Genomic DNA, 41,131 nt, shown 5'->3' with positions numbered 1-41,131 from the left:
GACCTGCTCGCGTCGCTGGCCAGGTTCCAGGACATCAATGCCGCGTACTTCGTCCGGCACCCCCTGGAGTCGAACTTCGAGCCGCTGGTGCCGCCCAGCCGCGCGCCCAAGGAGCTGGGCACCCTGCGCGTCGCCATCGTCGGCGCCGGGCCGGCCGCCAGCTACGCGGCCGAGGAGCTACTGCGCCGCGCCGATGTGGAGGTGGAGCTGTTCGACCGGCTGCCCACCCCCTACGGCCTGGTGCGCGCGGGCGTCGCCCCGGATCACCCGGGCACCAAATCGGTGGCGACCCTGTTCGAGTCGGCCTTCCGCCGCGACGCACTGGCGTTCCGGCTCAATGTCGAGGTCGGCAAGCACATTTCGCACGAGGAGCTGCTGCGGCACCACCACGCGGTGCTGTACGCGCACGGCGCCTCCACCGATCGCCGCCTCGGCGTCCCGGGTGAGGAACTGTCCGGCAGCATTTCGGCCACCGAATTCGTCGCCTGGTACAACGGGCATCCAGATTTCGCGGACCGCGAATTCGATCTGTCCGGTGAGCGGGCCGTCATCGTCGGCAACGGCAATGTCGCGCTGGATGTCGCGCGCGTGCTGACCGTCGATCCGGATGTGCTGGCCAAGACCGATATCGCCGACCATGCCCTGGATGCGCTGCGCCGCAGCAATATCCAGGAGGTCGTGGTGCTCGGCCGCCGCGGGCCGCTGCAGGCCGCCTACACCTCCTCGGAGTTCCTGGCGCTGGGGCATCTGAAGGGCGTCGACATCATTGTCGATCCCGCCGATCTGGAGCTCGATCCGGCCAGCCGGGCGGAGCTCGAGGATCCCCAGGTGGAGCCCTCGCTGAAGCTCAAATACACCCTCGCGCAGGAGTACTCGGTCAACAAGCCGAAGCCGGGCAACAAGCGAATCGTCTTCCACTACCTGGTTTCTCCGACCGAGATCACCGGAGACGGCAAGGTCGAGACCGTCGAGTACGTGCACAACGAACTCGCCGAGCAGAACGGCCGCATCGTGGCCCGCGCCTCCGACCGCACCGGGTCGCTCGACGTCTCAATGGTGCTGCGGTCGGTGGGCTATCACGGTGAACCGGTCGCGGGCGTTCCGTTCAACAGGAACGACGGCATCATTCCCAATATAAAGGGCCGCGTTGTCGACGCCGACGGCAATCCAGTCCCAGGCGTGTACGTCTCCGGCTGGATCAAGCGCGGCCCCCGCGGTGTCATCGGCTCCAACCGCGTCGACTCGCGGGAGACCGTCGACCAGCTCCTCCAGGACTTCATCGGCACCAAACTCGCTGCCCCGCAAGGCAACCGCGCCGCACTGGAGGAACTGCTGAACGCCCGGCAGCCCGACCAGGTGGGCCGCGACGGCTGGAAGGCCATCGATCAGGCGGAGACGGCCGCGGGCCGAGCCGGCGGACGTCCGCGTGTGAAGTTCACCAGCATCGAGAATCTTGTCGAAGCCGCCAAGGGCTGACTGCCTGCAGGTATCCCAGTCACCAGGAACACCGCGCCGACGATCGGCTCGACCATGCGATCGTCTCCGGCGTCCACACGGGCAGCCGATGAGCAATCGAAAGGGTCCTCCGCGATGGTGCGCACAAAGTTCTGCGACGTATTCGGCGTCGACTATCCCATTGTCCAGGGCGGCATGCAGTGGGTGGGCCGGGCCGAATTGGTATCCGCGGTGGCGAACGCGGGGTGCCTGGGCTTCCTCACCGCGCTGACCCAGCCGACACCCGAAGCTCTCGCGAAGGAGATCGTGCGCTGCCGCGAGATGACCGACAAACCCTTTGGTGTGAATCTGACAATCCTCCCCTCGATCACTCCGCCGCCGTATGCGGAATACCGCGACGTGATCGTGGAATCCGGTGTTCCGGTCGTGGAGACCGCAGGATTCAATCCCGCCGAGCATCTACCGGCATTCCGCGCCGGCGGAGTGAAGGTGCTGCACAAATGCACCAGCGTCCGGCACGCGGTGAAGGCTCAGGCTCTCGGCGTCGACGGCATCTCGATCGACGGCTTCGAATGCGCCGGCCATCCGGGCGAGGACGATATCCCCGGACTGGTGCTCATACCGGCGGCAGCGCAACAGATTACGATCCCGATGCTCGCGTCGGGAGGATTCGCCGATGCGCGCGGCCTGGTGGCGGCCCTCGCACTGGGAGCCGACGGAATCAACATGGGCACAAGGTTTCTCGCCACCGTCGAGGCGCCGGTCCACGACAACGTCAAGCGGCGCCTGGTGGCGGCGACCGAACTCGACACCGATGTGATATTCCGGCAACTGCGCAATACCGCACGGGTCGCCGGCAATGCCGTGAGCCGGGAAGTCGTCGCAATTCTCGACGGCGGCGGGCAGTTCGACGATGTCCGCGACCTCGTGGCCGGGGCCCGCGGCCGCCGCGTGTACGAGGAAGGCGATATCGATCTGGGCATCTGGACAGCAGGCATCTCCCAGGGACTCATCGACGATATCCCGACCGTCGCCGAGCTGATCGCCCGAATCCTCACCGGCGCACACGAACTCATTCGAGACCGGCTCGCCGGCGTCCTCGGCTCGTAATCGCTACGGCTTAGTCTCGTTCACCAGGAGGACGTTCTGACAGAGCGCGCGTACCCGATCGCGTCGTCGAAGCTCAGCGAGCGGCCCGTTTCCCGAGCAACGTCGTACTCGTGTGGATCGATGGTGTTCCGGACGCGCTGCTCGCACTCTTCGTGGAAGACAGGCAGATTCGGAAACAGAAAGGCATAGTTCTGCACGATGCCACCCAACGTTTCCGCGGCCGCCAGCATGATCGCGGCAGGTCCAGGCTGGTCCTCCTCGGCGGCCACCCAGGCCAGTACTTCGAGAAACGATGCGGCGCCGCGAACATCCTGCAGGCTGTGTGCCAACTCGAGCCCCTCATCGATCAGCCGGGCCACATTATCCCGTTCACCCCTGCGCCAGAGTTCGATACCGACACTCCACAACGCCCAGGCACGGGAGACGGATTCGCCGTGCGCTCCTGATATTTCGAGAATCCGCTGATTGCAGACCAGCGCCGATTCCGCATCACCGCGCGATTCATGTGCCCGCGCCAGTAGCGTCAAAGCAGTCGCCTGCGTCACGAGCTCCGCGGACCCGGCTACCGCGGCGTCGAGGTATATGCGGGCGAGCTCCGGATTGCCGCGCAATAGCATCACGAACCCGTCTGCGATATCGACCAGCGCCCGCGCCTCCGGATCCGTCAGCCGCTCCAGCAAAGCACGCGCCTGCTGGACGAAGGCAGCCGCTGCATCGGGATCACCCTGGTCGCTGGCCAGCAAGCTGGCGCAGTACAGGGTTTCGACTCGTTCGAAGGGCGGCTCCGCCGGCTGCGCGGCCAGTGCCCGATCCAGCCACCGGCGTCCCTCGCCGAGTAGGCCACGCGCAGCAAAGAACTGAAACAGGCTGATTGCCATCCGGGACGCGGTCGAGGGAGCGGCGGACAGGCCGAACTCCATCGCCTCCCGCAGATTCGGCAGCTCGCGATCGAGACGCCGGATCCAATCGATCTGCTGCGGACCGAACCACGCCGCCGTGAAGTCGCCGGTTACTCGCCGTGCCCAAGCCAGATGCCTGCGGCGCAGCTCGGCATCCTCACCTGATTCCCCGAGCTTCTCACGGCCGAAATCCCGTACCGTCTCGAGGAGCCGAAACCGAACCGCACCATGGGATTCGGTGCGGATCAGAATCGACTTGTCCACCAGCGCAGACAACGGATCGAGCACATCCTCGACCCGTTCCGTACCGCACACATCCTCCGCCGCTTCGAGTTCGAAGCTGCCCGCGAATACCGACAACCGGGCCCAGAGTTGCTGCTCGGCCGGAGTACACAGGTCGTAACTCCAGCCGATGCTCCATGCGAGCGACTGCTGCCGCCGCGGAGCGCCCCTGCGGCCGCGTGTCAGGAGTGCGTATCGATTGTCGAGCCGCTGCAGAATCTGTTCGGGCGAGAGGGTGCGCAGCTCTGCGGCCGCCAGCTCGATCGCCAACGGTAGCCCGTCCAGCCGGGAGCAGATCTTGGCCACCGTCGGTGCGCTCTCCCCGATGAGGGTCGCACCCGGCACCGCGGCTGCCACTCGCTCGGCGAACAGTGTCACCGCGTCCTCCCCCAGCGGGGCCAGTGCCAACAACGCCTCCCCCGGGATTCGCATCCCCTCCCGGCTGGTGGCAAGAACTCGCAGATCGGGACACCCGCATAGCAGCGATTCGACGAGCTCTGCGGCGGCGTCGAGGACCTGCTCGCAATTGTCGAGGACAAGCAACATCGTGCGCGAACTCAGATATTCGATCAGCGTCGACACCAATGGTCCGGCACCGTCATCGCATAATCCCAGCCGCGCGGCGACCAGGTCGACTACCGCGGATCCGTCGCGTAGTTCACCCATTTCGACCAACCGAACGCCGTCGGGGAAACGATCGAGCGCCTGAGCGGCAGCACGCAACGCGAGCCGAGTCTTGCCGATACCACCGATTCCCGTGACTGTGACCAGAGGAAACTCCGTCATGAGCGACTGCAATGCCGCCAATTCCTCGCTGCGGCCGACGAAACTGGTCAACTCCCGTGGCAGGTTGCTCAGCGTCGACCGGAAGCGGGCACGCGCGACCGGGTGCGGGGGAGAGTTCGCCGCCTCGACTTCGGCCGGCAACGCCATATCGTCGACTGCGAAGCCGTGTACGTCCTGCAACTGCCGAAGTTGGCTGCCCAGCAACAGGATCGACGGCCGGTCCTGCGGCCCCCGCGCCATGGCACCTTCGATGACGGTCGCGACGTCGTCAGGAATTCCGCTGCCACGCGGATCAGGCGTCGGCTCGGTGGCGATTCGCAGGAACTGGGTCACCACCTGTTCACCCCGGTGGCGCTCGAAAGCCGCATGTCCGGTCAATGCGCAGAACAACGTCGATCCCAGCCCGTAGACATCGGATGCTTTGCTCGGCGGATCACCACTGAGCGTTTCGGGGGCGGTGAATGCGGGTGAGCCGGTGAATGTACCGGTCTCAGTCTCGAACGCACCCGTGACATGCGCAATCCCGAAGTCGCTCAATGCCGGTTCACCATAGTCGGTGTACAAGATGTTTCCAGGCTTGATGTCGCGATGCAGAATCCCCGCGCGGTGCGCGGTTTCCAACGCGCCCGTCATCTTCACACCGAGCCGCAACACATCGGCCAGCGGCATCGGACCGTGCTCACGGATGCGCGCCTCCAGTGATCCACAGCGGCAGTAGGGCATAACCAGGTACTGGTATCCCCCTTCGGTTTCGCCGACCTGCAGCACGCCGACGATATTGGGGTGACCCGTCAACTGCCCCATCGCCTGCTGTTCACGAATGAACCGCTCGCGGTTTTCAGAGAGAGGTTCGGTAAGCACCTTGACCGCAACCGTACGTTTCAGCCCCGCCTGGACACAGCGGTAGACCATCCCGAACCCACCGTGGCCGATCTCATCGTCGACCTCAAAGCCGGCAGCGCCGAGCTGCGCGGCCACGACCGGACCTACATCGTGCTGCGTAGTGAACGGATCGGCGTCCGGCATCCACCACCTGCGATTCACCCCGACTGGAGTTTCAGCGTACTCGCGAGATCAACACTCGAGTGACGCCGACCGCAGCTGTCGTCCTCCAAGCGCAGGAGCGTGCACGTCACGTCAAGACCTATCCTCACCAGCAAAAATCCTCATCTACGCCACCGAACGTCCTGAAGATGTTCGAGCGGTACTACCTCAACTCCGTCAACGACCGCCTCCTCGGCAGGACCTAATCCGATCGCCACAGCGCCATGGTGAGAGAAAGGCTAGCCGACAGGCGCCCAAGCGGTCACCACTTGAATTCGTTGCCCGTTGCTCACTATCTCGGACCATATCGCCCGGCGACCGAGAGGCAGCTGCTGCTCAGCTTGCTCGGTGACCGTCGTGTACCAGTCGCCGTCCTCACGTTCGTCAACGTGAATATTGATCGCAGCGAAGTCCATGTCGCAGATCGTGAACCGCACGACAGCCCGACGTTCGAGGACTCGTGGGTCGCTGCGTCCATCGACCAGGTCCCATTCTGCCGCTATATCGAATTTCCGGACCCGTCTGGCCAAATTCGTCCATACCATCACTTCCTCGATCGATCCCCCACTACCTGTCGCAGTAGTTTCCCAGGCGCCCCCTCGGCGCACCGCGACATAGTTGTAGTGGCCACCGCCTTTGTCGAACCGCACCACAGACCCCTCCGGCGGCTCTGCAGGTATCGGCGGCGTGGTGGGACGAACCAGCGGAACCGGTCTGAGCACGGACCGCATCGCAGACAGGTCGTACGCGAGTGGGTCCGGCAGTGCGGGTCGCAGCTTGGCGACGGTGATGGGCGTCCCGTTCAGTACCTCTGTGCTCGCCTGGTTGGCTTTGATCGCGTCTATGCGGAGCTTTGCTGCGACGGCCGAGCCGGTGATGTCGCTCCAACAGGAAGTTGCGAGTCCGCGCTCCCGTAGATGCCGGATCATCGGCAAGAAACGCTGGCTCATCTGCGGGGTCAACTGCCCTACTCGCTCACCGTCTATACAGATCTCGACGCGGGCCTTCGACCGATTTCCTTCCGGCATATGCTCTTCCAGCGTGATGAACAGCAGTCCGTATCCTCGCGCGGGGACGTGCTTCAGCAAGACGTCGAAGTGCTCATCCTCCTTCGTCACCTGGACGATCGCGGACCGCGGCAGCATCGTGTAAGGAATCGGGGGCGGTTCGTTCAGTGGAACAGCGTCGCCGGGGTCACCAAGGGCGATCCGTATGTTCGCGGTGAACTCGATGCCGTCCCAACCGTCGTACTCGTTCGCCCAAATTCGACTGGAGGTCGTCGGCATGAATCCTGACGCGACGATGCGCCTGATGACTCCTGCCCACTTCTGGGCCTCGTCAGCTCCGATATAGCCGATCCTCTGCCCGGCCGATCGGACCGATATCGTCCACAGGCCTTGGGCGCCTTCCGGTTCGGGAACCAACTCGACCTCGAGGGTCAGCTCCCGATCCCCCACGGAAAACTCCTGAGGATACAGACTTCGAATCGCCGGCAAATGCTGTCGTTCGACGGCGACGTCATAGTCATAGTGAGTTCGCGCCTGGGTCCACAACCGATACGGAGTACCTACAGCTCGCCGCGTAGGTGCCGCCTCGAACACAGCTTCGGAGTCACTCACGTCCGCCGGGGGAACTCGGGTTTCGATCGGCTCGGTTTCCGGATCATCGTCGATCTCGACACCGAAATCCGTTGCCAGACCTGCCAGCCCGGACGTCCAGCCTTGCCCGACCGCTCGGATCTTCCATCCGTCGCCGCGTCGGTAGACTTCGCCGAATTGCAGTGCCGACTCCGTGAAGGCATCCGCGATGATGTACTCCGCCAACGCCCGACCCGCTCCATCTACGACGATGAACGTGAGCTTACCGAGCGCCCCGAAGGTGCCGGAAGCGAGACTTCCCACCAGAGCCACCGTCTGAATATTGCGCGGAACCGCCGAGAGATCGATCGCGATGCGCGCCTGCGAGCCCTCACCAGCTTCGGCGCTACCAAGGAATCGCACCGAGCCGTTCAGCGACACGGACTGGTTGAAGAAGACGAAATCCCTGTCCGAGAACACCTTTCCGTCCGCGCCGAGTAGCAGTGCCGACGCATCGAGCTCGATCCTCGAATCCGCCCATCCGATGAGGACTTCGACGCGACAAATATGACCTGGCAGCGGCAAGTTCTGCCCCTTGGACAGTCTCGGGCGGGCCACAGTCCAACCCTTCTACAACTCGGCAAGCACCGTCATCAAAAAGCCGGTCGAGACCCGGCACCTATCGCATCGGCACGGTATGTAAGGGCGTTGCACCGATTCTCGATCGAGCTCGGACACCGCACCGACCCCGCTACCAATACTCGATTATCAAGATCAATCTCGCCGTTTGCTGCCAACGCCCCCTCGATTGTCAATGACAGCGACCGTACTCGCAGCGTTGGTGAATTCCGCCGAGCGACAATGTTTCCCCGTCGGCAGCGGATCAGACCGAACGGCACTGACAGAACAGAACGGTATCCTGAAGGTCGCGAGGGACTGGCCGGGCAACGAGCCTGTCAGGAGCCTTCATGTCCGAACACCCTCGTATTCCACGCGATGGCACCGACACGGGTGCGGGAGAAGCATTGCGACGCTTGCTGGCCGAGCCGACGATATCGATCCCTGACGCGGCCAGGCTCCTCGGGATCGGACGTTCCACCGTCTATGCCGCGGTCAAATCCGGTGAGGTACCCGCTATTCGGGTCGGCCACCGAGTGCGCATTCCGTCCACATGGATTCGCGAGGCACTACGGGTCGATGACGAACCGGACATCGGCACACGGTAGCGCTTCCGCGACCGGCCGGCACAGCATTCCGCCGTCCGTCGCCATGCTCGTTGACCACGTAGTGCACATCCTGCGCCGGACAACGGGAAGGTCCCACTTCCGCTCGGTCGAAGGGTAATCCCACTTCCTCATGCCTGCCCCTCGAACGGACGCCGAGGGGAAACAACGGCACGCGACCTTGCGTGTTCGGTGCACCCGCATTCGCACCCCTTTCACACTTCGTCGTCGATGCCTCACGGTGCCGAAATGCTTGCACCCGAAAATAATTCGCCGAATCCGGCTGGTAGCTCGAATGGTCGCCGGCCCGAGTCGGCATCACCGATCCACCCCCACGATCTACCCGCAGACAGGAGACCCCGCATGCCCGGCACATCACCCCCGGCCAGAAGGAGACGCCGGGCCGAGCCGATCGACAAGCATGTCGCGAAGAACGGCACGGTGACCTACCGGTTCCAGGTCGACATCGGAACCAAGCCCGACGGCACTCGCAACCGGCAGCAGTCCACCTATCGGACCCTGGCCGAGGCACGGCGCGAATATCGCCGGATCACAACAGAAGTCGCCCGCGGAACCTACGCCGCGCTCACGGAGATCACCGTCGAGGAAGCGTGCGATCAGTGGCTGGCCGATCGTCGCAGGATCCGGCGGAACTCACTCGAGCGCTGCCGCCAGGACCTGAAGCCGGTACGCCGCCGACTCGGCAACAAGAAGCTGGCGCAACTGACCAAGAAGGACGGGGACGCGCTGGTGGAGTGGATGCTGTCCGAGGGGCGGCGCTCCCCCCGCCAGCCTCGGCCCGACAGCATGGCGTCCCAGGTCGCCGCACTGATAGCGCTTCACCCGGACGGCATCTCGACCGCGGAACTCACCGCCCAGTTCGGCAGGAAGGTGCACCATAGTCTGGCGAGTCTCGTCCAAGCAGGTCGGGTGTCCCGCCCGCGACGAGCCGTCTATGTCCTGACGCCACCGCCGGTCACCGCTGCGGCGCCTGGAGGCGTCAAGCCGGTCACGGTCAGGTCGACGCTGAGCACCTTCGCGATGATGGTGCAGTCCTACGTCGATCAGGGTGTGCTGCCGCGCAACGTCATTGCGCTGGTGGACCGGCCGGCCGACGTCATCACCGACCACGATGAGGACGAGACGAACGCCAAGTCCTGGACCATGAGCGAGGTCGAAGCCTTCCGGGCCGCGATCGCCGGCGAGCGCCTGGCCGCGTGCTGGCTGATGTCGTGTTACGGGATGCGCCGCTCGGAAGTGCTGGGCGCGCGGTGGCGCCGGCTCGACGGCACCGCGTTGCGGGTGCGCCGGGGGCGGGTCGTCATCGGCACGGAGACCGAGGAGAACCTGCCCAAGTCTCGCCGGAGCCGTCGCGATCTTCCGCCGCCCCCGGATCTGGCGGCCGCGCTGCGCGCGTTGAAGACCCGGCAGAAGGCCGAGTGCCTGGCACGGGGTGAATCCTGGTCCGACGATCGGCTGATCGCGGTGCACGAGGACGGGAGCCCCGTGCGGCCCGAGTGGTATTCCGGCGAGTTCCAGCGCATCCGTGCGCGCGCCGGACTGCGCCGAATTCCGTTGAAGGGGCTGCGGAACACGTCGGTGTCGCTGATGCTCGCCTCGGCGATCCCGGTGCACATCGTCGCGGCGTGGCACGGGCACGATCCGGCCATGTCGTTGAGCATCTACTCCGACGCGCATCCTGCCGATCTGCAGGCGGCCGGAGCCGCACTCTTCGGAGCAGACGGCGAACGCAGAGCACGGCAGGTTGGCAAGCTCTAGGCAAGATGGAGCGCCCGGGGCCGTGCCTCGGAGCCCGTAAAATCAGCCCTGACCAGCCCCGATAGACCGGCATCGGTTCATCGATCACTACATCACCGGCGTGCTGTACCCGCGCAGCGCCCTGGATCTCGTCCGGGTGCTGGTTGCCGTCTGCGTGCTCGCCTCCTGGGTCGGGTTCCGGTTCCGTGCCTCGCAGAGCCGATACGGTCGGGCCATCAAATAGGCGGCCACCATGGAACGTTTGCGCAGTTAGAGACATTATGCCGGTGGGATTAGGTTGACGGTTCGGGTGCCGGGGCGGCGAGTTCATCGAGGCGGTCGGCGCAAACCCACGCGATCAATTCCGGATCAGCGGAGACCCGACGCAGGTTCGGTGCCCGCAGCGCTGCCAGCGCGACCGAGTGCACATTGACCGGATCTGTTTGCGGCCGTTCGATGATTCGGCGGTCCCGATGTGCTGCCCGCGCACGCCACCGATCACAACTGTTCTCTCCGTGCAGGATTTCACCGGCACAGCGTTCCGCGGACGATGCGCGCGTTATCGTCCGAATCCCATCTGTTCGCCAACAACCACCGCGAGTTGAATCGCCAATGATGCCGCCGCCATCGAGTACACACTCGACAGCATCGACGGACCGGTCGTCCTCGTTGGACACTCCTACGGCGGTGCCGTGATCACCAACGTCCACGATGCCGAGGTCGATGCCTCGCACGCTTCACTGGTCTCTCAACCGGCCGTAGTCGCCGGCTTCATCGAACAAGCCGCTCAGTAAGGACACTGCCATGACCGCATCACCGGTTGACCAATCCACTCTCGACCAAATCGCCCGTGCCAACGAAAGCGGCCGCACCCCCGTGGTTTTCGTGCACGGACTGTGGCTGCTGGCCGGCAGCTGGGACCGCTGGGCCGAGCTTTTCACCGATGCCGGATACGCGACCGTTACCGCCGACTGGCCCGACGATCCGGCCACCGTCGCCGAGGCGCACGAGCATCCGGAAGTGTTTGCGGACAAGACTGTCGGCCAGGTCGCCGACCATGTCGCGGACATCATCGGCAAGCTGGCCCGCAAGCCCGCGGTGATCGGGCATTCCTTCGGTGGGCTGCTGACCCAGATCGTCGCCGGCCGTGGCCTGTCGGCGGCCTCGGTCGCGATCGACGCCGCTCCGTTCCGCGGTGTGCTGCCCTTGCCGATCTCGTCGCTGCGCTCGGCCGCCCCCGTCCTGCACAATCCGGCCAACCGCCATCGCGCTGTCCTACTGACCTTCGACCAGTTCCGCTTCGGCTTCGCCAACGCGGTCAGCGAGGACGAGGCCCACCAGCTGTACGACACCTTCGCCGTGGCCGCCCCCGGCGCGCCGCTGTTCCAGGCCGCCGCCGCCAATCTCAACCCTTGGTCGGAAGCCAAGGTGGACACCGAGAATCCCGAACGCGGCCCACTGCTGGTCATCTCCGGCGAGAAGGACAACACCGTCCCCCGCGCCATCTCCGAAGCCACCTTCCACCTGCAGCGTAAGAACCCCGGTATCACCGAGTTCCTCGAATTCCCCCACCGCGGCCACACCCTCACCATCGACAGCGGCTGGCAAGAGGTAGCCGAATCCAGCCTCAAATTCCTCCAGCGCTTCGCCTGACTTACCCGGGCGGCGGAAGAGCCTCGGCGCGAATGCCGCCGCGGGCGTGAACGTTCTTGCCGGTCCGCACCTGTTCGAACGTGCGCTCCACACGCGCCCAGCGATATCCGCGACGAGTCCATGGCGGAAAATGCGGTATTCATGGCGCACAAAGGGGGGCGCACGGTCCCGAGAACGCGCACACTTATCCTGCGCCGATCATTCAGAAGCTCTGTGGTCCAACAGGTTCCAGCTTTTCAGCGAGCCTTCGGGCAACGCATCCAGTATCCGATCAGAAGGGGTCCCACATGCCTATCATCACCACGCCGGACGGCGTCGACATCTACTACAAGGACTGGGGCACAGGACAGCCCATCGTCTTCAGTCACGGCTGGCCCCTGTCCTCGGACGACTGGGACGCACAACTGATGTTCTTCCTCTCCCACGGGTTCCGGGTTGTTGCTCACGACCGGCGCGGCCACGGTCGTTCCGCGCAGGTTGCCGAAGGCCACGATATGGACCACTACGCCGACGACCTGGCCGCGGTAGTCACCCATCTCAATCTGTCCGACGCGGTTCATATCGGTCATTCCACCGGCGGTGGGGAGGTTGTGCGTTACCTCTCGCGGCACGGACAGGACCGGGCGGCCAAAGCCGTGCTGATCAGTTCGGTACCGCCGATCATGGTGAAGACCGCCGATAATCCAGGCGGTTTGGACAAGTCGGTCTTCGACGACATCCAGGAACAAGTCGCCACACGCCGGGCGGACTTCTTCCGCTCGTTCGCTGAAGGACCGTTCTACGGCTACAACCGGCCCGGCGCGCAGCCCTCGGAAGGGGTGATCGCCAACTGGTGGCGTCAAGGTATGGCAGGTGGCGCCAAAGCGCACTACGACGGTGTCGTCGCGTTCTCTCAGACCGATTTCACCGAGGAACTGACGAAGATCACGATTCCCACCCTCGTCCTGCACGGGGAGGACGACCAGGTGGTCCCGATCGCCGACAGCGGCATCCGCTCGGCCGAACTGCTGCCCAACAGCACCCTGAAGACCTATCCGGGCTTCCCCCACGGAATGCCGACCACCGAGGCCGCGACCATCAACGCCGACCTGCTCGCATTCATTCGCTCCTGAGCAGCGAGACTCGTCGACGCCCCCGGTCGCGGAACTCGGCCCTGAATCCACCTGTGTGCGCAGGTGGTTCAGGGTTGGTCGTTGGCTCGCTGCCAGTCCCGGGGGGACATACCGTACGCACCGCGGAAACGCCGGGCGAAGTGGGAGAGGTTGGTGAAACCCCAGTGACACGCCACAGCGCCGATGGGCGTGCCTCGGCCCAGGCGCGCCAGGTCGGCATGCGCACCCTCGAGACGCGCGCCGACGATCCACTGGCTCAACGGGATTCCGCGCGCGGACCAGATGTTGTATAGGTGCCGCACCGAAATGTTGTGTGCTCGCGCGATCTGGTCAGGGTTGAGGCCCGGATCCCAGAGACGCTGTTCTATATACGCGGCTATGCGGAGATAGAGCGTGTCGTGCAGGTCCCCGCGCTGGCGAGGGTCGTCTGCGGCAGTGGTGATCAGGGCCCGAACCAATTGGGTAGTGGCTGATTTGAGCATGATCCGCGCGGATCCGGGCTCGATATCGCCTTGCTCGCCGAGTGCGGCGATATGGGCGGTGACCAGCCCGTACAGTGGGCTCGATTTGAGTTTGGTGGCCGCGCTGCGAACGGTTTCCACCGGCAGCGCCAGCTGGTCGTAATCGAAGATCACCACTTTCGAGCCACCGACACCGTTGGATGAGTAAGCCGAGGTGCTGGTGCCGTCTGTGAGCGAGAGCTCGCCCACGTCGATGATCTGGTCCGCACCGCAGTGTTCGAAGGTCCCGGATCCGGTGAGTTGCACACCGAGGCCGACGCGTTCGGGTGCGGCCACACGCAACTGTGCGGCGCCGCGCAGCACGCTCAGGCCAGTGCCGATGAACTGTGTCGCATGCACGCCCTCGCCCAGATCCCACACGGCGAATCGATGCCACAACTGGCCGGCGACCGCGCCGAATTGATTGATCGAGGGAATCTCATTGTCGGCCAGCAGATCCTGCGCTGCCGCGATGCGTTCGCTCATCGGGAGCAGACCGGTATCCAACACCACTACCATGCGCACCTCCCACGGCCCCTCCAAGGAAGGGCGACACCATGATCGAGCGTAAACCAGTCGTTGGCGTTTGCGACGAGCCCGACCGCCCGAGTGATCCACGGCGTCCGCCTTATCCCACCCGACCGATGACTCCCGCCCGTCGTGATGCCGAATTTGATGCCAGATCCGGATAGTGGCCGCCAATTTCTCGTGCGCAGGTAGCGACCCGACGCTGATCACGGTACCGGCGTGGCCGGGAAGGTCTTCTCGCCGCAGAAACGTTGGGCCACTCCCGCATCGCTCAGTCCGGAATCCCCGCGTGGGCCCTCATCGTCCGCGCGACAGGCGGGGGCCGAGCCGTCCGCGCGGTAAGTGAGGATGATCTCGGCTACCAATTCCAGGCGTGCGCCGACGAAGTGCCAGAACGCGAGATAGTGGTCAGCGGGCCCACTTTTCGCCATCGCGGCGACGTAGCCGTCCGGTGTGCGCTGGACTCCCATCCCCAATACCCGTCCCTCGTCCAGTCCTTGGACCTCTCCGGCGTCGACGAATTCCGGTGCCGAATCCGTGGCGCGGTAGATCTCGTAGTCCGTCCCTCCGGTTCCGGCGTCTACCGGTACCACCAGCTGATCACGCCCGTCATCGGCCAGGTTCCGCAGCTCGGGCGGTTCGCGCATGATCGAGCTCAGTGTGCTGATGACGGTCTGACGAACCTTTCCATCTGCGATTACGGTGATGGTCATGCGATTTCGATGACCCACCGGATCGGGGCCGCTGAACCGCACGATGAAGGTGTACCCGGCACGGTCGTGGGAGATCAGCTTGCAATCCGTGGGTTCCGCCGGGGGATCGCGATCGAGGTCGCCGCACAGCGGGAGTGCCGCGTCCGCAACCGGGGGCTTGGATGTGGTTGTCAGCGTTGTGGTCGCGGCCGCTGTCGTCGTCGAATTCATCGTCGTCGATGCGGTCGCACGTTCCGTACCAGTACTGCCGTGAGATCCGCACGCGGCAACCGGCAACACGCACGCCGAGACCGCTACCGACACGATTGCCCGAACAAAGAAACTTTTCGCCCCCATGAGGCCCGACAGTACTTCCCCGAATCACGTGGAGGCCAACGAGATTCTGATGCCTTTGGAACCAATTGGGATTGGGTATGACGTCCTCCAGCAGCAATGTCAGTGGCGGCGAAGTCGTCGACATCTTCCACTGGGTCAACCTCGGGCAAGCGATCGACAACAGAGCACTGCGCGGGGCATGCTCGAATATGACAGGGAAGCAATGGATTACCTGAGAGTGGGGTGGAAGCACTGACGGACGCGGTGACGCGTTCGGACAGGGCTTCGAGGAAGGTGGAGTCGGTGCCGGTTCAGTTGCCGCGACTGGTGACAGAGCGGATGTTCCGCCACCGGTTCGCGGTCCTGCCTCCCTGGTAATGTCCGAGAATAGGGAGGATGGGATGGGATTCGCCGCGCGGCATGGTGATTCGACAGTAGCCGCAATTCGGCGGCGCGCACGGGCGTGGGCGCTACTACTGCTGGGACTTGTGTTGACAATCGGTTTGATTCTGGCCCCGTTTGTGTTCGTGCTGTACGAACTCCTGGCACTGGCCGTTGCCCACATGTCGTAACGCGGAAATCGTTGGGACGCTGGCATCCTGGAAACGCAGGTGGGGGTGGATACCGAGATCCGTGCGACCGCAGTGGCATGGCTGCGGCGCGGCGTCGGATACCTGCGGCCACATGTGAGCTCGGGCCGAGCAACGCCGCATGGCAGGTCGTACCTGGATCCGTTGTGCTGGTTGACATTGACTGATCGGTCTAGCGATCCAGGGCAACAGATCCGACGCCGCCGCTACTGGCCGCAAAGCTTACGGGCCGCATAAGCTCGGGTTGGTTTTGCGAAACCGACTGCGAACCATATCGTTTCGGGTACACAAGGCGGGGGTAGTGACTGTCGCAGCAACGGCGAGGACCGGCGGGCGGGTCTGGAAGTGGCTGCGACAATTCCGCCGCGGTCTACTGGGTTTCGCCGGTCAGTCGTCGGGTCAATTCGTCGGCATACGGGTAGCCACCGCACTGATTCTCAACGCGAATCGGAACGGTGAACTGTGCGTGCACGTTTGGAACAATCCGCCCCTGTGCATTGCCCTGCCACTCTGACGCAACCGCCAAACGTTGATCGGCGCGCATCGTTTCCAGCCGAATCCGACGTGTCACGGGCCTGGATCGTCGGCCACAATTCGTCAGCCCGAGGGAAGTCTCCCACCGGAGCATGGACGATGTGGCGAGGCAGTCAGGTTCCGCCGGGTTGAGCCTGCCCGGCCATCAGACCCGAACTCTGTTCTGCGACAGTTTTATCGAGGCAATATGAATCGACGCAGGCCGGTCGGAACCGAGGGTTGCGAACGGGATCGGGACCCGTTCATCAAGAACTCTCATTGTCGTAGGGACGATTACCGCCGAGAGAACCGGCGCCGTACAGGGTGGGGCAGACTACACACTTCATGTCTCACGAGTCCTGCCACCAACCAAGATTGACACGCCCGCGGAGATCACCGTCCATGTCAGCGGTCGCAGCAGGTGCTGCGAGGCGGACGGGCCACTCCCGATGAACGCCGAACAGGTGCTGTTCCTGGCCCGGAAAGATCCACGCACGTTCATGTCGCGAACGACGGCTGGGGCCGAATGCCTGTGCACGACAACACCGTGTCATACGGCACCAATCCTTCGGACTCGCACACCGAGACTCTCGACGAGTTGGCCACTCAACTCTCCGACCCCTGACTACGCAATCACAGTCCCATCCATTTCGCATCGTCCCCGTCAATATCACTTGGTAGCAACGGACTTCTGATCAGCGAGCCAGCGTCACGCCCAGGCAGGAACGGGCGAGTACCGAACGCGATGGACGGCCTCGGGGAGACGATCACCGATGACCTCGCCGTGAGCGGCGACTTCCCTCGAGATCGTCGTGAGCAATTCCCGCACCGTTGAGGGATGCCTTCGCATCGCACGGGCCAGCAGCTTGATCGTTCGCCCTGATCGCCACCGCCGCCAGACCTCTTCGACCTCTGGTGCTACCCGTTCCACCCGAGAAACGAACGCAACTCGAGTCGGTCCACTCCGAACTCGGCGTGGTCCGCCGGCCGCGAATGAGAGCGGCCAGTGGATCTTCCGCGAGCGCGCGCTGGCCTGTCCGGTCAGCGCGGTCAGCGACAGGTGCGGGTGCCCCCTCCAAGAACACCCCCAATAAAGCGCCCGGGGCCTTGCCTCCGAAGCCGTGAAATCACTCCTGAACAGCCTCGACAGACTGGCACCGGTTCATCGATCACTACGTCACCGCGTGCTCTACCCCCGCAGGGCGCTCGAGCTGGTGCGAGTACTTGTGGCAGTGGCCGCGATCGTGTCGTGGGTCACACTGGTGTGGCGATTCCGCCGCGCCGATACGACGGTCTCGTCGACGAAAACCGGCCGCTGAGCTGGGCTGGCTGGACCAGATAAGTAGGTATGCCTTACCTTTACCAAGTGAGTTGGGCCGAGGCAGTACCAAACCTTCTGATCTGCTTGCGGGAAGGCCTCGAGGCCGGTCTCGTGGTGACGATCCTGCTGGCAGCCGTGCGCAAGGCGTCGACGGCCGAGCGTCCGTTGTCTGCGACACCGGTCTGGCTCGGGCTGCTCGGGGCGGTGTCGGTGGCGGCCAGTTTCGCTGCCGTGCTGACCTATTCGACCAGCGTGATGTCGAGTTCGGCGCAGGAGACCGTCGGCGGAGTGCTGAGCGTGCTGGCGGTCGCACTGGTCACCTGGATGGTGTTCTGGATGCGCCGCACCGCCTCGACCCTGTCGAAGCAGCTGCGCGGTGAGGTGACCCGAGCCGCGGCCATCGGGGCGGGTGCGCTGGCGGTGACCGCATTCCTGGCGGTCGGGCGGGAGGGGTTGGAGACCACGCTGTTCGTGTGGACCGCGGTCCGGGCCTCCGGGGCCACGCTGGCGCCCCTGGTCGGCGCCACCATCGGCCTGATCGCCGCGATCGTGCTGTGCTGGTTGCTGTACCGCCAGAGTGTGCGGCTCAACCTGGGTGTGTTCTTCAGCCGAACCGCGCTGCTGCTGATCGTGATCGCCGCGGGCGTGCTGGCGTACGGGCTGGGCGAACTGCAGAACGCGGGCCTGATCCCGGGCGCGCAGTGGATCGCCTTCGACCTGAGCGCCCATATCGACGCCAACTCCTGGTGGGCCTCGCTCATCACCGGCGTCACCGCTCTGCAGCCGAAGATGACCGTGCTGCAGGTGGTGGCCTGGGCGGTCTACCTCGTCGTGGTGCTCACCATGTTCGTCCGCGCGGGCGCCACGGCCCCGCAGCCGGCGGCGCCCAAGCCCGAGCCCGCCGGCGAGCACGAGCATGCCGGCGACTGGTTCGAGCGGATCGCGGGCAAGCGCCTGGCGGTGGTGGGCGCGGCCCTGGTACTGGTGCCGGCGCTGGCCGCGGGCCTGGCCATCGCGCTGCTGCCCGCCGCGAGCGAAGGCGCTGTCCAGGCGGTCTCGATCACCTCGAATTCGTGTGCGCCGGAATGGAGTTCGGCTCGTTCGGGCAGCCGGACGTTATCGGTGAAGAATGACAGCGGTAAGGCGGGGGAGATCACCCTGGTCGATGCCGACGGCGCGATCGTCGGTGAGATCGAGACGATCGGTGCGGGCACCACGGCCGATATGACCGCGACTTTGAGCCGCGGCAGTTACACCGTCAAGTGCGCGATGTCGGGCCAGGCGGTGACGAGTTCGGCCACGGTGCAGGTCAGCGGTACCGCGGATGCGCCGCCGGCGGTGAAACCGGTCAGCCAGGACGACCTCACGCCCGCGAACGACGCCTACCAGGCCGCCGCCGCGCAGACGCTCGGCCGGCTCACCGGAACCCTCGGCGCCCTCCGCAACGACCTGCACGCGAACAATATCGCCGCGGCGCAGGCGGATTGGCTGGCCGCCCAGGAGCAGTGGGAGCGGGTCGGCGCCTCCTACAACAGTTTCGGTGCGGCGGGCACCGCCGTGGCCGGCCTGCCCGGTGGTCTCCCCGACGGGGTGAACGATGTCGGCTTCACCGGCCTGCACCGCCTCGAGTACGGCCTGTGGCACGGACAGGGCGCCGCGCAACTGCTGCCGATCCTGGACAGACTGGGCGCCGATATCGCCACGGTGCAGCAGAACCTGAGCTCGACCGATCTGGCCGGCGACCCGACCAACCTGCCGATCCGCGCGCACGAGATCCTCGAAGACGCACTGCGCGACCATATTTCGGGCATGGACGACTTGGGCGGCGGCGCCGCCTATCCGCTCACACTGGCCGATATCGATATCACCCGCACCGTGATCAGCGGCCTGGGCCCGCTGCTCGATGAGCGGGCGCCGGACCTGCGCGCGACCATCACCGCGCGCCTGGACACCCTGCAGCGGGCGCTGCTGGCCACCCAGGACGGCGGCAAGTGGCGTCCGCCCGCCCAGACCCCACCTGCCGCACAGCAGTCCGTGAAGGCCGCACTCGGCGGCGCCCTGGAAGTTCTGGCCCGGGTTCCCCGGTTGCTGGAAGTTCCCGCCGCCCACTGATCCTCGACACGTAAGGCTTGCCTCCGATGAACCTCAGCCGACGCAGATTCCTCTCCGGTGCCGCCGCCGGTGCGGCGGGAACGGCCCTGACCGCGGGACTCGTCGCCGAAGGCGCCCGGGTGGACGCCGCGGCCTCGGGCACGCCCTCCCCTGCCTCGGCCTACCCGTTCCACGGCGTGCATCAGGCGGGCATCCTCACCCCGGGCCCGGCGGACAAGCAGAACGCCTCCTGCTACGCGTCGTTCGATGTCACCGTGTCGAACAAGGCCGAACTGGCCGAGCTGATGAAGACGCTCACCGGGCGCGCCCGCTTGCTCACCGCCGACTACACCCCGCCTGACCTCGGCCTGGGTCAGCCGCCGTCGGACAGTGACGTGCTCGGCCCGGATACGCCCGCCGACGGGCTCACCGTGACCACCGGTGTGGGCGCGAGCCTGTTCGACGACCGGTTCGGGCTCGCAAAGCTCAAGCCGGCGCATCTGACACCGATGAAGATCTTCCCGGACGACTCGCCGGAGGACGCGTGGATGCACGGCGATGTGATGCTGCAGCTCTGCGCCCATCACCCCGATACCGTCCACCACGCGATCCGTGACATCACCCGCCAGACCCGCGGCGCGCTGCAGCTGCGCTGGAAGATCGAGGGCTACAACTCGCCGCCGCGTCCCTCGGGCACCGGCCGGAACCTGCTGGGCTTCAAGGACGGCACGGCCAATCCGACCGGTAAGGACGCCGAAGCGCTGATCTGGACCGGCGATCCCGCCGAGCCGGCCTGGACCCGCGACGGCACCTATCAGGTGGTGCGGCTGATCCGCATGCTCGTGGAGTTCTGGGACCGGGTCTCGATCAACGAGCAGGAGAACATGTTCGGGCGCCGCCGGGATTCGGGTGCGCCGCTGGACGGCAATCAGGAATTCGACACCCCCGACTACGAGCGGGATCACGACGGCACGGTCATTCCGCTGACCTCGCACATCCGCCTCGCCAACCCGCGCACCCCCGATACCGCACGGCAGCAACTGGTTCGGCGTTCCTACAACTACGATCTGGGCATGGGTCCGAACGGCAATATGGCCGCCGGGCACATCTTCACCTGCTTCCAGCAGGATGTGCAGCGTCAGTTCGAGCAGATTCAGACCCGGTTGGCCGGCGAGCCGCTGACCGACTACGTGCAGCCGTTCGGCGGCGGATACTTCTTCGTGCTGCCCGGCGTCACCGATGTGAACGACTGGTACGGGCGCGCACTGCTGAGCTGAGGTGTCCGCAGCAGGCGTCACCGCGAGGACAGGAGAATCCATGGCCGGCAGGACGCTGGTGTCGACGCTCAATGATCGAGGCCGCCAGCTGTATTCGATGGTCCGGCTGGCACTGGGTATGCGGAGATTCACTCGCACCGGTCAGATCGGCGACGGCCGGGAAGCGGCCGCTCGTGACTACGTGCTCGCGAACGCGCGCGCGGGCGATCCGGAGAGTGTGCTCGTCACCATCGACAGGTTCGCCCGCACCCGCAGCATACTGGTCAATGTCGGGGACGAGAAGGGTGTGATCCTCGACGCCGCGGTACGGCGAGCGCAGCCGAAGCTACTGCTCGAGCTAGGGACCTACTGCGGGTACAGCGCCGTGCGCAGCGGCCGGTTGCTGCCCGGCGGTGCGCGCCTGGTGTCGGTGGAATTCAGCGCCGCGAATGCCGAAGTGGCGCGGGCGATTATCGCGCACGCCGGGCTCGCGGATCGTGTCAGCGTGGTTGTCGGGACCATCGGCGACGGCGGCAAGACCGTGCAACTGCTCACTGCCGAGCACGGATTCGCACCCGGTTCAGTCGATTTCGTCTTCCTCGACCATGCGAAGGAGGCCTACCTCGCCGACTTGAAGACCATGATGGACGAAGGCTGGTTGCATCCCGGCACGATGGTGGTCGCCGACAATGTCAAAGTGCCCGGCGTTCCCGACTACCTGGCCTACATGCGACAGGAGCAGGGCCGCACCTGGCGGACCGTCGAGCACAGCACCCATGTCGAGTACCAGTCGTTCCTGAAGGATCTCGTGCTCGAATCCGAGTACCTCGGCTGATAGGTGCCGTAACACGTTCCCGGACAACTGTTCCCGTCAGCGAACTCCCGCAGCCGTGCGGTATGCCTCGAGCCGTTCGACGAGCTCACGGGAGTGCGCCAGGGCCGGGAGATGCCCGCCGTCCATCTCGTCGGGGATGAAGCCCAGTCGTTCCCGGACCACGCGGCGCTGGAAGTCGGCCGGGAACATGCGGTCCTGACGGCACAGCAGGAATTTGGTCGGCACATCCGGCCAGCTCGGCAGCGGCCAGGGCTTCAGGAACGGCGCCTCGGCTTGTTCGAGCGGACGCTGCTGCAGCGCCACCGCGAGCACATCCGGCGGCAAGTCGTGCAGGAAGGTGACCATCGGGTCGAACGGCGCATCGGGATCGCGGCCCTCCCGTGCATCCTGCGCACGCCTGGCCTCCCGCTGACCCGTATTGGCCCACCAGTCCCCCGGCGTCTCCCCCGGCACCGGAACCATCGCCGCCACCAGCACCATCAGCTCGACCGGCACCCGTTCGCAGACCAGCGGGGCGGTGAACCCGCCCATGGACTGGGCAACGAGCACCAGATCGGTCCGATCACCGATCGCGTCCAGCACAACCTCGGTGTACTCCGCGAGACCGGCGTTCTCGTCCTCACACGGCAGATCAGGAGTGACCACCTCGTGGCCCAGCGCCCGCAGCAGCGGGGCCACGAGGTACCAGTACGAAGAGTCGGACCCGGCACCGGGGATCAGCACATATGTCGCCATCGTCAATCCTTGTCGCAGTCCGGCGGATCGCGAATCGAGCCGCCTCCATGTAGGGACGCCATGGTCGCCGGAAATTAATCGCTCACCCGGCGGCTGCCGATGTGAAGCAACGCCCACCAGGAACTCAGGGCGGCACTCACTCGGCATTTGCCGCGACGAGTGCCTGAGCGGCGAACGATCGGGGCGACGGACCTCAGCCGTGGGACAGGCGGCGGGTGATCAAAGCGGCTAGGGCGGGCTGGTTTTCGGGGAGGTCGAGGTAGAAGTGGGCGCCCGGAAACGTGGCGGTCTCGAAATCGGCCGAAGTGTGGTTGCGCCAGTCGCCCGCCTGCGCCAGGGAGGTGGTGGGATCGGCGGTGCTCACCAGTGCGGTGATCGGGGTGCTCAGCGGTTCGCCCGGTTGGTAGCGGTAGGTCTCCACCGCCTGATAGTCGCTGCGGACCGCGGGGAGGATCATTTCGGCGAGGGTGGGTTCGGTGCGGAGGATGCCGACCGGCTCCGGATCGTTCGCGAGGCGTTCCAGGTCGGCGATGAGGGCGTCGTCGGAGGCCAGGTGCAGACGGCCGGGTTCCTCGAAGGCCGGTGCGGGGCGGCCGGATACGAACAGGTGGGCGAGAGGGCGGCCGGCGGCTTCCAGGCGGCGGGCGGTCTCGAAGGCCAGGGTCGCGCCCATGCTGTGGCCGAACAGAACGGGGCGCGTTGCGGCGGGCCAGCGCCGCAGGTCCTGTGCGATCTCGTCCGCGAGCTCGGTGAGGTCCGGAATCGGCTTGTCGCCCAGTCGATCCTGACGACCGGGGTACTGCACCGCGAAAACGGCTGTGCCCGTGCCGAAATGCCGAGCGAGCGGACGGTAGGCGGTGACGGAACCGCCGCCGGGCGGGAAGCACACCAGTACGTTTCGCGGGTCGGCATCGGGCTTCAGCACGCGCAACCAGTCGGTACCGGTGAGCATGACCACCACGGCGGGTTTCTCCTTCACAGACTAGGGTCGGGACTCGTGACTGCCTACACAACGCTGGTTCACGACTACGAGTCCGGGGTTGGCATCACCGGATCGAGTATGCCCGCCCTCGACCCGGGCGCGAATCTGGCTGCAACGCTGCCGGTGTGGTCCCTGGCGGGCGGCGCGGTGGCCAGTTTCGCGGCCGCGGCCGACCGACGGCGGGCGGCCTGCGGATTGACGACACTGGAGAGCGTGCTCGACCCCGCCCGGGTGGCGGCGGCCTTCTCCAGCGAGCGGCTCTTCCGGGTGAACGACGTAGCCCCCGACGCCTTCGCAGAACTGTCGGGCTTCTTCCCGAGTGCGGACGGCTGGGTGCGAACGCACGCCAACTACTCGCATCATCGCGCGCGGCTGCTGGCTGTTCTCGGATTGCCGGAAAATACCGACCGGGCTGCCGCTGCAGCTCGCATCGCCGAGCTGTCCGGCACGGAGATAGAAGAGCGCGCGGCCGAAACCGGGGCCATCGCGGTTCGGGTGCGCACCGAACAGGAGTGGGCGGACAGCCCGCAGGGCAGGGCGGCCGCCGACGGCCCACTGGTGGCCATCGAGCCGCGGGCGGATCGCGGCGAGATCGAATCCCCCACCGCCGCAACGCAGATGCTGCCGCTGCGCGGAATCCGCGTACTGGATCTCACGCGCGTCATCGCCGGACCGGTCGCGACCCGGGCGCTGGCTCTGCTCGGCGCGGACGTGCTGCGGGTCGATCCGCCGCAGCTCCCGGAGATCGAATGGCAATTCCTGGATACCGGCCAGGGTAAGCGCTCAACCCTACTGGATTTGCGTACCGAACTTCCCGTATTGCGGAAGCTTCTCAGCGAATCTGATGTACTGATCACAGGTTACCGACCGGGCGCCTTGGAACGGCTCGGCGTGGTAGCGAGCGATATTCGGCCAGGAATTGTATACGGCCGGGTTTCCGCCTGGGGTGAGCGCGGACCGTGGGGCGATCGACGTGGTTTCGACAGTATTGTGCAAGCAGCATCCGGAATATCACTCATCGAAGGCGCACAGGACAATTCGCGCGCCGCGGCCACCGTCGGCGCACTGCCCGCCCAGGCGCTCGATCACGCCAGCGGATATCTGCTCGCCGCGGGGGTGCTCGACGCGCTCACCGCGCGGGAACAGGACGGTATCGGGCGTGAGGTGCGAGTTGCGCTGGCACGTACCGGTTCCTGGCTGCTCACGGCACCGGGCCGCACCCCCGGCCATCCACCGGCGCAGGCGCCCGCGGCGGAGTACGCGGTGACCCACGATGGCGTGACGACCGCGCGACCAGCGCTGACGGAATATCCGGATCATCCGTGGCCGGCTTCGCAATACGGCACACATGCCCCAATCTGGGCAGTCCGACCGGACGGTTCTCAGTAGCTGAACCGGGTGTGCGATCGCCTGCACGCACACCCGCAAACACATCGGCGAATAATGCGAATTCCCTTCGCGCATATCGTTTTAATGTCGTTAATAGGTGAGATGCTGAAACCGACATCGATAATGTCGGCGCTTGTGCCGGCATGCGGATGGAGGACGTCATCGTGGACATACCAGGCCCCCTGCTGACTGTGGCAGCGGATGGCACCACTACAAAAGTTGGTCGCCGGGAATGGACCGGGTTGGCGGTGTTGGCGCTGGCGTGTTTGGTGTACTCCATGGACCTCACGGTCCTGCACCTCGCCGTGCCACAGATAAGTGAGGTACTGCGACCCACCAGCTCCCAATTGCTATGGATCATCGACGTTTACGGGTTCATGGTGGCCGGTCTGTTGCTGACCATGGGTACGATCGGCGACCGCATCGGGCGAAGACGACTACTCATGACCGGCGCGGCAGCCTTCGCGGCGGTGTCCATCATCGCCGCGTTCGCGCCGTCGGCCCCGGTGCTCATCGGTTGCCGGGCGCTGCTGGGGGTCGCCGGTGCGACGCTCGCACCGTCCACCCTCTCGTTGATCTTCACCATGTTTCCCGATACCAAGCAGCGGTCGCTGGCCGTCGGCGTATGGGTGGGCTCGTACTCGGTCGGCGGTTCGATCGGCCCGCTGGCCGGCGGCCTGATGCTCGAACACTTCTGGTGGGGTTCGGTATTCCTGCTGGCGGTGCCGGTCATGGTGCTGCTGCTGATCCTCGCGCCGCGGGTGCTGCCGGAATTCCGGGATCCGGGCGCGGGCCGGCTGGATCTGCTCAGCGCGCTGATGTGCACCAGCGCGGTGCTGCTGGTGGTGTACGGCATGAAGGAGATCGCCCAGGACGGCCCGGTGCCCATGGCGATCGGCGCGCTGGCCGCCGGGCTCGTCATCGGGTCGATGTTCATTCGCCGGCAACTGACCACGCCCGAACCCATGCTGGATCTGAAACTGTTCCGGCTCAGCAGCTTCCGCATGGCCCTGACGGTGAATATGGTCGCCATCTTCGCGGCGTTCGGCTACTTCCTGTTCGTGGGCCAGTATTTCCAGCTGGTGCTGGGCATGTCACCGCTGCGCGCCGGAATCGCCACCATCCCAGCCGGTTTGGGCTTCATGATCGGCTCGCAACTCGGCCCGAGAATCGGCAAGGTGGTGCGGCCCGCGTACATGATCGGGGTCGGCATGGTCATGGCGGCGGGCGGACTACTGCTGCTGACCAGGATCACCGAGACCGGCGGCGTGGGGTTGACCATCATCGCCTCGCTGCTGGTGTCCTTCGGCCTGGCGCCGGTCTTCGGCATCACCACCGAGCTCATTGTCGGCACCGCGCCGCCGGAGCAGGCCGGGGCCGCCTCCGGGCTGTCCGAGACCGGGGCCGAATTCGGTGGGGCGCTGGGGATTTCCATGCTCGGCAGCCTCAGTATCGCGATCTATCGCAGCCAGCTGGGCTCCACGCTGCCCGCCGGACTGCGTGATGCCGATGTGCACAGCGCGCGCGATACCCTCGGCGCGGCCATGGAGGTCGCGAACGGGCTGCCCGGCAAACTGGGCGACGCGGTGGCGGAGTCGGCCAAGCACGCGTTCCTCACCGGCATGCACCTGACCTCCGCCATTGCGGCCGTGGCCGCGCTGCTGCTGGCAGGAATCGCGGTCCTGCGGCTGCGGCATATCCCGCCGGGCTGATTCAGTTCCCGCAGATGGCCGCGACGGCGGTGGCCAGGTCGGCACCGGTGAACTGATCGACGGTGGCGGGCGCGATGAGCGACTGCATCGCCAAGCCCTGAAAGAGCATGAAGAGCGTTTTGGCCAGGGCGGTCGCCTGCACTTCGGAGAGCTGCGGATGCGTCGCGCGCAGCACCTCGGAGATGTCGGCGTACGCCCCGGCGCTGGCCTGCTCCATGAATCCCTGCGATTCCGGGGAGCGCGCGAGCTGCACACCGTTCTCGAGACTCAGCAGGAGATTCTCGCGATTGCGCAGGACGACCTCGATGAGTCCGTCCCAGGTGGGCGCGAGCGCGTCCATGAGCGATCGCCCCTCCCCCGCATCCTTGATGGCCGCGTCCATCTCGTCACCGATCTCGGTGCCGACGCCCAGCGTGAGTGCCTCCATGACCAGGCGATCCTTGGAACCGAAGTGATAGCCGATGGCCGCCAGGCTCACTCCGGCGGCATTGGCGATATCGCGCGCGGTCACCTTGGCCAGGCCGCGGTCGAGGATTGCCTGGCGAGCGCCTGTCAGTAGGTCTTCTCGGTTTCCCATAAACCCACCCTACCAGCGTCTTAGACATTTGTTCTAGACAGCCGTGCCAAAGTCTGTTAGACATATGTCTTAGACGGACGTACTTCACCACCACGGGAGATACCGATGAGCACCAACACCAACCTCCGCATCCTGGTCGCCGGCGGCGGCATCGCCGGCAATGCCGTTGCCCTGCAGCTGGTTCGGGCCGGCATCGCCACCACCGTCGTCGAGCGGGCCACCGCTCCCCGGCCCGGCGGCCAGGCGGTCGATCTGCGCGGACCCAGTCGCGAGGTGGCCGAGCGCATGGGCCTCATGGACGGCGTGCGCAAGCACCAGCTGCACGAGAAGGGCATGGTCCAGGTCGATGCCGACGGCCGCACCATCTACGAGATGCCGATGGAGATGTTCGAGGGCAATGGCGCGATCGCCGAGGTCGAGATCAGCCGCGGCGACCTCAATGGCGTGCTGCTCACCGAACTCGCCGGTGTCGCAGGCGAACTCGACTACCGCTACGGCGACTGGATCGAGAGCCTGGACCAGGACGGTAGCGGTGTGACCGTCGGCTTCGCCTCCGGGCTCAGTGAGCGCTACGACCTGGTCATCGGCGCCGACGGCGTGCACTCCGGTACGCGCAAGCTCGCCTTCGGCCCCGAGGAGCAGTTCACCACCTACCTCGGCGGTTACATGTCCTTCTACACCATCCCGACCCCTGAAGCGGCCGTGCAGGATTGGATGGCCATGCACGTGATCCCGCGGGCCTCGGTCGGCGTTCGCTCCGACGCCGATCCGGCGACCTCGAAGGCCATTCTGACCTTCCGCATCGACGCGGATCCGGCCCTGCGCCGCGATACCACCGCGCAGCAGCAGCTCATTCGCGACATGCTCGCCCCGGCCGGATGGTGCGCACCGGAGATTCTGGCGAGACTCGATGAGGCGACCGACTTCTATTTCGACGAACTGGTGCGCGTGGACATGCCGGCACTGTCGGCCGGGCGCATCACCCTGCTGGGCGATGCCGGGTACTGCGGATCGCCGCTGACCGGTATGGGCACCGCCATGGCACTGGTGGGCGCCTATCTGCTCGCGGGCGAAATCGCCGCTACCCCAGGCGATATCGACGGTGCGCTGGTGCGCTACGAGGCCGCGGTGAACCCGTTCCTGGAGAAGGCCAAGACGCTGCCGGGCGGCGGGCTCAAGATGATGATCCCGACCAGCAAGGTCGGCCTGAAGGTCATGGTGCAATTCGGCAAGCTCATGATGTCCCGCGCGTTCCGGCCGATCATGACCAAGATGCTCGACACCACCGAGGACTACGTGCTTCCCAGCTACTGATGCGCGACGACTACGCTCGAACCGTGCGGCAGAAGATCATCATGGACAATGACACCGGCATCGATGACTCCCTCGGTCTGCTCTACCTATTGGCCTCCCCCGAGGCCGAGATCGTCGGAATCGCCTCCACCGCGGGCAATGTGCCCGCGGACCGGGTGGCGGCCAATAATCTCGCCCTGCTCGACCTGTGCCGGGCTCCCGAGCTCGAAGTGGCGCTCGGGGCGGCGCAGCCGCTGGCGATTCCCTTGCGCACCACCGAGGACACGCACGGGCCGCAGGGTGTCGGGTATGCGGAGCTGCCGGTCTCCGCGCGCCGGCTGTCGGACCGTTCGGCGGCGCAGATGTGGGTGGATCTGGTCCGGGATCATCCCGGCGAGATCGTCGGGCTGTGCACCGGGCCGCTCACCAATCTCGCGCTGGCGCTGCGGATCGAGCCCGAGCTGCCCCGGTTGCTGCAGCGGCTGGTGATCATGGGCGGGGCGTTCAATCATCCCGGCAACACCACACCCACCAACGAGTGGAATGTGCACGTGGACCCGGAAGCCGCCAAGGAGGTGTTCGACGCGTTCGCGGCGGCGCCGGCGGACCGGCGGCCGATCGTGTGCGCGCTGGACATCACCGAGACCATCGAGATGCGGCCGAAGCATCTGGCGCTCTTGGCCGAACGCGCCGGCAGCGAGCCGGTGGAGACGGTGACCGAGACCGATCCACCCGAGGCGCGGTCGGCGGCGAGCAATCCGATCGTCCGGTATCTCACCGATGCGATCCGCTTCTACTTCGATTTCCACCTGCTGTACGAAAAGGTGTATCTGGCCCATATGCACGATCCATTCACCGCAGCAGTGGCATTGGATCCGCGACTGGCCGTCACCAAACCCGCGACAGTCGATGTCGAGCTGGCAGGGACCATCACCCGCGCCACCACAGTCGCCGACTGGGACGGCATGTGGGAGCGGGAACCCAATGCCGACATTGTGGTCGGGACCGATCCGGAGTTGTTCTTCGAACGGCTCGTGAGCCGTGTCGGAGATCTGGCACGGGCCACCTATCCCCCGCAGGAAGGGCCGCGGAGCCGGTGAGCGAGGACGACTACGCCGCCGACTTCCGCACCCGGCTCGGGCTGTCCGGAATCATCGATATCCATACGCATTTCATGCCCGAGCAGGTGCTGCGCAAGGTGTGGGACTACTTCGACTCCGCCGGACCGCTGATCGGGCGCAGCTGGCCCATCGCCTACCGCGATGAGGAGCAGGTGCGGCTGAAGACCCTGCGCGGCTTCGGGGTTCGCGCCTTCACCTCGATGGTGTATCCGCACAAGGCCGAGATGGCGGCCTGGCTCAACCAGTGGTCGGCCGACTTCGCCGCCCGCACCCCCGACTGTCTGCACACCTCGACCTTCTATCCGGAGCCCGGTGCGGCCGAGTACGTGGCCGAGGCACTGGCGGCGGGGGCGCGAATCTTCAAGGTGCACATACAGGTCGGGCAGTTCTCGCCGGTCGATCCGCTGCTGACCGAGGTGTGGGGACTGATCCAGGACGCCGGGGTTCCGGTCGTCGTGCACTGCGGATCCGGGCCCACGGCCGGGAAGTTCACCGGTCCGGGACCCATTGCCGCACTGCTGGAACGGTTTCCGCGACTACGGCTCATCATCGCCCATATGGGTGCGCCCGAATACAGCGAATTCCTCGATATCGCAGCGGCGTACGACGGCGTGCTGCTCGATACCACCATGAATTTCACCGACTTCTTCGAGGCGGCCGATCCGTTCCCGGTCGGCGAGCGCGGGCGGTTGCGCGAGTTCGGCGATCGGATTCTGTTCGGCAGCGACTTCCCCAATATCCCGTACTCGTACGGGCATGCGCTGCAGGCGCTGGAGCGCCTCGAGCTCGGCGAGGACTGGCTGCGCGGGGTTTGCTACGGCAATGCCGCACGGGAGTTCGGCATCGTCTGACCTGGATGTAGTCGCGGGCGCCGGCTGTCGAATGTCGGTGCGGGAGCTGGCTATTCAGCACGCGACCTCACCGGGCAGCCGTTCGTGTGGCAGTGACCACCACCGTCGTATACGGCATCGTGAAGCCGCCGCCGAGCGCATCGATCGCGGCGCCGACGCCGTCGAGTATCGGTGCCAACTGCTCCGGCGGGAGCTGTGTGAGCGGGCCGTGGCTGGGCAGCTGATCGAGCCAGGCCTCCCGGGTGTAGTAGTGCTCCCACTCGAAGCGCCACTGCTGCGGGTCGGTGAAACCGCCTGCCGCGCGGATCCCGTCGGCCGCCTTCGTCAATATCGGCTGATACACCCCCAGCACCGGACCACGCGCGGGCTGGATATTGAACGGCGAGCCGGGGATGACGCGCTCGTAGACCTCGGCGAAAGCCTGCGCCACGTCGAACGGCAGCTGGAATACATGCCAGAACGGCGCCAATCTGCCACCGGCCCGCAGCACCTGTGCCGATTTGGCCGCTCCCGCAATCGGATCGACCCAGTGCCACGCCTGTCCGGCGACGATGGCATCGAAGGTCCGTCCGGCGGGGTCCCATGCCTCGAAGGTCGCGACCTCGACGTCGATTCCGCTTCGACGTGCGAAATCAGCCATGCGCGCATCGGGTTCGACTCCGAGAGTCGTGCAGCCCGCCTCCCGGAACTGCCGGGCCGCGATGCCGGTGCCGCAGCCGACATCGAGCAGGTCCGGTCCCGGGGACTCGGTGACTATCCGGTTGATCAGTGCGGCGGGGTACGCGGGCCGGGTGCGGTCGTAGCGTTCGGGGTTCGTGCCGAAGGACTCCGCGACGTGCCGGTACTGGTGCGGTGCCGCCGGGGCGGGCGGTGTGGGTTCCGGGCTTATAGTGGGCATGCGCCCACTATAAGTGGGCACATGCCCACTCGACAATGGATCAGGCGAACAACGTAGGGAGAGTGCCGGTGCCGACAGGGATGGCCATACGTGACGTACGGGCGCAATTGTTCGACGCCGCTGAGCGGGTTGTGCTGCGGGACGGTCCGAGCGCGCTGACCAGCCGGGCCGTCACCACGGAGGCGGGCTGCGCGAAAGGCGTGCTGCACCGGCACTTCGCCGATTTCGACGACTTCCTCGCCGAGCTGGTGCTGGACCGCATCACCCGAATCGATCAGCAGGCCGGGGCTTTACGCGAATCCGCCGGAACCGGCACCGTCACCGGGAACCTCACCGAGGCATTGAGCGCCGTATTCGGATCCCTCGCCGTGGCGATCGTCAGCCTCGTGATCTTCCGGGACGAACTGCGGGCGCGATTGCGGCAGCACCGCCCGACCGGCGTGCCGCTGCTGGCCGAGGCGACCGCCATGATCGCCGGATATCTCACCGCCGAGCAGGATCTGGGCCGGGTGCGCGACGATGCCGATATCGACTCGCTCGCACCCACACTCATCGGCGCCGGGCATCTGCTCTTCGCCGATCGCACCGCCGCCCCGCCCGAAACCGCGGCGGTCACTGCCGTGGTGATCACTGTCGTCGCCGGAGCCCTGGCGCGATAGCCCGGCACGAACCGTTCGGATCATCCATCGAAGAGAGGACTTTGGGCCATCGTCAGGTCCGATTCACAGGTCTATGTTGATCGGCAGACGCCACAGATTGGACGGGCGATCATGCTCGCCGAGAAGACGGTCAAGAACTACGTCTCACGGCTGCTCGCCAAACTCGGGATGGAACGCCGGACCCAAGCCGCCGTCCTGGCATCGAAACTCCGCTCGGCGCAGTAGCGTTCACGCCGGTCAGCCGGAATGCGCGGACTCCTGGGCGGATTGGCCTTCCGCGACGTCTTCGGCGGTGAATCGCATCGAGAGGACCACTGCTCCGGCTGCTACCGCGAGGATGGCGCAGCAGGTGAATGCCAGCCCGTAACCACCGGCCAGGGCATGCAGCTGGCCGTCGGAGGGGTGCTCGACGGTGGCGTTCGTACCGCCCTCGGACAGGATGCGGGAGGACACGATCGCGCCGACCGAGACCAATCCGACGGCGCCGCCGAGATTTTGGGCCACCTGGGCGAGAGCGGTCAGCGGGCCGATATCGGAGGCCTCGACACCGGCGATGGCCGAGAGCGTCAGCGGGATGACCGCGAAGCCGAACCCGAATCCGATAATGAGCACCGGGACCGCGATGCTCGGGAAGTACGCCGGCCGGTCCGAGACGATCATGCTCGCGTACAGGCAACCGGTCAGGATGATCGCGCCCCCGGCGATGACCAGCCAGCGCGGGGCGAACCTCAGCGCGAGCCGCGACGAGAGCGCGGCGGCAGCGCCGAGCCCGAACGCGAACGGAATGACGGCCAGTCCCGCCTGCAGCGGCGAATAACGCAGCACGCCTTGCAGATACAGGGAGATGAAGACCGCCAGGCACATCATGATGGCGCCCGCGAGGACGATCGCCGTCAATGCGGCGACCCGGCTGCGATTGCCGAACAGGCCGAACGGCAGCAGCGGATGCGCGGCTCGCCGTTCGACCCGCAGGAAAGCCGCCAGCGTCAGAACGGCGACAACCGCCGGCACGACGACGATCGGGCGGGACCAGCCGCTCGACCCCGCGTTCATGGCGAAGACCGCCAGCGTGACGCCCACGGTGGCCAGAACCGCGCCCGCTACGTCCAGCTCGGAGCGGGTACCGCGCGACTCCCGCAGGCACAGCACCGCACCCACGGTGACGAGCACGCCGATCGGCACATTGATCAAGAACACGAGCCGCCAGGACAATTCGGTGAGCACGCCGCCCGCGATCAGCCCGGCCACCGAACCAACCCCCGTCAGCGCCGCGTATACCGCGAACGCCTGGCTGCGCGGCTTACCCGGCGCGTAGGTGGTAGCCACCAGGGCCATGGACGTCGGCGCCGCGATCGCGGCAGCCACCCCCTGCAACGCCCGCCCGATCACCAGAACAACCGGATTCCAAGCAATTCCGCACAGCAGCGAGGTGAGGGTGAAAAGCAGGACACCGGCCGTGAAGACCCGCTTCCGGCCGAAAGTATCCCCCAAACGCCCACCCAGCAGCATGAGACCGCCGAAAGCGACCACATACGCGGTAATGATCCAATTCCCGCCCGACTCCGACAAATCCAGCGCACGCCGAATATTCGGCAGCGCCAGCGCCACCACCGTCCCATCGAGCACCACCAGCAACTGCAACCCACCCAGCACGAAAATCGGCGCACCCCACACCCGTTCATGCCCAACAGCCGCCGACGCCTCCACAGAACCGATCACACCCGCCGACCCTACGCACCACACCAAACCCATCCCCCACACGCTCGAAAACCCCGCCCCCACTTCCCTCGATGCCACAGCCCGCCCCAACGCCGCACAGTCTCCACCCGGTCTGTGCAGCCAGGACGCGGGCTGCGTCGTCACACGGTCAGGGGCGGTTGTCGAAGACGCGGAGGATTTCTTCGGCGGCCAGGGCGGGGGTGAGGGAGCCGTCGCGGACTTGTTTTTCCACCTGGGGGCGGAGGGATTTGACGTCGGGGTTGTCGGTGAGGCGGCGGAGGAGGTGGTCGTGGACCATGGTCCAGGTCCAGTCGATTTGCTGGCGGCGGCGCTTTTCGTCGAATTCGCCTGCGTCGGTGAGGACCTGGCGGTGTTGCAGGACGGTGTCCCAGAACTGTTCCAGGCCGGTGCCTTCCAGGCCGCTCATGGTGATCACCGGTGGGTGCCAGAGGGATTGGCGGGGGTGGATCAGGCGCATGGCGCCGGCCAGTTCGCGGGCGGCGGATTTGGCTTCGAGTTCGTGTTTGCCGTCGGCCTTGTTGACCGCGACCAGATCGGCCAGTTCCAGGACGCCCTTCTTGATGCCCTGGAGTTGGTCGCCGGTCCGGGCGAGGGTGAGGAAGCAGAAGACGTCGACCATATTGGCGACGGTGACCTCGGACTGGCCGACGCCGACCGTCTCCACCAGAATGGTGTCGTAGCCTGCGGCTTCGAGCAGCACGATGGTTTCGCGGGTCGCCTTGGCCACACCGCCGAGGGTGCCCGCGGTCGGGGACGGGCGGATGAAAGCATCGCGCTCCAGGGACAATCGCGCCATGCGGGTCTTGTCGCCGAGGATGGAACCGCCGGTGCGAGTCGAGGACGGATCCACCGCCAGTACGGCCACCCGGTGGCCCTCGGCGAGCAGCTTCATACCCAGCGCGTCGATGAAGGTCGACTTGCCGACACCCGGAACACCGGTGATGCCAACACGATTCGAGACCGCGGCATCGGCGTCGGGGGTGACCCGCAGCAGCAATTGCTGCGCCAGCTCCCGGTGATCACCGCGCGCGGATTCGACCAGGGTGATGGCGCGGGCGAGGCCCGACCGCTCCCCCGCCCGCACCGATGCGGCCAGCTGGTCGACGTCGATGATCCGCTTGGCGGCCCGGCCCGCGGAACTGGGTCCGCTCCCCGCCACGCCGGTGCCGGAGGTGGTGCCGAGCCGAGGGTGGCCGGAACCACCCTCGGCTGTGCGCGGCGCGTCGCTCATTCGCTTGCGCCGGTGCCGATCTCGTGGCCCAGCGAATCGGCCAGCTTCTTGATCAGGTCGATGGCGGCGTCGGCGATGACTGTGCCGGGCGCGAAGATCGAGGCCGCGCCGGCCCGGTACAGCTCGTCGAAGTCGCCGGGCGGGATGACGCCGCCGACAACCACCATGATGTCGGGGCGGCCGACATCGGCCAGCGCCTGCTTGAGGGCGGGCACCAGGGTGAGGTGACCGGCCGCGAGCGAGGAGACGCCGACAATGTGCACGTCGTTGTCGGCCGCCTGCTGAGCCACCTCTTCGGGCGTCTGGAACAGCGGGCCCACATCGACATCCATGCCGAGGTCGGCGAAGGCGGTCGCGATCACCTTCTGGCCGCGGTCGTGGCCGTCCTGACCCATCTTGCAGACCAGGATGCGGGGACGGCGTCCCTCCGCCTCGGCGAATTCCTCGACCAGCTCGATGGCGTCGCTGATATTGGTCACCTTGCCGGCCTCCTCGCGGTAAACACCGGAGAGCGTGCGGATTTCGGCCTGATGGCGGCCGTACACCTTCTCCAGCGCGTCGGAGATCTCACCGACGGTGGCCTTGGCGCGGGCGGCGGCAATGGCCAGCGCCATCAGGTTGTTCTCCATGCCGCCCTCGGAAGAGGCTGCGGCACGGGTCAAATCGGCCAGCGCGCGCTCGCACTCGGCACTGTCGCGCTCGGCGCGCAGCCGGACGAGCTTCTCGTTCTGCTCGACCCGCACGCGCGAGTTCTCGACCTTGAGAACCTCGATCGCCTGGTCCTCTTCGGCCTGATACTTATTGACGCCGATGACCGCCTGCTGCCCGGTATCGATGCGCGCCTGGGTGCGAGCGGCGGCCTCTTCGATGCGCAGCTTCGGGATGCCCTCCGAAATCGCCTGCGCCATACCGCCGTGCGCCTCCACCTCGGCAATGTGGGCGCGAGCCCGCTGCGCGAGCTGATGGGTCAGCCACTCGACGTAGTACGAGCCGCCCCACGGGTCGATCGGACGAGTCGTATTGGACTCCTGCTGAATCAGCAGCTGGGTATTGCGGGCGATGCGTGCGGAGAAGTCCGTCGGCAGCGCCAGCGCCTCGTCGAGCGCGTTGGTGTGCAGCGACTGGGTGTGGCCCTGTGTGGCGGCCATGGCCTCCACGCACGTGCGCGGGACATTGTTGAACACGTCCTGCGCGGTCAGCGACCAGCCCGAGGTCTGCGAATGTGTGCGCAGCGACAGCGATTTCGCGTTCTCGGGCTCGAACTTGGCGACCAGTTCACTCCAGAGCAGCCGTCCCGCACGGAGTTTGGCGACCTCCATGAAGAAGTTCATGCCGATGGCCCAGAAGAACGACAGCCGCGGCGCGAACTTGTCGACCGGCATACCCGCGTCGATACCGGCGCGCAGGTACTCCACACCGTCGGCGAGGGTGTACGCCAGCTCCAGATCGGCCGTGGCTCCGGCTTCCTGAATGTGGTAGCCGGAGATGGAGATCGAGTTGAACTTCGGCATCTTCGCGGAGGTGTAGGCGAAGATGTCGGAGATGATCCGCATCGAGGGCTTGGGCGGATAGATGTAGGTATTGCGGACCATGAACTCTTTCAGAATGTCGTTCTGAATGGTTCCGGCCAGCTGCTCGGGCTTGACGCCCTGCTCCTCGGCGGCGACGACGTACAGCGCCAGAATCGGCAGCACCGCGCCGTTCATGGTCATGGACACCGAAACCTGGTCCAGCGGAATCTGATCGAACAGTTCCCGCATATCCAGGATGGAGTCGATGGCGACGCCGGCCATGCCGACGTCACCGGTGACGCGCGGGTGATCGGAATCGTAACCACGGTGCGTGGCCAGGTCGAAGGCGACCGACAGGCCCTTCTGACCCGACGCCAGGTTGCGGCGGTAGAAGGCATTCGAGTCCGCGGCGGTGGAGAAGCCCGCGTACTGGCGAATGGTCCACGGCTGGTTCACGTACATGGTCGGGTACGGGCCACGCACGAACGGCGCCAGACCCGGCACGCTGTCGAGCGGATAACCCTCGGCGACAATGGCATCGCGGTCGGCCTTGGTGAAAACCGGTGCTACATCGATGCCCTCGGGCGTCGCCCAGGTCAACTGTTCCGGCGCATAGTGATTGGCGGCGGCGGCCTCGGCCACGAAGGCCTCGACCTGCTCGGCCGCCACCGGCGCGACCTCGGCCGCATTCGGCTCAGCCAGCGGAACTTCGGCGAAATTGCCGATCAGGTGCTTGATATCGCTCATCTCTATGCTCCCAGCTTCTCCAGCAGGCCGGACAGCGCCGTCACCGCATCCATCCGCGCCGTCAGGAATCCGTCCGGACGCTGCGCGCCGGTCAGATCCGCGACCGCCTTCTCGGGTCCGGCCAGCAGAACAGTGGTGACGCCCGCCGCGCGCAGGGCGTCGGCGGCCACACCGGCCTCCGCGCCGTAGCGCGAATCGGAACCACACAGCACCGCCACGGAGACACCCGATTCGGTTGCCGCCGCGCCGATTCCGTCCAGCGCCAGCGCACCCGGGTTCACCGGTTCGATACCGCCGGAAGCCAGCACATTCGCCGTGAAGGTAATGCGCACATTGTTCTCCGACACCGGGCCCAGCGGTACCAGCAGCGCCTTGGGCCGCGCGCCGTGGGCGGCGAGGTAGGCGTCGGAACGATTGCGCAGGGTCTCGAAGGCCGCGCCGTAGCGGGCGATCGGGCTGGGCTCGCGGGCCGCCTCGGACAGCGGATCCTCGCCCAGGTTCGGGAATTCGTTGACGCCGGTGACGGCCGTCTTGCGGTGCGCCACATCGGAATCGCGCTGGACGCGGGTCTCCTCGATGCGCTCGGCGAGCAGGCCCGCCTGCAGCGCCGCCAGATAACCACCGGCCGCCTCGATCTCCTGCATGAATTCCCAGGCCTTGGCGGCGATCTCATCGGTCAGCGATTCCACGAACCAGGAACCGGCGCCCGGATCCTGCACGTGGCCCAGGTGCGACTCTTCGAGCAGCAGTAGCTGGGTATTGCGCGCCATGCGCTCGGTGAACGCCGGTGACACACCGATTTCGCCTGCGGGCAGGGCATTGTCGAACGGCAGCACGGTGACGATATCGGCGCCGCCGACACCGGCACCGAAGGCCGCGAGGGTGGTGCGCAGCATGTTCACCCACGGATCACGCTGGGTCATCATGGCCGGGGAGGTGATGGCCTGCTGCGGGGCATTGCCGTAATCCGGGGCACCGCAGACCTGGGCGACGCGCGCCCAGAGTCGCCGTCCGGCACGGAATTTGGCGATGGTCTCGAACTGGTCATCGGTGGCGGCGAAGCGGAAGGCCAGCTGGCTCAGCGCCTCGGCGATATCGGCGCCCGCATCGGTGAGCGCGCGCAGGTATTCCAGGCCCGCGGCCACGGCGGCGCCGAGTTCCTGGGCGTCGGAGGCGCCGGCATTGTGGAATGCCACGCCGCACACGGTGATTGCGCGCACCGTCTCCGGACGCGCCACGGCCTGCTGGGCCAGCGCGATCGCGCCGTCCAGGTCGATGGCGGTGGAGCCGGCGAACAGGCTCGTCAGCGGGGTCGCGCCGAGGTAGACCTGAATGTCCTTGCGGTCAGCCACGTCATAGCCATCGAGCACCGAGAACAATTGTGCGGCGGCCTCGTTCGCGGCCGGACCGGCGTCCAGGGTCAGCGGGGCCAGCTCGAACAGCAGGCCGCGCAGGGCGGCGGGCAGCTCGGCCACCGGAACGCCGCGCTCGGCGACGCCCAGCCAGACCGCGCTCACGCCGTTCTCCAGCGCATCGAGGATCTGCCGGTTCACGGTCGCACCCTCGGCGCCGCCGAAACGCTGGCTGACATACCACCCGCGATGCACATCGCGGGTGGCGTCGGTGCCGCGCACGAACGGGAAAGCACCCGGCAGCGGCTGCTCGGGCAGCTCGTCGCGGCGGGTATAGAGGGGATTGACCGTCAGGCCGTCGTACGTCTTGACCGCGAGCAGCTGCTCGGGCTCGTCCGGGAGTTCAGTGGCGTCGACCCTGCGGGCCTTGGCCAATACTCCGGCAACACCCTTGCGCCAGTCGGCGTACCCGGGCACCGGCTCGGTGTCCGGGTCTGAAGCAATCGGCATAGCCCCTGTTCCTTCTTCCACTCACCGACCGAACGACCGGTTTGCACTGCATCAACACTGCTCAGAGGTCATTTCGGTTAACGAGCATTCCTCGTCTTTACCCTGATGCTAGCTGGACAAGAGTGATTACTGTCCACAGAGTCCCGCTACCAGCGGGTAACCTGGCGCGGTGCCAACAACCGTCCGCGGACCGCTCGAGCCGGGGTCCGCGCAGCTCAGCGAGGTTTCCGTGCCGCTCGGTGGAGTTCCCGAATCCTCGATCGCTGTACCCGAAACTTCGATCGCTGTCTCCGAAACGCGCGATATCGGAAAGCTTGGCGCGGTCGCCGAAATCCTGGCCCGGCTACGGCAGCCCCGGGTGCTCGGGGTGCTGATCATTTGCGCAGTCCTGTTCGGGCTGGCGGCTTTCGCACCGCATCCGGCACCGCAGCAGATCCGGGAATGGGCCGACTCGGTCGGACCGCTGCTGCCCGTCGTCTTCTTCCTGGCGCATGCACTGATCTGCATTGTGCCGTTCCCCCGCACCATATTCACGCTCAGTGCGGGCATGCTTTTCGGGCCGGTGCTCGGCTTGGCGCTGGCCATCTCCGCGACCACGCTGAGTGCGGTGCTGGCATTGCTACTGGTTCGCGCGCTCGGGCGCGAGCGGGTCGCCGCGCGGCTCACCCATCCCACGGTGCAGGCGGTCGACACCCGCCTGGCCAGGCGCGGCTGGCTCGCGGTCGGATCACTGCGATTGATCGCCTTCGCACCGTTCGCCATCGTGAACTATTGCGCCGCATTGTCATCGGTCCGCCTGACGCCCTACCTCATCGCGACCGTCGTCGGCATCATCCCGGGCACCATCGGCACGGTCTGGCTGGGCGACGCCCTCACCAACCGCACCTCCCCCGCGCAGCTCATCGTGACGGTCGCCTGCCTGGCGGTGGGCATCATCGGGCTCATCGTCGATACCCGCCTCGGGGTGCCCGAACCTGCACTCGAAGCAGCCGACTAACCGAACTCAGCCGCCGCGGGTCAGCTCTCGCGCCGGTACTCGATCGCGAAATCGTGCACCCAGGTCTCACCGCTGTCGTAGGACTTCTGCCATTCGCCGGTGATGGTGTCGCCGTCCGAGCTCACCTGCGATTGGAAGCGCTGCGTGAATTTCGGTGTGCTGCGCCACATCTGCCATTCACGCTCGGCGAAAGTCATCCGATATACACGGGAGAAGCCGCGAGCGTCGGAGTACAGCACGGTGTACTCCGACTCGGACTCGTCGCGACCCATGATCCAGGTCGCCGACTCCCCTTCATCCCCGAACTGCCGCATCACCAAGGCGGCATTATCGATCCACTCCGCGGTCACCCGCCCCTGCACCCTGGTGTCCGGACTCGGCAGAAATTCCGCATCCGACAACTCGATCACCCATTCGCCACCCAGCACTGCCAACTCGGCCAGCGACGGATTCGGCTCCCGGCCAACGCTCATGACAACTTCCCTCCGGTTCGAGAAACGTATTGGTGTTCCGACGGCACGAGATCGTGAAAATCATCGGACCCGGAGGTTCACGTTTCCGTCCCAAGTACCCGATCGAGAAGGTGATCGACGAGCTCGACTGCCGACTTCGCGGTGCCGTAGCCCTGGAGCATGCCCTGGGCGAGTCCGCCGATCGCCATCAGAACGAGGTCGGCGTCGAGGTCGGGATGAATGCGGTGTGCGGAGGCGTCAGCGACCTGGGCGCGCCTGAGTTGATCAGTGACGATCGTGGCCAAAGCGCGTGGGGCGGCGAACGTTTCCTCGGCCGTGATGCCCTGACCGGTAATTGCCGCCGTACCGAAGGCGCCGAGAACGATGGCCTCCTCTCGACGCTGGCTGTCCAAGGGCAACAGCTCGGTCAGCACGGCGCGGATCGCTTCACGGGGGGTGGCGTCCGCACCGAGCGCGGTCCACCGCTGCATGAATCGCGCACCGGCATCCGCCATGACCGATCGGTGGGTCGCCAGCAGGAATTCGCTCTTCGTTCCGAAGTAGTACTGCACCAGCCGTACCGAGATCCCGGCCTCGGACGCCACCGTCTGGAATGTCACGGCTTCCAGGCCGCCCCCGACGATGACTCGCCGGACGGCGTCGGTGATCTCCCGGCGTCGCACTTCATGGTCGACCAATCGTGGCACGCGACCCCTCACCTCCTGTTCGCAGAACCTCGTCCGGTTGATGGTACGCAGGTACCGCTTACGTGATACGTTCATACCGCGTAGATGATACGTTCATACCGTAAAA

The 41,131-nt window shown here is 66.0% G+C and carries 31 protein-coding genes and 3 pseudogenes; 20 read left to right on the top strand and 14 right to left on the bottom strand.

What is annotated here, in order from left to right; all coding sequences use genetic code 11:
* Both ABZX86_RS36895 and ABZX86_RS36890 read left to right on the top strand, forming a co-directional pair.
* Positions 1–1,476, top strand: a 1,476-nt coding sequence (locus tag ABZX86_RS36895) for an FAD-dependent oxidoreductase (protein ID WP_355130560.1), incomplete at its 5' end; no start/stop codon positions are given.
* 114 nt (positions 1,477–1,590) lie between these two features.
* Positions 1,591–2,565 carry a nitronate monooxygenase gene (locus ABZX86_RS36890; RefSeq protein ID WP_355130558.1) on the top strand — a complete coding sequence of 325 codons (975 nt, stop codon included), beginning with the start codon at positions 1,591–1,593 and terminating at the stop codon, positions 2,563–2,565.
* A 20-nt stretch (positions 2,566–2,585) separates the two neighbouring features.
* On the opposite strand, the gene ABZX86_RS36885 is transcribed toward ABZX86_RS36890, so the two are convergent.
* Together ABZX86_RS36885 and ABZX86_RS36880 are read right to left on the bottom strand one after the other, a co-directional pair.
* Positions 2,586–5,510: a protein kinase gene (locus tag ABZX86_RS36885; protein ID WP_355130556.1), complete on the bottom strand. Its 2,925-nt coding sequence runs from the start codon at positions 5,508–5,510 to the stop codon at positions 2,586–2,588.
* 305 nt (positions 5,511–5,815) lie between these two features.
* A complete protein-coding gene (locus tag ABZX86_RS36880; protein WP_355130554.1) occupies positions 5,816–7,771 on the bottom strand; it encodes a TerD family protein in 1,956 nt (651 codons plus the stop codon).
* A gap of 350 nt (positions 7,772–8,121) precedes the next feature.
* Between ABZX86_RS36880 and ABZX86_RS36875 the strand changes: the two genes are divergently transcribed.
* From ABZX86_RS36875 to ABZX86_RS36850, 6 genes and pseudogenes are all read left to right on the top strand, one after another.
* Positions 8,122–8,379 (top strand): helix-turn-helix domain-containing protein, encoded by a 258-nt coding sequence (locus ABZX86_RS36875; protein ID WP_355130552.1) that lies wholly within the window; start codon positions 8,122–8,124, stop codon positions 8,377–8,379.
* A gap of 360 nt (positions 8,380–8,739) precedes the next feature.
* A complete protein-coding gene (locus tag ABZX86_RS36870) occupies positions 8,740–10,155 on the top strand; it encodes a site-specific integrase (RefSeq protein ID WP_355130550.1) in 1,416 nt (471 codons plus the stop codon).
* A gap of 76 nt (positions 10,156–10,231) precedes the next feature.
* Positions 10,232–10,378, top strand: a pseudogene (locus ABZX86_RS36865) (DUF2784 family protein); the annotation flags it as partial.
* A gap of 364 nt (positions 10,379–10,742) precedes the next feature.
* Positions 10,743–10,928, top strand: a pseudogene (locus tag ABZX86_RS36860) (alpha/beta fold hydrolase); the annotation flags it as partial.
* 10 nt (positions 10,929–10,938) lie between these two features.
* Positions 10,939–11,787 carry an alpha/beta hydrolase gene (locus ABZX86_RS36855; RefSeq protein WP_355130548.1) on the top strand — a complete coding sequence of 283 codons (849 nt, stop codon included), beginning with the start codon at positions 10,939–10,941 and terminating at the stop codon, positions 11,785–11,787.
* A 287-nt stretch (positions 11,788–12,074) separates the two neighbouring features.
* Positions 12,075–12,899 carry an alpha/beta hydrolase gene (locus ABZX86_RS36850; protein ID WP_355130546.1) on the top strand — a complete coding sequence of 275 codons (825 nt, stop codon included), beginning with the start codon at positions 12,075–12,077 and terminating at the stop codon, positions 12,897–12,899.
* Between the two features lie 68 nt (positions 12,900–12,967).
* Here the strand turns inward: ABZX86_RS36850 and ABZX86_RS36845 are convergent, their stop codons facing one another.
* Together ABZX86_RS36845 and ABZX86_RS36840 are read right to left on the bottom strand one after the other, a co-directional pair.
* Positions 12,968–13,918: a helix-turn-helix domain-containing protein gene (locus ABZX86_RS36845; RefSeq protein ID WP_355130544.1), complete on the bottom strand. Its 951-nt coding sequence runs from the start codon at positions 13,916–13,918 to the stop codon at positions 12,968–12,970.
* Between the two features lie 215 nt (positions 13,919–14,133).
* Positions 14,134–14,850 carry a hypothetical protein gene (locus ABZX86_RS36840; protein ID WP_355130542.1) on the bottom strand — a complete coding sequence of 239 codons (717 nt, stop codon included), beginning with the start codon at positions 14,848–14,850 and terminating at the stop codon, positions 14,134–14,136.
* 203 nt (positions 14,851–15,053) lie between these two features.
* Here ABZX86_RS36840 and ABZX86_RS36835 point away from each other — a divergent pair, with 203 nt between their 5' ends.
* The 4 genes from ABZX86_RS36835 (at position 15,054) to ABZX86_RS36820 (ending at position 21,561) form a co-directional block, all read left to right on the top strand.
* Entirely contained in the window at positions 15,054–15,191 is a 138-nt protein-coding gene (locus ABZX86_RS36835; RefSeq protein WP_355130540.1) for a hypothetical protein, read from the top strand.
* A gap of 2,233 nt (positions 15,192–17,424) precedes the next feature.
* Entirely contained in the window at positions 17,425–19,491 is a 2,067-nt protein-coding gene (gene efeU, locus ABZX86_RS36830; RefSeq protein ID WP_355130538.1) for an iron uptake transporter permease EfeU, read from the top strand.
* A 26-nt stretch (positions 19,492–19,517) separates the two neighbouring features.
* A complete protein-coding gene (locus ABZX86_RS36825) occupies positions 19,518–20,747 on the top strand; it encodes a Dyp-type peroxidase (RefSeq protein ID WP_355130536.1) in 1,230 nt (409 codons plus the stop codon).
* A gap of 40 nt (positions 20,748–20,787) precedes the next feature.
* On the top strand, positions 20,788–21,561 hold the full coding sequence (locus ABZX86_RS36820; protein WP_355130535.1) for a class I SAM-dependent methyltransferase: 774 nt from the start codon (positions 20,788–20,790) through the stop codon (positions 21,559–21,561).
* Positions 21,562–21,597: 36 nt separating this feature from the next.
* On the opposite strand, the gene ABZX86_RS36815 is transcribed toward ABZX86_RS36820, so the two are convergent.
* Both ABZX86_RS36815 and ABZX86_RS36810 read right to left on the bottom strand, forming a co-directional pair.
* Positions 21,598–22,296, bottom strand: a complete 699-nt coding sequence (locus ABZX86_RS36815; protein ID WP_355130533.1) for an alpha/beta hydrolase — start codon at positions 22,294–22,296, stop codon at positions 21,598–21,600.
* A gap of 193 nt (positions 22,297–22,489) precedes the next feature.
* Positions 22,490–23,275, bottom strand: a complete 786-nt coding sequence (locus ABZX86_RS36810) for an alpha/beta fold hydrolase (RefSeq protein ID WP_355130531.1) — start codon at positions 23,273–23,275, stop codon at positions 22,490–22,492.
* An 18-nt stretch (positions 23,276–23,293) separates the two neighbouring features.
* Between ABZX86_RS36810 and ABZX86_RS36805 the strand changes: the two genes are divergently transcribed.
* A complete protein-coding gene (locus ABZX86_RS36805; RefSeq protein WP_355130529.1) occupies positions 23,294–24,667 on the top strand; it encodes a CoA transferase in 1,374 nt (457 codons plus the stop codon).
* A gap of 143 nt (positions 24,668–24,810) precedes the next feature.
* Positions 24,811–26,379, top strand: coding sequence for an MFS transporter (locus ABZX86_RS36800; protein WP_355130527.1), 1,569 nt, complete (start codon positions 24,811–24,813; stop codon positions 26,377–26,379).
* Position 26,380: 1 nt separating this feature from the next.
* Here ABZX86_RS36800 and ABZX86_RS36795 read toward each other — a convergent pair whose 3' ends face one another.
* Positions 26,381–26,956, bottom strand: a complete 576-nt coding sequence (locus ABZX86_RS36795) for a TetR/AcrR family transcriptional regulator (RefSeq protein ID WP_355130525.1) — start codon at positions 26,954–26,956, stop codon at positions 26,381–26,383.
* 105 nt (positions 26,957–27,061) lie between these two features.
* Here ABZX86_RS36795 and ABZX86_RS36790 point away from each other — a divergent pair, with 105 nt between their 5' ends.
* Genes ABZX86_RS36790 through ABZX86_RS36780 form a run of 3 tightly spaced genes read left to right on the top strand, consistent with a single transcriptional unit; the run spans position 27,062 to position 30,221 of the window.
* Positions 27,062–28,270, top strand: coding sequence for an FAD-dependent monooxygenase (locus tag ABZX86_RS36790; protein WP_355130523.1), 1,209 nt, complete (start codon positions 27,062–27,064; stop codon positions 28,268–28,270).
* 23 nt (positions 28,271–28,293) lie between these two features.
* Positions 28,294–29,349, top strand: a complete 1,056-nt coding sequence (locus ABZX86_RS36785) for a nucleoside hydrolase (protein ID WP_355130521.1) — start codon at positions 28,294–28,296, stop codon at positions 29,347–29,349.
* The gene (locus tag ABZX86_RS36780) at positions 29,346–30,221 is read left to right on the top strand and encodes an amidohydrolase family protein (protein ID WP_355130519.1); all 876 of its coding nucleotides are present in this window, start codon (positions 29,346–29,348) and stop codon (positions 30,219–30,221) included. Before ABZX86_RS36785 ends, ABZX86_RS36780 begins: the two co-directional genes overlap by 4 nt.
* A gap of 67 nt (positions 30,222–30,288) precedes the next feature.
* Here ABZX86_RS36780 and ABZX86_RS36775 read toward each other — a convergent pair whose 3' ends face one another.
* Positions 30,289–31,119 (bottom strand): class I SAM-dependent methyltransferase, encoded by an 831-nt coding sequence (locus ABZX86_RS36775; protein WP_355130517.1) that lies wholly within the window; start codon positions 31,117–31,119, stop codon positions 30,289–30,291.
* Between the two features lie 68 nt (positions 31,120–31,187).
* Between ABZX86_RS36775 and ABZX86_RS36770 the strand changes: the two genes are divergently transcribed.
* Both ABZX86_RS36770 and ABZX86_RS36765 read left to right on the top strand, forming a co-directional pair.
* Entirely contained in the window at positions 31,188–31,778 is a 591-nt protein-coding gene (locus ABZX86_RS36770; RefSeq protein ID WP_355130515.1) for a TetR family transcriptional regulator, read from the top strand.
* A gap of 108 nt (positions 31,779–31,886) precedes the next feature.
* Positions 31,887–32,003, top strand: a pseudogene (locus ABZX86_RS36765) (LuxR C-terminal-related transcriptional regulator); the annotation flags it as partial.
* Between the two features lie 12 nt (positions 32,004–32,015).
* On the opposite strand, the gene ABZX86_RS36760 reads toward ABZX86_RS36765, so the two are convergent.
* From ABZX86_RS36760 to ABZX86_RS36745, 4 genes are all read right to left on the bottom strand, one after another.
* The gene (locus ABZX86_RS36760; protein ID WP_355130513.1) at positions 32,016–33,497 is read right to left on the bottom strand and encodes an MFS transporter; all 1,482 of its coding nucleotides are present in this window, start codon (positions 33,495–33,497) and stop codon (positions 32,016–32,018) included.
* Positions 33,498–33,645: 148 nt separating this feature from the next.
* Positions 33,646–34,749, bottom strand: a complete 1,104-nt coding sequence (gene meaB, locus ABZX86_RS36755) for a methylmalonyl Co-A mutase-associated GTPase MeaB (protein WP_327138991.1) — start codon at positions 34,747–34,749, stop codon at positions 33,646–33,648.
* Complete coding sequence (gene scpA / locus ABZX86_RS36750; protein ID WP_355130570.1) at positions 34,746–37,013, bottom strand: methylmalonyl-CoA mutase; 2,268 nt, start codon at positions 37,011–37,013, stop codon at positions 34,746–34,748. The genes meaB and scpA overlap by 4 nt, the downstream gene beginning before the upstream one ends.
* On the bottom strand, positions 37,010–38,869 hold the full coding sequence (locus tag ABZX86_RS36745) for a methylmalonyl-CoA mutase family protein (protein WP_355130511.1): 1,860 nt from the start codon (positions 38,867–38,869) through the stop codon (positions 37,010–37,012). Before ABZX86_RS36745 ends, scpA begins: the two co-directional genes overlap by 4 nt.
* Before the next feature lie 331 nt (positions 38,870–39,200).
* Here ABZX86_RS36745 and ABZX86_RS36740 point away from each other — a divergent pair, with 331 nt between their 5' ends.
* On the top strand, positions 39,201–39,866 hold the full coding sequence (locus ABZX86_RS36740; protein ID WP_355130568.1) for a TVP38/TMEM64 family protein: 666 nt from the start codon (positions 39,201–39,203) through the stop codon (positions 39,864–39,866).
* Between the two features lie 20 nt (positions 39,867–39,886).
* On the opposite strand, the gene ABZX86_RS36735 is transcribed toward ABZX86_RS36740, so the two are convergent.
* Both ABZX86_RS36735 and ABZX86_RS36730 read right to left on the bottom strand, forming a co-directional pair.
* A complete protein-coding gene (locus ABZX86_RS36735) occupies positions 39,887–40,339 on the bottom strand; it encodes a hypothetical protein (RefSeq protein ID WP_355130509.1) in 453 nt (150 codons plus the stop codon).
* A gap of 77 nt (positions 40,340–40,416) precedes the next feature.
* A complete protein-coding gene (locus ABZX86_RS36730; protein ID WP_355130507.1) occupies positions 40,417–41,025 on the bottom strand; it encodes a TetR/AcrR family transcriptional regulator in 609 nt (202 codons plus the stop codon).
* Between the last annotated feature and the right edge of the window lie 106 nt (positions 41,026–41,131).

The organism is Nocardia sp. NPDC006630, assembly GCF_040611495.1.
In the GTDB taxonomy this organism is placed as follows: domain Bacteria; phylum Actinomycetota; class Actinomycetes; order Mycobacteriales; family Mycobacteriaceae; genus Nocardia.
The sequence above is the reverse complement of the archived record's forward strand: the minus strand, read 5'-3'. Positions and strand labels throughout refer to the sequence as shown.

Bases quoted from the DNA above. Each gene is read 5' to 3' on its own strand.
- ABZX86_RS36890 (WP_355130558.1), top strand. From the start codon at position 1,591: ATGGTGCGCACAAAGTTCTGCGACGTATTCGGCGTCGACTATCCCATT.
- ABZX86_RS36875 (WP_355130552.1), top strand. From the start codon at position 8,122: ATGTCCGAACACCCTCGTATTCCACGCGATGGCACCGACACGGGTGCG.
- ABZX86_RS36870 (WP_355130550.1), top strand. From the start codon at position 8,740: ATGCCCGGCACATCACCCCCGGCCAGAAGGAGACGCCGGGCCGAGCCG.
- ABZX86_RS36855 (WP_355130548.1), top strand. From the start codon at position 10,939: ATGACCGCATCACCGGTTGACCAATCCACTCTCGACCAAATCGCCCGT.
- ABZX86_RS36850 (WP_355130546.1), top strand. From the start codon at position 12,075: ATGCCTATCATCACCACGCCGGACGGCGTCGACATCTACTACAAGGAC.
- ABZX86_RS36845 (WP_355130544.1), bottom strand. From the start codon at position 13,918: ATGGTAGTGGTGTTGGATACCGGTCTGCTCCCGATGAGCGAACGCATC.
- ABZX86_RS36840 (WP_355130542.1), bottom strand. From the start codon at position 14,850: ATGAATTCGACGACGACAGCGGCCGCGACCACAACGCTGACAACCACA.
- ABZX86_RS36835 (WP_355130540.1), top strand. From the start codon at position 15,054: ATGACGTCCTCCAGCAGCAATGTCAGTGGCGGCGAAGTCGTCGACATC.
- ABZX86_RS36825 (WP_355130536.1), top strand. From the start codon at position 19,518: ATGAACCTCAGCCGACGCAGATTCCTCTCCGGTGCCGCCGCCGGTGCG.
- ABZX86_RS36820 (WP_355130535.1), top strand. From the start codon at position 20,788: ATGGCCGGCAGGACGCTGGTGTCGACGCTCAATGATCGAGGCCGCCAG.
- ABZX86_RS36815 (WP_355130533.1), bottom strand. From the start codon at position 22,296: ATGGCGACATATGTGCTGATCCCCGGTGCCGGGTCCGACTCTTCGTAC.
- ABZX86_RS36800 (WP_355130527.1), top strand. From the start codon at position 24,811: ATGCGGATGGAGGACGTCATCGTGGACATACCAGGCCCCCTGCTGACT.
- ABZX86_RS36795 (WP_355130525.1), bottom strand. From the start codon at position 26,956: ATGGGAAACCGAGAAGACCTACTGACAGGCGCTCGCCAGGCAATCCTC.
- ABZX86_RS36790 (WP_355130523.1), top strand. From the start codon at position 27,062: ATGAGCACCAACACCAACCTCCGCATCCTGGTCGCCGGCGGCGGCATC.
- ABZX86_RS36775 (WP_355130517.1), bottom strand. From the start codon at position 31,119: ATGCCCACTATAAGCCCGGAACCCACACCGCCCGCCCCGGCGGCACCG.
- meaB (WP_327138991.1), bottom strand. From the start codon at position 34,749: ATGAGCGACGCGCCGCGCACAGCCGAGGGTGGTTCCGGCCACCCTCGG.
- ABZX86_RS36745 (WP_355130511.1), bottom strand. From the start codon at position 38,869: ATGCCGATTGCTTCAGACCCGGACACCGAGCCGGTGCCCGGGTACGCC.
- ABZX86_RS36735 (WP_355130509.1), bottom strand. From the start codon at position 40,339: ATGAGCGTTGGCCGGGAGCCGAATCCGTCGCTGGCCGAGTTGGCAGTG.